Genomic DNA, 55234 nt, shown 5'->3' with positions numbered 1-55234 from the left:
CCGCCGCCAGCAGGGTCTGCGAGAGATACAGATCGTGCGGCCGGGTCAGCACGGTCGCATCGCCGTCCATCAGTGCCGACACGATGATCAGCACCAGCGCGATGTCGCCCAGCACGCCGAACTTCTGCGACGGCAGCGCCACCAGCGCGGCCAGGAAGCCGGCGATGGTGCCGAGCGTCACGCACAGGAACAGCAGATGCATCTGGTCGTTGGTGAAGCCGAGCGTGTTCATCAGGCCGACCGCGCCGACCGTCTGCTCCGACAGCACGATGCGGAACAGCAGCACCGCGCCCATGAAGCGCAGCATGAACGGGCTCATGAGCCAGCGCAGGTCGAGCAGCGGCTTCTCGCGCTGCAGCTCGGCCGCCACGTACAGGCCGAACAGCAGCAGCGCCGCGGCCAGACAGACGCCGAGCCACGGCGTATCGCTCCACCAATGCAGCCGGCCCTGCGTGAGCACCACGCAGATCAGCGCCAGCGCGCTCGCGTACAGCGCGAAGACGATGCCGTCGCCGCGCGCGAACATCTGCTGCGTCGGCATCGGCCGCAGCCGTACCACGTTGATCGCCGCCATGCACAGAATGGCCAGCGCCGCATCGAGCATGTTCAGCCCCTGCCACTGACCGATCTGCAGCAGGTCTTCGGAGATCACGCGCGACAGCGGCGCGCCGATCTGCAGCGCAGCGAAACCGAGCACTACCCCGGTGAAGATCTTCGCCGGCGGAAAGGCCTGGATCATGTAGAGCACCGTGAGGCTGCTGATCGGTGCCGCAGCCAGTCCGAGCGCGGCGCGCACCACGACGGCAGAGCCGAGATGCTGCGTAAACAGATGCGCCACCGCCAGCAGCAGGTACATGCCGATCACGATGTCGGCGAACCAGCGCAGGCCGTACTGGTAGCGCACCTTGGTCAGCAGCACCGATGCGGAGATGTTGGTCGCGAAGTACGCCGTCGTGAGCCAGCTGGCCTCGGTCGCCGTGGCGCCGAGCGCGCCTTGCACGCCGGTCAGGTTGGAGTTGACGAGATTGATGCCCAGGCCCTGCGTGATGCCGAGCAGTACCGCGACCGCCGCCATCGCCAGCCCGTCGCGCAGGACGTAGGGCGGCGGAGGCGGAACGGCTGCCGGTGCCGGTGCCGGTGCCTGCACCTGAACCGGCGCAATCTCGCGCTCGGCGCTCATGCGGTGGTCGCCTTGTCGGCGCCTTGCGCCATCGGCATCACCAGCGTATCGACGAAATGCGCGATCAGCGCGCGCGTCACCGGCTGGCCGTGCGCGTTGTAGCGGTAAAGGATCAGCGCGGGCACCAGGTCGAGCAGCATCTCGATGTCGTCGGGCGGTGGAATTTCGCCCCGCGCTGTTGCCCGTTCGATCAGCGAGCGCACCTTGGCGCGTCGCGCAGTCAGGCGTTCGGGCGTGACCTTGGCCGTCCAGGCCAGGTGCTGGCGGACATTGCCGAGCATTTCCTGCATCGCCGCCTGCATCAGCGGATCGCCGATTCCGTAGTAGTGCGAATAGGCATCGACCAGGTCGTCGCGCAGCGTGCCGGTATCGACCTCGATGTCGAGCGGCGAATGCTTTGCGAGCGCGTCGGCGAGCAGTTCGTCCTTCGATTTCCAGCGCCGGTAAAGAGAGGCCTTGCCGGCACCGGCGCGCTGCGCGACCGCTTCCATCGTGACCGCGTGGATACCGCCTTCACCAAGCAGCGCCATCGCGGCATGCAGGATGTTGGCGTCGAGCAACGCATCGCGCGGGCGTCCGGTGGCGGGCAGGCTGGCGGAATCGGACATAGGTGGAACAAAGTTGAGCAGTGAACGAATAACGGAACAAACTAGTTCCGAAACGTCAATGTATCGAAACTGGCGAGTCCCTGTCGCCGGCATGGGCGCAACCGGAAGATCGCTCTCGATAATCCCGCGATGGACCGTCTCACCCAACTCGAATCCTTCGTCGCGGTCGCCGCCCGCGGCAGCCTCACGGCGGCCGCGCGTGCGGAAGGCGTGGCGCCGGCCATCATGGGGCGCCGCATCGACGCGCTGGAGGAGCGACTCGGCGTCAAGCTGCTGGTCCGCACCACCCGGAAGATCACGCTGACGCACGAAGGCAGCGCTTTTCTGGAGGATTGCCAGCGTCTGCTGGTCGAGTTCGCCAATGCCGAAGCCAGCGTGAGCGCGGGCGGCGTGAAGGCCGCCGGCCATCTGCGCGTGACGGCGCCGGCCGGCTTCGGGCGCCGTCATGTCGCGCCGCTGGTGCCGAAATTCCACGCCCTGCATCCCGACGTGACGATCTCGCTGAACCTGAGCGACCGCGTGATCGACATGACCGGCGAGGGATTCGACTGCGCGGTGCGGGTCGGCGATCTGCCCGATTCGTCGCTGGTCAGCCTGCGCCTGGCCGACAACCGGCGCCGCTGCGTTGCCACGCCCGATTTCCTGCGCCGCCACGGCACGCCACAGCATCCGAGCGATCTGGCGCGCTTCGCCTGTCTGACCCTGTCGAGCGACGCTTCGCAGACGCGCGGCTGGGCTTTCAGGCTGCCGACGGAAGGCGGCGAGCCCGAGACGTTGCACTTAAAGCCGCAGGGTCCGCTCGACTGCTCGGACGGTCAGGTGCTGCACGACTGGTGCCTGGCCGGCCACGGCATCGCCTGGCGCAGCAGCTGGGAGATCGATGCCGAGATCGAAGCCGGCCGGCTGGTGCCGCTGCTCGACGACTTTGCAGCACAGCCGAACGGCATCCATGCGGTGTTTCCGCAGCGCAAGCACCTGCCGCTGCGGGTGCGGTTGTGGCTCGATTTCCTCAAGGCGGCCTACGGGCAACCGACGTTCTGGGCCGGCACGATGCCGCCGAGCAAACCCACTGAAAGAAAGCGATGACCTTCGAAGCCATCCGGCGTACTTGCAGCTGCTCGAGAGGCAGGTGACGCTTTAGGACGAGTCTGAGGGTTTCGGTGGTCATTGGACGCAAAAGATGCTGCCTTCCACCACATGTCCACTCATCGGAATCACATGACCCAACCTCTCTCGCTTCAAAGTCCGCGGGTGCGGCATTCGACCGTTCCGGCCTATCCGCATGAAAAACCGCACGGGTCCGCCAATTCCAAAATCGATGGGATCTTTCGCCGCCAGACCGCCGCGATCCAGGTCCCGCAGACATACGCCATGGAGCGCCAGCGCCTGAATGCCGCCGTGTTCGGTGTGATGCAGAAGATGAACCTGCAGCCTGACCGTCCTGAGAACTATTTCCGCTACCGCGTCAACCACACCCAAGAATTTCAGCACAACGGCCAGCCTGCTTATATTCAGCAGCAGGGTGGGGCGGTGCATCATCTCGTGGGCTTCTCGGGTGAAGGCCAGTCGCGACTCAGCCGGATGTTTGCCGGCGGAGCGGGCCAGTATCAGTTCAGTGTCGAACGGGAAACCAACGGAATCGAACAGTTGCGCGGACCGAGGCTGACTCCGACGCAGATGGCCGTTGCACTCGAAGAACTGCAACGGAGCATGTAGGCAGTCAGCCGCCGGCAGCCGAGTGACCGGCGGAAGTCTCGCGTCAGGCCTTGGCGCCCGCTTCGCACTTCTTCATGAAGCTGTTCTTTGCAGCGCCTGCCAGTGCCTTGCCGTTCTTGTCGATCGCCTTGGTGGCGCAGGCCGGCGTCGCGGCTGCCTTGGTGTCTTTTTCGCACTTCTTCATGAAGCTGCTCTTGGCGGCACCGGCCAGCGCCTTGCCGTTCTTGTCGATCGCCTGGGTGGCGCAGCTGGTGCCGGCGACCGGCGCCGCCATCGGCGCAGCAGCCTTGTCCTGCGCCTGCGCGGCACCGAAGGAGAGGCATGCGCCCAGGGCGAGAAGAGTCAGGAGCTTGTTCATGTTGGTGTGTCCTTGAGGGTTGAAAGAAGACTGCTGCGGCTTTGAGTTGTGCCGCTCCTGCTAACGGGCCAGCCGTGGCAGCCGATGACTGTGAACAAAACTTTTAGGGTTAGCCCCGGTAAAATCTTCCTATGCAATTGGTCAAACAGGAGCTCCTCGCGGCACTCGCGAGCATGCTCGAATCCCTTTCTCCCGGCGCCGCCTCCAAGGCGGCGTTCGAATCTCCCAAGGTTCCTGCTCACGGCGATTTCGCCAGCACCGCCGCGATGCAGCTGGCCAAGCCCCTTGGTCGCAAACCTCGCGAACTGGCCGAGGAACTCAGCGCCGCGCTGGGCGCCACGCCCGCTTTTGCACGTTGGGTCGACGCGATCGAGATCGCCGGCCCCGGCTTCCTCAATATCCGCCTGAAGACCGTCGCCAAGCAGCAGGTGGTGCGAGAAGTGCTGGCTGCGGGCTCCGATTTCGGCAGGCAGCCGACGACCGGAGAGCGCGTGCTGGTCGAGTTCGTCTCGGCAAACCCGACCGGCCCGCTGCATGTCGGCCACGGCCGGCAGGCTGCGTTGGGCGACGCGATCTGCAATCTGCTGGCGTCGCAAGGTGCCGATGTCTGGCGCGAGTTCTATTACAACGACGCCGGCGTGCAGATCCAGACGCTGGCCAACAGCACGCATTTGCGCGCCCTCGGCTTCAAGCCCGGCGACGCCGAATGGCCGAGCGGCGAAAAAGCACCGGCCTACAACGGCGAATACATCGCCGAGATCGCCGCCGACTTCCAGGCACGGAAGACCGTCAAGGCCGACGACCGCGAAGTCACCGCCACCGGCGACATCACCGATATGGACGCCATCCGCCAGTTCGCCGTCGCCTACCTGCGCCACGAGCAGGATCTGGACCTGAAGGCGTTCCAGGTGAAGTTCGACAATTACTACCTCGAATCCAGCCTCTACACCAGCGGCCGCGTCGCTGCGACGGTGCAGAAACTGATCGACGCCGGCAAGACCTACGAGCAGGACGGCGCGTTGTGGCTGAAGTCGACCGACTATGGCGACGACAAGGACCGCGTGATGCGCAAGCAGGACGGCACGTTCACCTATTTCGTGCCCGATGTGGCGTATCACATCGCGAAGTGGGAGCGCGGTTTTCATCGCGTCGTCAATATCCAGGGCACCGACCACCACGGCACCATCGCCCGCGTGCGCGCCGGACTGCAGGCGGTCGATGCCGGCATTCCGAAGAGCTACCCCGATTACGTGCTCCACACGATGGTGCGCGTGGTCAAGGGCGGCGAAGAAGTCAAGATCAGCAAGCGCGCCGGCAGCTACGTCACATTGCGCGACCTGATCGAATGGACCAGCACCGACGCGGTTCGCTTCTTCCTGCTCAGCCGCAAGCCCGATACGGAATACACCTTCGACATCGACCTGGCCGTCGCCAAGAACAACGACAACCCGGTCTACTACGTGCAGTACGCGCACGCGCGCATCTGCTCGGTGCTCGCGGCCTGGAAGGAGAAGGACGGCGGCGATGCGGCCACGCTCAAGGACGTCGATCTGGGCGCGCTGTCGACTCCCGCTGCGCAGTCGCTGATGCTGCTGCTGGCCAAGTACCCGGACATGCTGACCGCCGCCGCAAAGGATTTCGCGCCGCACGACGTCGCCTTCTATCTGCGCGAACTCGCCGCCAGCTACCACAGCTACTATGACGCCGAACGCATCCTGGTCGAAGACGAAGCGGTCAAGAAAGCCCGTCTGGCGCTGGTCGCCGCCACCGCGCAGGTACTGCACAATGGCCTCGCGATGCTGGGCGTGAGTGCGCCGAGCAAGATGTGAATCTCCTTTTCTCCACCATGAAATCAAGACAACGCGGAAACACCGTCATCGGGCTGATCGTCGGCATCGTGCTCGGCCTGGGCGTGGCGCTAGGCATCGCGGTCTACGTGACCAAGGTGCCGATCCCGTTCATGACCAAGACGCAGCGCGGCGGCGCCGAACAGGACGAAGCCGAGGCGCGCAAGAACCGCGACTGGAACCCGAACGGTCCTCTGTCGGGCAAGGCCGGGGCTCGCCCGGCTGCGCCGACGCAGCCTGCATCGGTCGGTCCGCTGAATCCGCCCAGTTCGGACGCGTCGGCTTCGAGTCCTGCTGTCGTCGCGCCAGGCGCAACGGCGGCTGTGCCGCCTCGCGCCACTCGCGCGCCGGTGCCGGTCGAGGCTGCCCGCACACCGCCGGCTTCGAGTGATCCTCTCGGCGATCTGGCGCGTGCCCGGTCTGGCAATTCGGGCGACAGTAGCACCACAGCGGCTGCCGCTTCCACCGGCGCCGATCCGTTCATGTATTTCGTCCAGGCCGGTGCCTTCCGCACCACCGACGACGCCGAATCGCAGCGCGCGAAGCTCTCGTTGATGGGCGTCGAAGCCCGCATCACCGAGCGCGAACAGGCCGGACGCACCGTCTACCGCGTGCGCGCCGGCCCGTTCAACAAGAAGGACGACGCCGACCGCCTCAAGGAGCGGCTCGACGGCGGCGGCCTCGAATCCAATCTGGTCCGGGTCCAGCGCTGAGCGGTTGATGCCGCTGCAGCTCGACCGGCCTGCCTCCCTGGCGCGGGAACTCCGCGCCGTCCCAAGGCTCTTTCAGCCCACAGGAGAATTTTTCAAATGAAACGTCGTGACTTTTCGCTGACCGCTGCGTCGCTCGGCCTGCTTCCTCTCGTCGCAGTAACCATCGGCACTGCTGCGCATGCGCAGTCCCCCGTCGCGCCGAAGGCCGGCAAGGACTTCATCGCCCTGGGCAAGCGCGCCCCGATCGACACGCCTGCCGGCAAGGTCGAAGTGGTGGAGTTCTTCTCGTACAACTGCCCGCATTGCGCCGCCTTCGAGCCGCAGCTCGAGACCTGGGTGAAGACGCTTCCGGCCGATGTGGCGTTCAAGCGCATTCCCGTGCCTTTCGTCGGCAACGACACCGAACCCAAGCAGCGCCTCTACTACACGCTCGAAGCGATGGGCAAGGTCGACGAGTTCCAGATGGCGTTGTTCCAGGCCATCCATCAACAGCGCCAGCCGCTGAGCGGCGATGCCGGCATCCTGGCATGGGTTGCGAAGCAGCCGAGTCTCGACGCGAAGAAGTTCGGCGAACTGTTCAAGTCGTTCACCGTCGTCGGCAAGGCAAAGCGCGCGACGCAACTGACCACCGACTACCAGGTCGCAGGCGTGCCGGCGCTCGGCGTGGCCGGCCGGTACTACATCGACGGCGACACGGCCGGCTCGTTGGGCCGCGCGTTGCAGGTCACGGAATTCCTGATCGGCGAGGCCCGCAAGGGTTGATTTCGCACGCACCGGGCAGCGTCCGGCGTCGGGGAGGCAGCCCGCTTCGGCGGGCTTTTTTGTCTGCGCGTCAAGCCATTGCACCTGACGCTTACAATCTTCGAGCAAGTTTCGTGCCTTTATGAACCAGCGATACACACTCATCCGATCTCTCTCCCGCCGAATCGTCGTTGCCACCACGACCGCTGTCGCGTTGATGGCGGTGCTGGTGATGCCCGCTCAGGCCGAAAAAGCCGACCGGACGAAGCCGATGAACATCGAGGCCGATGCCATGCGCTACGACGACCTCAAGCAGACCAGCGTGTTCACCGGCGGCGTGGTGGTGACCAAGGGCACGATCATCATCCGGGGCGCGCGCATCGACGTGCGTCAGGATCCCGAGGGCTATCAGTACGGCGTCGTCACCGCGGCGCCGGGCAAGCTCGCCTATTACAAGCAGAAGCGCGATGCCGGCATCGACGAGTGGACCGAGGGCGAATCCGAAGTCATCGAGTACGACAGCCGCGCCGACAACGTCAAGTTCATCCGCCGCGCCGTGATGCGCCGGCTGATCGGCGCGAAGCCGAACGACGAAACCACCGGCGAACTGATCGTCTACGACCAGGGCAACGACACCTTCACCGTCAATGGCGCAGCCTTGCCGCCCGGCGCCAGCGTGGCGGCCGGTGCGCAGGGCGGTCGCGTTCGGGCGATCCTGACGCCGCGTGCGGCTGGCGAGCCAGCCGCGGGCAGCTCGGCTCCTGCGACGCCGGTCGCGCCGACGGGTCGCGGCTTGCGTCCGAGCACGACGCTCGGCGGCGGAGACGCGGCCAAGTGAGCATCGACACCAATCTGGTCAGGAACGAGGCCAAGCCGGTTTCGTCGACCGAATCCGCTGGCAGCCGTCTCGAAGTGCGCGGCCTGCAGAAGCGCTACGGCAGCCGCCAGGTCGTGAAGAACGTGTCGCTGCAGGTGCAGAAGGGCGAAGTCGTCGGCTTGCTCGGCCCGAACGGCGCCGGCAAGACGACTTCGTTCTACATGATCGTCGGCCTGGTGCGCGCCGATGCCGGCGAGATCAGCATCGACGGCGAGCCGATCGCACACATGCCGATCCACAAGCGCGCGCGCATGGGTCTGAGCTACCTGCCGCAGGAAGCGTCGATCTTCCGCAAGCTCACGGTGCGCGAAAACGTGCGCGCCGTGCTCGAATTGCAGCAGGAACCCGATGCCAAGGGCAACATGGCCGCGCTCAGCAAGCAGCGCATCGACCAGCGACTCGAAGAGCTGCTGGCCGATCTGCGCGTCGAGCATCTGCGCGATTCGCCGGCGCTGGCGCTGTCGGGCGGCGAACGCCGACGCGTCGAAATCGCGCGCGCGCTGGCCACGCAGCCGCGCTTCATCCTGCTGGACGAGCCGTTTGCCGGCATCGATCCGATCGCCGTCATCGAAATCCAGCGCATCGTCAGTTTCCTGAAGAGCCGCGGCATCGGCGTGCTCATCACCGACCACAACGTGCGCGAAACGCTCGGCATCTGCGATCACGCCTTCATCATCAGCGACGGGCAGGTGCTCGCCGAAGGCACACCGGCGGAGATCGTCGACAACGCCGAAGTACGCCGCGTGTATCTCGGCGAACACTTCCGGATGTGACCTTGAAGCATTGGACGGCATGAAACAAGGCCTGTCGCTGCGGGTATCGCAGCATCTCGCACTTACTCCCCAGCTGCAGCAGTCGATCCGGCTGCTGCAGCTGTCGACGCTCGAACTCAGCCAGGAAGTCGAGCAGATGCTCGACGAGAACCCGTTCCTCGAACGCACCGCCGAAGAAGCGCAGCGGGAAGAGTTCGGCATCGACTCGGTCGACGCGCCCGGACCGCGCGACGAGGAGTTCGCTCCGTCGGCGGCGGCATCGTCGAGCGACAGCGCCAGCAGCAGCACCTCGACCGCCGAATCCGAAGCGCCGGCCGCCGATACCGCTGAAATCTCCGACGCCCAGCCCGACTGGGAGGGCGACGGCACCGTCGAGATGGCGCCGGACGATAGCGAATGGGGCGGCGATGCGCCGGCCAGCTCCAACAACATCAGCTCCAACGACGGCGGCGACCGGGCCGACGCGACCGAGCTCGCGCGCAGCCAGGAATCGCTGCAGTCCTTCCTGCACCGGCAGGCGCTGAGCCTGCGGCTGGGCGACAACGACCGCGCCGCGCTGCGCTTCCTGATCGAATCGCTCAACGACGACGGTTATCTCGAAGATTCGCTGCCGGCGCTGGCATCCGGTCTGGCCGGCGACGACAACGACCAGTTCGACGATCTGGTGCATCACTTCCAGGTCGCGCTCGGCCTGCTGCAGAGCCTGGAGCCGGTCGGCGTCGGCGCCCGCGACCTCGGCGAATGCCTGGCGATCCAGCTGCGCGCGCTGGCCGATCCGCAGGAGTCGGACGAGCAGGTGCAGGTGCGCAAGACCGCCATCGCCATCTGCAAGCATCCGATGGAATTGCTCGCGCGCCGCGACTTCAAGCGCCTGGCCACGCTCACGCGCAGCAATGAGGAAGAAGTGCGCAAGGCGCTGCAACAGATCGCGACGCTGGAGCCGAAACCGGGCCGGCGCTTCGTCGACGTCGAGCGCAACGTGATCGTGCCGGACGTGATCGTCACGCGCAGCGGCAACGGCACCAACATCAAGTTCCGCGTGATGCTCAACCCCGACGTCATGCCGCGCCTGCGCGTGCACGACATCTATGCCGGCGCGCTCAAGCAGCACAAGGGCGAAGGCAGCCAGGCGCTGTCGCAGCGGCTGCAGGAAGCGCGCTGGTTCATCAAGAACATCCAGCAGCGTTTCGATACCATCCTCCGCGTGTCGAACGCCATCGTCGAACGGCAGAAGAGCTTCTTCATCCACGGCGAACTCGCGATGCGGCCGCTGGTGCTGCGCGAGATCGCCGATGAACTCGGGCTGCACGAATCGACCATCAGCCGCGTGACCACCGCCAAATACATGGCGACGCCGTACGGCACGGTCGAACTCAAGTATTTTTTCGGATCGGCGCTCGGCACAGAGACCGGCGGCAACGCATCCAGCACCGCGGTACGCGCGCTCATCAAGCAGTTCGTGACCTCCGAGAACATCAAGAAACCGCTGTCCGACAGTCAGATCTCCGAGATGCTGAAAGAGCAGGGCATCGAATGCGCGCGCCGCACCGTCGCCAAATACCGCGAGGCGCTGCGCATCGCGCCGGCCAATCTGCGCAAGTCGCTTTGAAATCATGAACCAGCTCAATCTTTTCCTTCCCTGCGCCGCCGGCGTCGAAGACTTTCTCGCCCAGGAAGTGCATGGCCTCACGGGCCTCGCCGGCGACGACCTGATGGCGTCGCGCGGCGGAGTCTTCGTGCGCGGCTCATGGCGCGACGCCATGAAGCTCAACCTGCACAGCCGCCTGGCGCAGCGCGTGCTGGTCGAGCTGGCCCATGCGCCGTATCGCAGCGAGACCGATCTCTACGACATCGCCGGCGGCGTCGCCTGGGAAATCTGGTTCACGCCGAAGCAGACCTTCAAGATCGAAACCACTGCCCAGCACAGCCCGCTGCAGAGCCTGAACTTCGCGACGCTGCGCATCAAGGACGCGATCGCCGACCGTTTCCGCGCCAAGGCCGGCGGCGTGCGGCCGAGCATCGAGACGCAGTGGCCCGACTGCCGCGTCTTCGCGCACCTGACCACAGACACCTGCACCCTCTACATCGACACCTCCGGCGAGCCGCTCTTCAAGCGCGGCTGGCGGCAGGACAAGGGCGACGCGCCGCTCAAGGAAACGCTGGCTGCGGCCATGCTGGCTGCCAGCGGCTGGTGGAACCCGGAAAGCGGCGAAGTTTCGACCGCGCCGTTGTACGACCCGTGCTGCGGCAGCGGCACGATCGCCATCGAGGCGGCACAGATCGCGCTCGGCATTCCGGCCGGCGCGCTGCGGCGTTTCGGATTCGAGAAACTGCTGCCGTTCCAGCCGCACGTCTGGGACGCGCTGCAGGACGAGTCGGAGACGAAGCAGCGAGAAACCGAAGCCAGTCGCACCGTGGGCGCGCCGGTCATCTTCGGCAGCGACGTTGCGTTCCGGATGGTCGACTTCGCAGAGCGCAACGCCGAGCGCGCGGGCGTGGCCGCGTCGATCGAATTCCGCGGCGGCGACGCGCTTCAGCGCATGCCGCCCGTCGAAGGCGGCGGCACGATGATGCTCAATCCGCCATACGGCGAGCGCATCGAGGTCGGCGGCATAGCCCGGCCCGGTGCTCGCGAACAGGCTGAAACGGAAGACGGCGGCGAGTTCTTCAGCCAGCTCGCCAGCCACTGGAAGAAGAACTACGCCGGCTGGACCGCCTGGATGCTCACGCCCGACCTGCAGTTGCCCAAGCGCATGCGCCTGAAGGAATCGCGGCGCGTGCCGATGTGGAACGGCCCGATCGAATGCCGGCTGTTCCGCTTCGACATGATTGCTGGGTCGGCGCGCGGACGGACCTGAACGCGGTGCAGGCCGTGGCGCCCGAGTGCGCTTCCATCGTCATCGACACCAACATCGTCCTCGACCTGCTGGTCTTCGACGACCCGGTTTGGGCTGCGCTGCAGGCAGCGCTCGACACCGGCCAGCTACGTTGGATCGCCACGCCGTCGATGCGCGTTGAACTCGAACGCGTGCTCGGCTATCCGTTGATCGCCCGGCGGTTGATGAGGGATGCGCGCCTGCCGGACGCCGTGCTGGAACGCTTTGATGCGCAGGTGCAGATGGTCGATGCAATACCCGTGCGTGCCGTTTTCGTCTGCAAGGACCCGGACGACCAGGTTTTCATCGATCTTGCCGTTGCGCACAAGGCTCGGCTGTTGAGCAAGGACAAGCTGGTGCTGGCGATGCGCAAGCGGCTCGCGACGCTGGGCGTTGTCGTTTCGCCGGTTTTCACCGACTAGCCGGCGGCGTACCACCGTCCCAGCAGCCGCGCACTCGCCCGCACCCGCTGCGTATCGCGTCCCCAGCGCCGTCCTTCCGGCAGATGCCGTAGCCAGCTCATCCGCCGGGCAGCCAGCGCGATGCGCTCGCGCACGGCCTCGCTGGCATTGGCCTGCACCGCATGCCAGTGTTCGCCGGCCGCATGCGGTGCGGCAGCGCGCATCAGCATCGCGGTGGAGTGAAGGTAGCTCAGCCAGTCGCGCACCTGGCATTCGGCGATACCCAGCGCAGCGCCGGGATCGTCTTCGAAATCGATGTAGCCGATCACGCCGTCGGGACACTGCACGAGATTGCGGTCGAAAGCCTGGCTCAGATAGGCGCCGCGCGAATGCACCGTCGCGATGGCGTCCAGACCTTCGCGCCAGGCGCTCAGCAACGTGGCCGGGCAGGTGGCGGCGGCCTGCGCCAGGCGCTCCTGCAACACGACAGTCGCGCGGCTTTCGCCCAGATCGGCCAAAAGCAGACCGTCGGCCTGCTGAGCCAGCACGGCCGGCACCCGCAGCCCGAGCGCGCCGAGTTCGCCCAGCCGCCGCGCCTCGATGGCAATGGCCGCCTCGCCGCCCGGATTCGGCACCGGCTTTAGCACTTCGAGCCGCAACAATGCCGCGATGGCCGCGAGCACCCGATAGCGCCATGCGCCATGCCGTGGCCCGGCTTTCTTCAGCCAGACTCGCTGGTTGCCGAGCCGGTGACTGGCGACGCCACGTTCCTGCTTCGGCAGCATCGTGCGGAGAAATTCGGCGTAATCGCCGGGTTGCAGCGTTTTCATCAGCGGATCGGCTTCACAACGACTGGAAACTCTGCGCGCTGGCCAGCGGCCAGTAGAGCCGGAACACGCTCGCCTGTTCGTCCAGCGATCCGAGCAGCGCGCCCGGCTGCACCTGCAGCACCAGATTGCTCAGCAGGCGCACTTCCGTGTCCGAGATGCGCCGCACGATGTGGTGCGCGGTGATCTGCTGTGGATGGTCGAGGCCGGCGGCCTGCACCAGTTCCTGTAGCGCATGCAGCGTGCTGCGGTGGAAATTGCGCACGCGGTCGGCCTTGTCGGTCACCACCAGCGCCTGCTGGCGCACCGGATCCTGCGTCGTCACGCCCGTCGGGCAGTTGCCGGTGTGGCAAATCTGCGCCTGGATGCAGCCCAGCGCCATCATGAAACCGCGTCCGGCGTTGCACCAGTCGGCGCCGAGCGCCATCATCCGCGCCAGGTCGAAAGCGGTGATCACCTTGCCGGCGCAGCCGATGCTGATGCGGTTCCGCAGGCCGACGCCGACCAGCGTGTTGTGCACCAGCAGCAGGCCTTCCTGCAGCGGCGCGCCGACGTGATCGCTGAATTCGACCGGTGCCGCGCCCGTTCCGCCTTCCGCGCCGTCGACCACGATGAAATCGGGCGTGATGTCCGTTTCCAGCATCGCCTTGACGATCGCGAACCACTCCCACGGATGGCCGAGGCAGAACTTGAAGCCGGTCGGCTTGCCGCCCGACAACTCGCGCAGCCGGGCGATGAAACGCAGCATCTCGAGCGGCGTCGAAAACGCGCCGTGCGACGAAGGCGAGACGCAGTCGACGCCGATCGGCACGCCGCGCGCCTCGGCGATTTCTGCCGTCACCTTGGGCGCCGGCAGCACGCCGCCGTGGCCCGGCTTGGCGCCCTGGCTCATCTTCAGCTCGATCATCTTCACCTGCGGATCGCGCGCGTTGGCGATGAAACGCTCCTCGCTAAAACTGCCGTCGTCGTTGCGACAACCGAAGTAGCCCGAACCGATTTCCCAGATCAGGTCGCCGCCATGCACGCGGTGATGCGCCGAGATCGAGCCCTCGCCGGTGTCGTGCGCGAAGCCGCCCAGCTTCGCGCCCTTGTTGAGCGCCAGGATCGCATTGGCCGACAGCGCGCCGAAGCTCATCGCCGAGATGTTGAACACGCTGGCCGGGTAAGGCTGCGCACAGCTCGCGCCGATGACGATCCGGAAATCGTGGTCGGCGAGCGTCGTCGGCTGCATCGAATGGTTAATCCATTCGTAACCCGACAGCGTCACGTCGAGCTGCGTGCCGAACGGCCGGTTGTCCGGCTCGCCCTTGGCGCGCTGGTACACCAGCGAGCGCTGCGCCCGCGAGAACGGCACGGCCTCCCGATCGCTCTCGATGAAGTACTGCCGGATCTCCGGCCGGATGTATTCCAGCAGAAAGCGCAGGTGACCTATGACCGGGTAGTTGCGCAGGATCGCATGCGGTTCCTGCCGGACATCGCGCAGGCCGAGCCCGGCGAGCAGCGCGAAAACGCCGAGCGCGACCCACGCCGGCCAGGCGTCCGGCAGCAGGACGACGGCGACCAGACTGACCGCAAGACCGGCGATGCAGAGCGCCCAGGCCATGCGACGGGCCGGAAACAAGGAAAACGTGGGGGTCGAAATGTGATCTCTCCGAAAGGCTGCTGCATCATAGAGGGCTGTTTTTACAAGCCTTTCCACGAGTTCCCATGACCACGACCCCCGACAACGCCGCCACCGAATCCGACTCCGCCGCAAACCCGGCCGACACCCCGCTCGGCCCCGAGGACTTCGACCTGCTCGACTCGCTCCTCGATACTTTGCGCGACAAGGACGACGAAATCCCGCAATGGGAATTCTGCGAAGGTTTCATGGCTGCGCTGGTCTGCTTCCGCCGCCCGGTGCCGCCCGCCGAATACTGGCAGGTCGTCTTCGGCGACACCTTCGTGCCGGCGCAGAACATGGAACTGGTCTGGCACTGGAAGCGCCGCTGGAAGGAGATCGAGACCTCGCTCGACGCTGCCGTCGAAGCGCTCGACGACGACCGCGCCTACCAGCCCGAAGTGCTCGACACGCGCGGCGCCATCGCGTCGCTGCCGGAAGAAGAGCGTGCCGAAGTCGAGGGCGACGAGATCCCTTCTTTTGCGCAGGTCTGGGCGCTGGGCTTCATGTTCGCGGTCGAGAACTGGCCCGAAGACTGGGCCGCGCCGCGCGACAAGGACGCCGCGCAGATGCTCGACGACGCGCTCAGCACCATCGTCGCACTGACCGAAGACGACACCGGCAAGCCCGAGCTGTCGATGTTCAGCGAAGACGGCCCGCCAAGCGTGAGCCAGAAGCGGCTGGATCAGTTCGGCGAGGCGATCTGGGGGGTGTACGACCTGCGACAGCTGTGGAAGAGCATGGGGCCTAGGCAGGAGACGATCAGGAAAGAGGCGACGCCGGGAAGGAACGATCCGTGTTCTTGCGGGAGTGGGAAGAAATACAAGAAGTGCTGCGGGGCTTGAAGGGGAGCGTCGAGAATTTTCGGAAGTCGATAATTTGTAATCGATCGATTACAATGAACGCATGTTCACGATCAAGGCGCTCCCGGAGTTCACGGCATGGCTCGACGAGCTTGCAAATGCGACCTTGCGTGGTGTTGTGGTTGCAAGGATCAAGCGACTGGAACGCGGGCTTTTGGGCGACGTGGAGTCGGTTGGCGACGGTGTCTCGGAACTTCGTATACACATCGGAGCGGGCTGGCGCGTGTACTTCTCACAGCGCGGCTTGCAGGTCATTGTGTTGCTGGGAGGCGGTTCAAAGCGCTCGCAAAAACGTGATATCGAGCGTGCAAAGACGCTCGCAGCATTGCTGGACTGAAAGGACGAACGACATGAGCAAGCAACGAATCAAGACAGACGATCTACCCGGTTTCGACGCGGCACCGTATCTCGACAGCGAAGTGAGCATCGCTGCCTACCTGACTGACATTCTGGAAGCGAACGACGCTGCCCTTTTGGCGTCAGCCCTAGGCGACATCGCTCGCGCACGCGGCATGACGGAGATCGCCAAATCCGCTGGCATCACCCGTGAGGCTTTGTACAAGGCTTTGCGACCCGACAGTGCCCCGCGTTTCGATACGGTCAGCCGCGTCTGCACCGCACTAGGGGTGCGTCTGGTAGCGCAGCCTATTCATCGCTGACTGTACGCAGTACACCGAGTGCACTGACCACTCAAATTTTGAAAGCCCGCTGCACATCCACCCGCACCAGATCCGCATAGTCCCGGTGCTTGCGGATGTACGCCGCAATGAACTGGCAGACCGGAATCACATGCTTGCCGTCGCTGCGTGCCTTGTCGAGCACGTGCTTCGCCAGCGCCGACCCGACGCCCTTACCCTCGAAAGCCGGCAGCACCTCGGTGTGCGTGAACATGATGGCGTCGGTCAGCAGGTTGTATTCGCAGTAGCCGGCAAGTTCGCCGCCGAGCATAGCTTCGTATCGGTGCTGCGTTGGGTTGTCGGTGATCTGGATGTCGAGCGGTTCGGTCATGGCGGTAGCTCCTGTCGGATTTCGATTCAAGCGCCGAGATGCATCAGCAACGTCTGCAACGCATAACGCACTGTGGCTTCGCGCAAAGCGGCGCGGTCGCCCTCGAAGCGACGGCGTTCGGTGCGCACCACGCCGTCGACCGACCAGCCGAACCACACGGTGCCGACCGGCTTCTCCGCCGATCCGCCTGTCGGGCCGGCGACGCCGGTCACCGCCACCGACACCTGTGCCCGTCCGTTCGACCGCACGATCGCGCCTTCGGCCATCGCGCGCGCGACCGGTTCGCTGACGGCGCCGTGCGTGGCGATCAGCGCTGCATCGACGCCAAGCAGATCGACCTTTGCCTCATTCGAATAAGTGACGAAGCCGCGATCGAACCAGGCGCTGGAACCGGCCAGATCGGTGCAGGCGCCAGCGATCAGGCCGCCGGTGCAGCTTTCGGCGGTGGCGAGCATGGCGCCGCGTTTTAGAAGCACTTCGGCCAGTTGCACGACCAGCGCGGGCGTTTCGTCGGGCTCGGCGGGTGCGGTCGCGATGGGGAAAAGTGAGCTGTTCATATTAGTAGGCGCGCCAGAGCGCGATCACCAGCAGCGCGCAGAACGCGGCCACCAGGTCGTCGAAGATGATGCCGAAACCCGCCGCTGTCCAGCGCATCGAGGCCGGCGCGGCGTCGCGTTGCTTGAAAAGCGAATCGGCCCAGGCCACCGGTCCGGGTTTTGCGGCGTCGAAGTAGCGGAACAGCGCGAAGGCGACGGTCTGGCCCAGCAGGCCGGCCGGCGCGATCAGCCAAAGAATGATCCAGAAAGCGACGATCTCGTCCCAGACGATGCTGCCCGGATCGGCGATGCCCATGTTTCGTGCCGTCACCGTGCAGGCCCACCATCCGACCGGCAGCGACGCCAGGATCACCCAGCCGATGGCGGCCGGCGACAGCCAGATCTGCAGCACCAGGAATGCCGCCCAGCCCCAGAGCGTGCCGACTGTGCCGGGCGCGAAAGGCGAGAGGCCGGAGCCGAAGCCGAGCGCGATCGGGTGCGCAGGATGCGACAGCATGAAGCGCATCGTCGGACGAAATTTGGGAGCGGAGGGGGAGTTCAAGTCGCGCATTCTCCGACGGATGTCAGCCGAAATGGTCGAAGGATGTGAAGCGCTGTTCAAGCGCGGAGCCTCCAGCATCGACGATGCGCAGGCCGGATTCGGCTTCGATCCGGCCGATGCGCGCGACCACGGTATTGCTGTCACGGCCGGCGCGCTCGACAGCTTCGCATGCCGAGGCAGGCGCGGTGAAGACGAGTTCGTAGTCGTCGCCGCCCGAAAGCGCGCAGAGCCGCAGCATGTCGATGTCGAGCGACGGCTCGGCGCGCAGCGCGATCCGCCCGACCGCCGCATCCGCATCCACCCGCGCGCCGACGCCGCTGGCCCGCAGGATGTGCGACAGGTCGCCCAGCAACCCGTCGCTCACGTCGGCGGCAGCGCTGGCAACGCCGCGCAGTGCCTGCCCGAGCGCGACACGCGGGGACGGCGTTTCCATCCGAGCCCGCGCGATCGCAAAAGCTTCAGCCGGCAGCGACAACGTGCCGCGAAAAACCTCCAGCGCCAGCCGCGCGTCGCCCAGCGTCCCGCTGACCCAAAGATCGTCGCCGACTTTGGCGCCCGACCGCAGCAGCGCAGAACCGGGCGGCACTTCGCCGAAAACGGTGATGCTGATGTTGAGCGGTCCGCGTGTGGTGTCACCGCCGACCAGTTCGCAGCCGTGTTCGTCGGCCAGCGCGAACATGCCGCGCGAAAAGCCTTCCAGCCACGCTTCGTCGACGGACGGAAGCGACAGCGACAGCGTGAAAGCCATCGGCCTCGCGCCGCAGGCCGCGAGGTCGCTCAGGTTCACGGCCAGCGCCTTGTGGCCGAGCCGGGCCGGATCGACCGTCGACAGGAAATGCCGTCCCTCGACCAGCATGTCGGTCGAGATCGCCAGCTGCATGCCTGGTGAAGGCTGCAACAGCGCACAGTCGTCGCCGACACCGAGCGCGACGCGGCCCGGCGTCTGGCGCGCGATGGCGGGCCGCGTGAAATAGCGCGCGATCAGGTCGAATTCGCCTATCGACATTGGATTTCTCTCCTTCAGTTCGGTGCGCCGGCCCGAAACCGCAGCGCCGCCTGCCGCACCACTTCGGCCAGCAGCTTTTCCTTCGATTGCTTCTCTCGCAGCCAGCGAGCGTCGTTTTGGCCGGCCTCCACATCGGTGCGCAACTGCGCGATGGAGCGCGTGGCGTTGAGTGCCTCGCTGTGCCACTCGAGCTGCGTCATCGTCATGAGGATGTGCTCGCGCAGCGGCATGTGGTCGCCGGTCGCAGGGTCGACATACACCGCGTCCAGCCCGAAACGGCAGGCCTGGAAGCGGTTGTAGGTGTAGACGAGATAGTCGTCTTCCGTCGGCGTGAAGGGTTGCTCCTGCAGGAACCAGGCGCCGAGCGACTGCACGTAGCCGGCCAGCGCGGCGGCGCGCTCGACGGTCAGCGGCGTGTCGAAGACGCGGATCTCGATGGTGCCGAACTCGGGCTTGGGGCGGATGTCCCAATAGAAGTCCTTCATGCTGCGGACCACGCCGGTGCGGGTCATGCGCTCGAAGTAGTTGCCGAATTCGTCCCAGCTGAGCGTGAACGGCGCGCGGCCCGACAGCGGAAACGCGAATACCGAATTGAGCCGCGCCGAATCGAACTGCGTGTCCTGCCCCTGCACGTACGGCGACGAGGCCGACAGCGCGATGAAATGCGGTATGTAGCGCGACATGCGGTGCAGCATCAGCAAGGCAGCGTCGGCGTCGGGGCAGCCGATGTGAACGTGCTGGCCGAAGATCGTGAACTGCTTCGACAGATAGCCGTACAGCTCCGACAGCTGCCGGAAGCGCGGCTTGTCGTAGATGCGTTGCTCGTGCCATTGCTGGAACGCATGCGTGCCGCCGCCGAGCACGGCGATGTTGAGCTTGTCGGCGCTCCTGACCAGCGCGTCGCGGATCGGCGTCAGCTGCTCGATCACGTCCTGCGCCGAATGGCAGATGTCGGTCGAGATCTCGATCATGCTGGACGTCATCTCCGGCACCACGCTGCCGGGCAGCTTGATGTCCGCCATGAGGCGCAGCATGTCTTCGGCGTAAGGCGCGAGGTCGTAGTCGTGGGTGTTGACGAGCTGCAGCTCGAGTTCGACGCCGAGCGACAGCGCCTCGGAATTGCGGAACGGTTCCAGCGACACCACACGGTCGTCCCGTGCCGGCAGCGGTCGCGCGTGCGGGGAATCGAGGGGCTCGGTGCTCATGACGACGTCGTGTCCAGGAACGCTTCGGGCGTCCAAGGCCGGGAGCTTTCGCCTGACAGGTGGATCGCCACAGTCGCAAGCACCGCGCCGAGGATTTCCATCAGCAGGATCGTCGGCAGCGCGATCTGCGTGATCATGGCGCCGAGCAGCGGAGAAGCGGTGGCGAAGTTGGATGCGATCAGCAGCGCGATCGACGACAGCGGCGCCATCGTGCAGCCGACCCAGAACGCCTGTTTCCAGCTCGCGCCGCTGCCGGGATTGGCGATGGCGACGCCGGCGATCTTCGCGACCGCGCGCACGCCGATCAGCGCCAGCACCGTGCCCGCGACCGGCAGGCTCCAGTCGCCCTGCGCCGCGACGATCGAGACCAGCACGAACATCAGCATCGTCAGCAGCGAGGCGGCGGTGCCGAGCTGCCGCGACCAGGCCCATGGACGCGGGTTGAGCTGCTTGAGCAGAATGCCGCCGATCAGCGCCGCCAGCGCGGCCGAGCCGCCGAAATGCGCTGCCAGCGCGGCACCGGCGCCGATGATGGCGAGCAGCAGGATCGACGTGTTCTCGCTGGTCGGGCTCATCACCCGCAGTGCCGAGCGCAGCGCCAGTGCCATCACCGCGCCGACCACGAAAGACAGTCCCAGCACCACCAGCACCGGATACAGCTTGGTCATCAGGCCCGCAGGTCCGCGTTCGAGCAGACCGGCCTGCGCGTAGCCGAGCGCCAGTGCATAGAAGGTGTTGAGGGTGGCGAGCGTCATGGCGCGCTCTGTCACCGGGCCGGAGGCACGGGTGTCCATGATCACGCGGCTGAGCACGGCGGGCGAGGCGACGATGGCCATCAGCGCGATCGGGTTGGCGACCGGGTCGGGTACGCCGAGCCAGTGCAGCGTCCAGAAGACGCCGAAATACGTCAGCGCGGATTCGAGCAGGCTCTGCAGCAGCACCCGCGGGTTGTGGCGGAACCAGCGCAGCGGCAGCCGTCCGCCGGCCTCGAACAGCACGATCGCGACGCCGAGTTCCAGCAGGAACAGCGGAATGCCCTGAAGCGGCCACAGCGCGCCCTCGAAACCGGCAAGTCCCACCACCGTGCCGACCATCGAATAGCCGACCACCTTCGGCATGCCCATGTAGCGCTGCACCAGGTGTCCCGAAGCCGCAGCCACCGCCAGCAGCAGCGACCACAGTACCGTCGGCAGGCCGGCCGACGGGCGAACCCATTCGGACCAGAAACCCAGCAGATCGGCGGGAAGGAAGGATGTCATCGGACCGGAAGGAAAAAACTGATTGCTTTCTTGCGCCAGCGCGCACGAAGCGCCGCACGGATGCGGGCGCGGTCGAAGCGGCTCACGCTGTGCGCGCGAAGGGCGAGCCGGAAGGCGAAATAGAAGCTGACGCTCACGTTCATGGCGCCGATCAGCGGGATCGCAGCCACCGCCCACCATAACGCAGGCTGGTGCAGCACCGGCAAGCCGATCGACGCGGCGGCAGCTGCGACCTGTCCGGCCGACAGCGTGACGTGCCGAACGTCGAGTCCGATGCCGAAGAACGACAGGAAAGCCGGCGCCAGACCGAGCATGAAGCCGAGCGAAATGTTCGATGCGAAGCCGGAGATGTGCGTGCGCATGAAGTCCGCCCAGCGGCGGGCACGTGCGGTGCCGAGCACCTTGCCGATGCGCGGGTTGTAGCGCATGGCCGAATCCAGCCGGTGCAGCACGAAGGCGTTCTCGGTCCAGCCGGCGACGATGCTGGCCGCGAACAGCAGCAGGCCGGTGAAGGCGGCGTGGATCAGCGTCGGGCCGGCGAGCGAGAGCGATTGCAGCGTCTTGTCGGCATGCGCCGCATCGAGCAGCGGATGCCCGAGCGCCAGACCGGCCAGCACGCAGATGCCGACCATCACCGGCACCACCACGCCGACATTGCCGATCACCGCCGCCACCTGCGAGCGCACCAGGTTCGCCACCTCGTCGACGAAGACCTCGACCGCGCCGGCGGCCTTGATGTTGTGCAGGCGCGCGGCCATCGCGGGCGCGGTCATTGCCGGCTGCTTGGTCGCAAGCGTCAGGTGCAGCAGCTGGATCGCGACGAAGCTGGCCGCATACATCGCGCCGGCCCAGAAGCCGCCCCAGAACGCGGTCAGGCCGATGCCGAGGATCGCGAACTTCATCAGCACGGTGATCGTGGTCAGCGCGCCACCGCCTGCCGCCTGCTTGAGCATCCGGAAATAGGCCGCGCGGTCGCGGGTGATGTAGTGCTCGCCGGCTTCGGCGCTGCGCTCGGTGACCTTGGCCGCTAGCATCGACGAATTGGTGGCGATCAGCGCGCGGATGCTGCTGCGCTCGCCGCCGGCCGTCACCAGCTTGCCGATCAGCCGGGCCACGCTCGGACCGGGCACCGGCGACATCAGGCAGTCGAGCAGTTCGCGGATGCGCAGCACGCGTTCGCGCAGCTGGCGCAGACGGAACACCAGACCGACCGAGATGCCGTTGTCTTCGAGATGCGCATAGACGGAAGCTGTCGCCAGCCGGCAGGTGTCGAGCCGGCTGCGGAACACCAGGAAAGCGGCCTGCACGGCGTCGTCGTCGCACGGCAGCCGGAACATGGCCTCGCGCAGGCGGTCGAGATCCGCCATCAGCGCGTGGAAGGCGCGGCCTTCGACGGTGGGTGACATCCGCAGCCGCAACTCCGGTGAAAAACCGGCCGCGACGACCTGGCTGGTGCAGTAGGTGACGGCGTCCATCACGGTGTGGCGCCAGAGCGGGGCTTCGTCGGGCGGTGTGTCGACGATCAGCGCACCGATGCGGGCCAGCGTCGCTTCGTCGAGCAGGACGATCCAGCGCGCATCGAAATCGCTCGGCAGCACCATGCGGAACAGGTCGGACGCCTCGGTGGTTTCGGGCGTGCCGGGCAGGATCTTGCGGCGCAGGCGTTCGCTCAGCTCGCTCAGGAAGGCGGTGCGCGACGCGAAACCGTAGTCGGCCAGCAGCGCGGTGATGTCGACCGTGCGGATGAAAACCGCCCACCATTCATGGGCACGGGTCCGCAGTTCGGGGCGGGATTCGATCGCGTCGAGCAGCAGCGTCATCCGGGCCGCCACTGCGGCCGGCGAGCGCGGTGACGCTCTGGTGCCGCGTTCGCCGCGCAGCCAGTCGAACAGTTCGATCAGCCAGATGTGGCGCTCGGCCACGCCCGCAGCCGGATCGAGACGGGCGAGCAGGGTCGACAGATCGCTCGCGGCGCTCATTGTGGGAATGGGAGGCGGAAAACCGCGCAGATCTAGTGCAGGACGCGCGCGGACGACGACTGTGCGCCGCCGGCATCGGCTTCGAGCACGAACAACGGCACCGGCACGTCGAAGCGTCCGCCGTGTTCGTCGACGACGAAGAAACTGCCGTGCATGCTGCCGCTGGCGGCGTGCAGCCGGCAGCCGCTGGTATAGCGGAACGAATCGCCCGGCGCGAGCAGTGGCTGTTTTCCGATCACGCCCAGGCCCTTGACTTCCTGCGTGTGGCCCGAGGCGTCTTCGATCAGCCAGTGCCGCGCGATCAGCTGCGCAGCAACCTGGCCGATGTTGGTCACCGTGATGGTGTACGCGAACGTGTAGACCTGCTGCGCGTGGGAAGACTGGTCGGGGAGGTAGCGGGGCTCTACCTGTATGCGCAAGGGGCTCTGGGACATCACGGCATGGTAACCCGGACATAGTTGGCAATAACTCCGCACTGCGACAATCTCGGACATGAGCAGCACCAACTACCGCATCGCCCCCTCGATCCTCTCCGCCGACTTCGCGCGCCTGGGCGCCGAAGTGACGGACGTGATTGCAGCCGGGGCCGACTGGATCCATTTCGACGTGATGGACAACCATTACGTACCCAACCTCAGCTTCGGCCCGATGGTCTGCCAGGCGCTCAAGCCGCATGCGAAGAAGCCCGACGGCACGCCGGTGCCGATCGACGTGCACCTGATGATCCAGCCGGTCGACGCGCTCGCCGCCGCCTTCGCCAAGGCCGGCGCCGACTACATCAGCTTCCATCCCGACGCATCGCCGCACGTGCACCGCAGCATCCAGGCGATCCGCGCGGCCGGCTGCAAGCCTGGCCTGGTGTTCAACCCGGGCGCCGGGCTGGAGGCGCTGGACTGGGCCATCGACGACATCGATCTGATCCTGATCATGAGCGTCAACCCGGGCTTCGGCGGCCAGAGCTTCATCGATTCGGCACTGCGGAAGATCGAGCTTGCCCGCAAGCGCATCGACCAGTCGGGCCGCGACATCCGTCTGGAAGTCGACGGCGGCATCAAGGGCGACAACATCGCGCGCGTTGCGGCGGCGGGTGCGGACACCTTCGTGGCGGGGAGTGCGATTTTCGGCAAGCCCGATTACGCCGCCGTGATTTCGGACATGCGCGCACAACTTGCCATGGACGCTTGAGCTTTTAGCAAGCGACAGCAGTGAAACTGCTTTAGGAATATTCCTAGCCGATGCCCGCTTGCCTGCCAAGACGATGCCGACGCCGCAGACCTGCGGCTCGGTTCATCTTCTTGAAAAGGCACCTGTCATGTTCATACCTCCCATGTCCGTGGAAAATATTTCCCGGGCGTATTCGATGGCTGCTTGGGCGAATCAGCTTGAAGAAGCTCGCCAGGCTCAGCAGGCGCAACAGCTTGCTCCACCACCGGGCTCCGAAAGCAGATATGCACTGCGACCTTCCTGGAGAACGCCAGCCTTTGTCCGTTCTGCAACTCAAATCAGCGGGCAGATCAATCCAAATCAAGCCGCCTGGCAGAAGCTGGAAGCATGCGGTTGGTCGGCGCTGGTCAAGACGCAGGGCGCCCCAACTGGCCGGCAACTGCTCTCATTCCCTTCTTTGGAGACTTTGGCAAGTCTGAACGCCCCTCTTGGCCTCAGGTGGGTGGCAACCAAGGGACTCGATGGGTCGATGACGATCGCTGCCGTCAATTCCGAGCAACTGCAACTGCCGGTATTCAGGATGATGGCCAACTCTTCGCCTGGCCAGCCTCCCTACTTCTGGCTCGACGGCAGGCCGGTCGACAGAAACAATCCGATCTGGGACCTGCAAATTGCCGCAGAGCTTGTCCACGGTCTGGAATTCATGCTTTGAGCTTCTCGTTGTAAACCTTGTCGGTCACCGGCGCGCGATCGGTGTCGACGGCGCCGCTCTCAACATCCTTGAATGCCTGCTTCCCGACTTCGGTCGCCTCGTCGCCGGGATTCTTCTGACTTTCCGACGACTGATCGCGCTCGTGCGGCAGGTTGGGCGCGGTTTGGCCTTGCTGTTCGACTTTGGTCCTGCCGTCGTCGCCATCGTTGGCCGGTTCGACGGCATCGCGCCTGGTTTTTTCTGTAGCCATGGTGTCTCCTTTTCAGTTGTTTTCTGGTTCTCGACGCTGACACGTTCGAGCCCGGTAGGACCGCCCAGCCGCTGAATGTAGGATCGTCGGCGATGTCCTCGATACCTACCTCCACCGGCCTTCGAAACCCGCGCGATCCGGCCCTCGCGAACACCTTGCGCGTCCACGGCTTCGCGGCCGTCGAGCCCGGCCCGCGGCTGATCGTGCTCGGCGGCGTCCATGGCGACGAAACCTGCGGCACCGTCGCCATCGAGCGCGTGCTGGCTGAAATCGACAGCGGCGCGCTGCGGCTGCTGTGCGGTCAGCTGACGATGGTGCCGGTGGCCAATCCGCTGGCGCGCCACCTGAAGCAGCGCGAAGGCGAGCGCAACCTCAACCGCACCTTCCGCCCCACTGAATCCCCGGTCGACTACGAAGACCGCGTCACCAACCTGCTGTGTCCGTTGCTCGACCGGCACGACGTGTTGCTCGACCTGCATTCGTTCACCAGCCAGGGCGATGCCTTCGCGATGATCGGCCCGCGCGACAACCCGGGCCCGCTCGAACCGTTCTCGCGCGCCGCCGAAGAAGGTCTGCTCGCGCTGCACATCGGCACGTCGCGCGTGGTCGAAGGCTGGCTCGACATCTACGCCGCCAGCCTTGCGCAGCGCGCCGGCGGTGTCGCGGTCGCGGCCGACAGCGCCGCGCTGGCTTTCGGCTGGGGCACGAACGAGTACATGCGCAGCCGCGGCGGCTACGGCGTCACACTTGAATGCGGCCAGCACCGCGATCCGGCCGCGCCCGACGTGGCGTACCGTGCGATCCATGCCGCGCTGCGACTGCTCGGGATGGTCGAGACGCCCGACGGCACGCCGCCACCCGTGCATCCGTCGTTGCTCCGTCTGGTGAGCGTGGTCGACCGGCTGGACGAGGGCGACCGATTCGTCCGCGAATGGGCGACGTTCGATCCGGTGTCGAAGGGAGAGCCGATCGGCACGCGAGCGGACGGCACGATGCTGCATGCCGAACACGACGGATTTCTGGTGTTCCCGAACGCGACCGCCATTCTCGGCACCGAGTGGTTCTACTTCGCGGTGGCGAGCGAGCGCGATCTCGCTGCACCGGCCGAGGTTCGGAAGGTCTAGCCGCGTTCCTACAGTCGTCGCGACGGGACGGGATTAGCTTGACGACATCGGAGAAAACCCATGCCCAACAACCCGTCCCCCACGCCGCGCGTCCTCTGGAAAGGCGCCATCAGCTTCGGCCTGGTGCACATCCCGATCGCGCTCTATTCGGCCACATCCGACCACGGCATCGATTTCGACTGGCTCGACAAGCGGACCATGGACCCGGTCGGCTACAAGCGCATCAACAAGAAGACCGGCAAGGACATCGCGAAAGAGCAGATCGTCAAGGGCATCGAGTACGAAGACGGCCAGTACGTGGTGCTCAGCGATGCGGAGATTTCCTCTGCGTACCCGAAGACGACGCAGACGATCGAGATCGAGACTTTCGTTCCGGCCGACGGCATTCCTTTCGTGTATCTGGAGCGTCCGTATTACGTCGCGCCAATCAACAAGGGCGCCAAGGTCTATGCATTGCTGCGAGAGACGTTGCAGCGCACCGGTCGCGTCGGCGTGGCGCGGGTGGTGATCCAGACCAAGCAGCATCTCGCTGTACTGGTGCCCAGCGGTCCGGGGCTGGTTCTCAACCTGCTGCGCTGGGGCGCCGACATCCGTTCGTGGAAAGACCTGCCGCTGCCGGCCGAAGGCGCCAAGGCGGCGGGGCTGTCGGAGAAGGAACTCAAGATGGCCGCCGATCTGGTGGCGGACATGAGTTCCGAATGGAATCCGGACGAGTTCAAGGATTCCTTCAAGGACGAGATCATGCGATTGGTCGACCGCAAGGTGGAGGCGGGCGACACCGAGGCGGTGGCACCGCTGGAGAAGGCCGACGAGGATTCGACCGGCGGGGCGAAGATCATCGATCTGACCGAATTGCTGCAGCGGAGTCTCAGGAAGGGCGACAAGTCCGGCGACGCCACTGCGCCCGCCCGGAAGAAAAAGGCCGCTGCACCCGCGAAGCGCGCGAAGACGGCATCAACCGCCGCGAAATCCGTACCGAAGTCCGCACCGAAGCGTCGCGCGGCCTGAGCGCGGTGCCGGGCTCATCGTCATGACCGCTCATGAAGCGCTTGCCGCCTATCGCCGCAAGCGGGATTTCACGAAGACGCCCGAGCCGCACGATCCGCACGATCCGCATCCGGCAGGGAATAAGGATGCGAAGTCGAGCGAAGGGCTTTCGTTCGTCGTCCAGAAGCACCACGCCAGCCACCTGCACTACGACTTCCGGCTCGAACTGGACGGCACGCTGAAAAGCTGGGCGGTGCCGAAGGGGCCGTGTCTCGATCCGGCGGTCAAGCGCATGGCGGTCGAAGTGGAAGACCATCCCGTTTCGTACGGCAGTTTCGAAGGGACGATTCCGCCGAAACAGTACGGTGCCGGGACCGTGATCGTCTGGGACCGGGGCGAGTGGCGCCCTGACGGCGACATTGCCGCAACCCGCAAGGCGCTGGTCGAAGGCAAGCTGAAATTCGAACTTCGCGGCGAAAAGCTGCAAGGCCACTGGACGCTGGTGCGGATGCGTGGAAAAGGCGAAAAGCAGGCGCCGTGGCTGTTGATCAAGGAGCACGACGGCGAGGCGCGGGGCATCGATGACTACGACGTGCTCGAAGCGCTGCCGGACAGCGTGCTCGGCAGGCCGAACGGTGCCCGCAAGCCAAAGCCCAAAGCAAAACCTGAAGCCAAACCCGAATCCAAAGCCGGGAAGAAAACCCTAAGCTCGCTTCCGGAGACGCTTTCACCCCAACTCGCCACGCTCGCCGCCGAACCGCCGGACGAAGCCACCGATTGGCTCTGGGAACTCAAGTTCGATGGCTACCGCCTGCTCACCCGCATCGACGACGGCAAGGTGCGCTGCTACACACGCAACGGCCACGATTGGACGGCGAAACTGCCGGAACTCGAAATCGCACTGTCGCGACTTGGGGTGCGATCTGCCTGGCTCGACGGCGAGATCGTTGTGCACGACGAGCGCAGCGCGCCCGATTTCCAGGCGTTGCAGAACGCTTTCGACCATCGTTCGACGGGCGCCATCGTGTACTGGGTCTTCGATCTGCTGTTTCTGAACGGCGAGGATCTGCGCGAGTTTCCGGTCGAGGAGCGTCGCGCTAGGCTCGCACCATTTCTGGGCGACGACGAGGCACCGAGGTTGCGCTTCAGCGAGGCGTTCGACGCACCACCACGCGATTTGCTGACGTCGGTGGCGTCGCTGGGCTTCGAGGGACTGATCGGCAAGCGGAAGGGCTCGGCTTACAGCGCGCGCCGGTCGCCCGACTGGATCAAGCTCAAGACGCAGCAGCGACAGGAATTCGTCATCGGCGGATTCACCGCGCCGAAAGGGTCGCGGGCCGGCTTCGGCGCGCTGTTGCTTGGCGTCTACCCCGACGGCAGAAAGAGCGGCGAACTCGTCTATTGCGGCAATGTCGGCACCGGTTTCGACGGCGCGATGCTGGCTGACGTCAAGACGCGACTCGACAAGCTTTCAACCGATCGTTCGCCGTTCGGCGCGTCGGGTGTGCCGACGGGCGTGAAGGCGCAGTGGGTCAGGCCGCAACTGATCGCGGAAGTCGCATTCGCAGGATGGACCCGCGAAGGGCGCATCCGGCATGGCGTGTTTCGAGGGCTGCGCAGCGACAAGCCTGCAAAACAGATCGTGCGGGAACGACCCGCGAGCGAGCCGACCGTGCGTCCATCCAGATCCTCGAAGCCAGCCATGCATCGCAGCAACGCCGTCAAAGTCAGCAACCCCGACCGTGTCATCGATCCCGAAAGCGGCGCCACGAAGGGCGACCTGTTCGCCTACTACCAGCAGGTGGCCGAAACCATCCTGCCGCATCTGAAGGGACGTCCGGTTTCGCTTGTGCGCGCGCCGGACGGCGTGAGTGGCGAACTGTTCTTCCAGAAGCATGCCAAGGGCAACGACATGCCGGGTGTGCGGCTGCTTGACCCGTCGCTCGATCCAGATCACGAACCGCTGCTGGAAATCGACTCCGCCCAGGGGCTGGCGTCCGCGGCGCAGATGAATGTGATCGAACTGCATACCTGGAACGCGACGGCAAGCGCCATCGACCGGCCGGACCGCATGACTTTCGACCTCGACCCCGGCGAAGGCGTCGATTGGGCGCATGTCCAGGAGGCGGCACTACTGGTTCGCACGCTGCTTCAGGAAGTCGGCCTGACAGGTTTTCTGAAGACCAGCGGGGGCAAGGGGCTGCACGTGGTCGTACCGATCCGCCGGCACTACGACTGGGAGGCGGTCAAGTCGTTTTCGCAGGCGCTGGTCATGCATCTCGCAACGACGATTCCCGAACGCTTCGTCGCGAAAAGCGGCCCCAGGAATCGGGTCGGCAAGGTGTTCGTCGACTATTTGCGCAACGGATTCGGCGCGACGACGGCCAGCGCTTGGTCGGTTCGCTCGCGTCCGGGACTGGGCGTGTCGGTTCCCGTGACGTGGGACGAACTTCCCGAACTCGGGAGCGGTGCCCACTGGCGCATGGGCACTGCCCTGGATCGCCTGTCGGTGGGCAACGCACCCTGGGCCGACTGGGAGATGGGGCGTCAGGGGCTGGCGAGACCGATGAAGAAGATCGGTTTCACCAATTCCTGAGCAAGCCGGCGCGAACGTCAGCCGATGACTTCGTCGGTCGTCACTTCGAAGCGCAGCAGCGAATGGTTGCCGAAGACCATGGTTATCGGCACGTCTGCGGCGTCGCGGCCGCGTGCGATCACAATTCGGCCGATGCGCGGCGTGTTGTGGCGCGCATCGAAAGTGTGCCAGCGGTCGCCGAGGTAGACCTCGAACCAGGCGCTGAAGTCCATCGGGTACGGCACGGCCGGAATGCCGATGTCGCCCAGATAACCGGTCACGTAGCGCGCCGGGATGTTCATGCAGCGGCACAGCGTGATCGCCAGGTGTGTGAAGTCGCGGCAGACGCCGACGCGTTCCCGATAACCCTCGAGCGCCGTGCGGGTGGCACGCGCCTGCTGGTAATCGAAACGCAGGTGGTTGTGGACGAAGTCGACGATCGCCTGGACGCGGTGCCAGCCCGGCGCAATGCCGCCGAACTGGTTCCAGGCGAAGGCGAGCAATTCGCTGTCGACTTCGCAATAACGGCTCGGCAGCACGAAAGGCAGTGTTTCTACCGGCAGATCGGCGGGTGCATGGGCCACGGCGCCGTAGTCGACCGGATCGGGCCAGCCACTGTCGTACACAACCGCTTCGTTGCGCAGGCGGACGCTGTTCACGCCGTACGGCACGTCGACACGGGCGCACATGTTGCCAAAGCTGTCCTGATAGTGATCGGTACGCAGGGGCGGGCTGATGGTGATGTTCTCGCCGACCGTGACGTCACCGGCACGGGAAGGATGAACCTGCAGCATGTAGATCAGTGCGGTGGGGGCGCTGACGCCAAGTTCGATGTCGTAGCCGATTTTGATAAGCATGTGCGGCGCCTCGTTGGAGGTGGAAAAGTGGGCAGTAAACGGTGAATGGGCAGTTGTGCAGCTAGCACAAGGCGTGCCGAGATCACGTTCCAATCCTATTCGCTGGTTGTCATCTGTTGCCGCGGTCTTGTCTCGAGATTGCGTAGGTCTGAGTCGATGCGCGTCCGCTTCCTACCGTTTTCGCGTCGTCCGACCTACGTTGCATGGTGCGCGGTCACTACGGCATCCCATCGATTGGACACTTACGCTCTTCTATTGCTTTCCCAACCTCTTCCGTTCCCGGAGACGACCATGGAATTTCCTGCGCTGCTCACTTTCTTCGCCGGAGCCTGGGTAGATGATGCGCTGGTCTGGATCGTCGCGGCCGTCGCCGGGACGGTCGGACTGGTGGCACTGGTGAATGCGCTGGACATGTTTCTGGATGCCGAAGCTGGTTGATTCCCCGTGGCGTCGCAATATGCCGATGCCCCGACGACGATAGAACAATAAGGATTTTGAATGACGCCACGTAACAGGGCGGCTGCAGGCCGCCGCCCGAAGGCCGGGGACGGACCTAATGCCAAGCAACTTCAACTGGCTGGCTTCACCGGCGATACCGTCTCGCTGCTGACGACCAATCAGGGGTTGCAGATCCCCGACAACCACAACTCGCTCAAGGCCGGTGTTCGCGGTCCGACGCTGCTCGAAGATTTCATCCTGCGCGAGAAGATCACGCATTTCGACCACGAACGCATTCCGGAACGTGCCGTGCACGCGCGCGGCTCTGCGGCGCACGGCTACTTCCAGGTCTACAAGTCGATGTCGCAGTTCACCTCTGCCGACTTCTTGCAGGATCCGGCCCAGAAGACGCCCGTTTTCGTGCGTTTCTCGACGGTTGCCGGCGAGCGGGGTTCCGCAGACACCGTGCGCGATGTGCGCGGATTCGCCGTCAAGTTCTACACGCAGCAAGGCAATTACGATCTCGTCGGCAACAACGTACCGGTGTTCTTCATCCAGGACGCGATGAAGTTTCCGGACCTGATCCATGCCGTCAAGCCTGAGCCGCATCATGCGATTCCGCAGGCTGCCAGCGCACACGACACGTTCTGGGACTTCGTCTCCCTGATGCCCGAATCGACGCACATGCTGATGTGGGCCATGAGCGATCGTGCCATCCCGCGCAGCTACCGGATGATGGAAGGCTTCGGCGTCCACACCTTCCGTTTCGTCAATGCACGTGGCGAAGCGCACTTCGTCAAGTTCCACTGGAAGCCGAAGCTCGGCGTCCACGGGCTGGTCTGGGACGAAGCGCAGAAGATTGCCGGCAAGGACGCCGACTTCCACCGCCGCGATCTCTGGGAAGCCATCGAGAACGGCGACTTTCCCGAATGGGAACTCGGCGTGCAGATGATTCCCGCCGACAAGGAACATTCGCTCGGTTTCGACCTGCTCGATCCGACCAAGCTGATCCCCGAAGAACTGGTGCCGGTGCAGAAGATCGGCCGCATGGTGCTGGACCGCAACCCCGACAACTTCTTCGCCGAGACCGAGCAGGTTGCCTTCCACCCCGGCCACGTCGTGCCGGGCATCGATTTCTCGAACGATCCGCTGCTGCAGGGGCGGTTGTTCTCATACACCGATACGCAGATCTCCCGGCTCGGCGGCGCCAACTTTCATGAGTTGCCGATCAACAGGGCGGTCTGCCCGTTCCACAACTTCCAGCGCGACGGCATGCATCGCCAGTCGATTGCGCGCGGACAGGTGGCGTACGAACCGAACACGCTGGGCAATGGCGCGGAATACCGGATCGACGGTGCCAGCGCCGGCTTCCAGTCCTATCCGGAAGAAATCGAATCGCCCAAGGTGCGGCGCCGCAGTGCGTCCTTCGACGACCACTTCACGCAGGCGCGTCTGTTCTTCAACAGCCAGAGTTCGGCCGAGAAGGACCATATCGTCGCGGCCTTCCGCTTCGAGCTGTCGAAGCTGGAAGTCCCGGCGATCCGTCAGCGCATGGTCGACAACCTCGCGCATGTCGACGAGAAGCTAGCCCGCCGTGTGGCCGAGCCGCTCGGCATCGGCGCGCCGGACGCGCGCGCGGCCGCCGGCCGGCCCGGTTTTCGCGATCACCGCATCACGTCGTCGATCGAGGAGTCTCGCGCCTTGAGCATGGCCGACACCGGCGATGGTTCGATCAAGACCCGCAAGATCGCGATCCTGGTGGCCGACGGTGTCGATTCCGCATCGCTCAAACCGATACGCGAAGCGCTCGAGGCGGCTGGCGCAACCTGCAAGGTCATCGGTTCACGCCTGGGTACGGTCGCCAGCGCGTCGAAGCGCCAGATCGAAGTCGATGCGACTTTTGCTGCGATGCCTTCGGTCATGTTCGACGCTGTACTGGTTCCGGCGGGCAAAGACGGTGTCGCCGCGATGTCGCAAAACGGCGATGCGGTGCATTACGTGATGGAAGCCTTCAAGCATTGCAAGGCGATCTGCACCGTCGGCGAAGGCATCGGTCTGTTGCGCGCGCTGCAACTTGGCGACGAGCCTGCAGCGGCGGGACTGGTGGTTGCAAAGACGCCGGTCACCAATCTCGGCGACAACACGGCAGCATTGCAGATCGCCGCCGACTTCGTCGCCGCCATCGCGAAGCACCGCCATTGGGACCGCGCCGGCATCGACGCCATCCCAGCCTGATCTGCCTGATCTGCCGGATCGACTCGCCCGGTCCGATCAGCGGGCGAGTTGCGCAACCAGTCCGGCGAGCGTTTCGCCGACAGGTTGCGCCACTTTCAGCGTGAAGAGGTCGTCCGCACGGGTGCGGCCCAGGTTGATCGCTGCGACCGGCTTGGCGACTTTGGCTGCCGCCTGAACGAAGCGGAATCCTGAATACACCATCAGCGACGAGCCGACGACCAGCATGGCGTCTGCAGCCGCCAGCGCCGCATTCGCCGCGGCAACACGCTCGCGCGGCACGCTTTCTCCGAAAAAAACCACGTCCGGCTTCAGCATGCCGCCGCAGATCGGGCAGTCGGGTACGTCGAAGCTGTCGAAGTCGCGGCCTTCGAGATCGGCATCGCCATCGGGCGCAACGCCGGCTTCGAGTTCGGCGAACAGCGGATTGCGGCGCCGCAGCTCGACCTGCAGGTCGGCGCGCGGTGTGCGCGCTTCGCAGCCGAGGCAGCGCACCGTGTCGATGCGGCCGTGCAGGTCGACGGTATTGCGGCTTCCGGCCGCTTCATGCAGTCCGTCGACGTTCTGCGTCAGCAGCAGTTCGACATGGCCGAGACTTTCCAGTTCTGCCAGCGCGCGATGCGCGGCACCGGGCCGGGCATGCGCCATCGTCGGCCATCCGACCAGGCTGCGCGCCCAATAGCGCTTGCGCGTGAATTCGTCGCCGGTGAAGGCCTGGAAGGTGACCGGGGAAGGGCGTTTCCACTCGCCGTCCACGTCGCGGTAATCGGGAATGCCCGAATCGGTACTGCAGCCGGCGCCGCCGAGCACGAAAAGGCGGGGATGTCGTGCAACGAAATCGGAGAGTGAGGCAACTGCTTCGAGCGCCACGGTGTCCTGCGACATGACCATGATCCGACCGCCTTACCTGAACTGCCGACGCAGAAACGGCCGGTGGCGCGCGATGTGCGCCAGCTGCGCTTCGGCGATGGTGCCGCCGAGGTCTTCGCCGTTCGGGCCGCCAGCGTTCTCGCCGTTGAGCACCTCGTTCGCCAGCACCAATGCGCGCTTGACGATTTCTTCCTCGCCGATTCCCTGCGCAGCACCGAGATCCAGCGCGACACGCTTCATCGCCCGCTGCGACAGCATCCATTGCGCACCGAAAGCGTCCCATGCCGCAGACGCTTCCTTGAAGCGGTCGCGCTCGGCCAGGATTTCGCTCAGCGGCTTGGCCAGGATTTCATTGAGGGCATCGAGTTGCTCGGTCATCGCCTCATGACGGGCTTCCGCTTCCTTCAGGGACAGCTCTGCGGCCGTCGGTCCGGGCGGGATCGCCGGTTTGGGCTTCAGCGCGCTGAAGCTGCCGTCGGCGTTGGGGATCGGAATCTGGAGTTTGTCGAGAGTGGCCATCGACCGATTTTGTGCCAGCCTTCAGCGCGCTTCGTCCGACGACAGGCGTTCCACCTGTGCGGCAAAGGCCATCACCCGCGCATCCTCGAAACATGGGCCGACGATCTGCAACCCGACCGGCAGCCCGCGCACCGTGCCCGCCGGTACCGAGCAGGCCGGCACGCCGCAGTAGTTGAACAGCGGCGTGAACGCCGCGTGCCCGCGCGGGCCGGCCGGCTTGCCGCCGATGACGGCAGGGCCGAGCTGGTCGATGGGCCAGGCGGTGACGGGCGTCGTCGGGCACAGCAGCAGATCGTATGAATCGAAGAAGCGCGCGAGGCTGCCGACGATGCGCTGCTTGAGCCGCAACGCACGCGCGACATCGGCCGGCGTCACGGCCGCGCCGCCTTCGACCTGCGCCACCAGCACCGGGTCGATACGGTCGCGCTCCGTGTCGAGGCGGTCGCCGTAGAGCGCATGCAGGCCGGCCTGCTGCAGCACGATCAGCGGATATTCGCGCGTGCCTTCGGGCCAGTCGGGGTCGGCGTCGACGATGTTCCAGCCGTCGGCGCGCAGCTCATCGACCTGCTTCTGTAGCGCCGCCCGCACGTCGTCGTCGATGGCCAGGTCGCAACCGAGCTGCGGGCTCCAGGCGATGCGCAGATCGCGTTCCGGTGCGGCATCGATCGCAGAACCGACTTCCAGACCGACCGCGATCGGCACGCCGGCCGGATCGTTCGCGTCATAGGCGATCAGCTGGTCGTAGAGCCATGCGCAGTCGCCGACGTCGCGCGCCATCAGGCCGATCACCGACAAGCCGAAGTTCGGCTCGGCGAAGCCCCACGGATGCGGAATCAGCCCGGGACTCGGCTTGAGGCCGACCAGGCCGCAATGCGCGGCCGGCCGCCGGGTCGAGCCGCCGGCGTCGGTGCCGAGCGCCAGCAGGCCGAGGCCCGAAGCCAGCGCCGACACCGCGCCGCCGGAAGATCCGCCGGGCGTCAGCGCGTGGTCCAGCGGATGCCGCGTCGCGCCGTAGATCAGATTGGTGGTGACGCCCTTGCAGGCGAATTCCGAGCAGTTGGTGATGCCGAGCACGAAAGCGCCGCGCTCGCGCAATCGCGCCACGGCCCAGGCGTCGCGCGGGGCGATGAAATCCTCGAACAGCAGCGAGCCCTGCGTGATGCGCCGCCCTTCGACCCACAGGTTGTCCTTGACGGTGATCGGCACGCCGGCCATCGGCAGCGATTCGCCGGCTGCGATACGGCGGTCTACCGATGCGGCTTCTTCGAGCACGAGTCGGGGATCGAACTGCACGATGGCGTTCAGTGCAGGGTTCAAGCGCTCGACGCGTTCGATGAAATGGCGCGCGACCTCGACTGCACTCGGCGCGCCCGCCGAGACGCGCGCTGCGAGTTCGCGGGCGCTCAGGGTGTGCAGTGCGGCGTCGTTCATGGCGTCCCTCTCGACGTCTTTTTCGGCGGCACGTTCGCCAGCCAGTGCCGCGCGATCTGCTCGCGCGTCGCGCACCAGACGCCGTCCTTCTGGCGGATGTACGCCAGCAGTTTCGCGAGACCGCCGATGCGTCCCGGCCGGCCGATGATGCGGGTGTGCAGGCCGATCGACATCATCCGCGGCGCGTCGTCGGCGCCTTGCGATTCGGCCAGCAGGCAATCGAAGGCGTCGATCGCATAGTCGGCGAAGTCGCTGCCGCGCACGTAGGTGAAGCTGTCGAAGAAGCGCATGTCGTTGGTGTCGAAGGCGTAGGGCAGCACCAGATGCGGTCGTCCTGCGACCTCGGTGTAGTACGGCAGGTCGTCGTTGTAGGCATCGCTGTCGTAGAGAAAGCCACCGTGCTCGGCCAGCAGGCGCCGCGTGTGGACCGACGCCGACGACTTGGTGTGCCAGCCGACCGGCGCACGGCCGTAAAGGCGGCGGACGGTCTCGACGCAGCGCGCGATGGTCGCGCGCTCCTCGGCCTCGTCCATGCCCGCATGCGATTCCCAGCGCCAGCCGTGGCAACAGATCTCGAAGCCCTGCGCTGCCGCATCGGTCGCGACCCACGGCGTGGTTTCCAGCGCGCGGGCGCAGGCGTTGAGCGTGAGCGGCATGCTGGCGGCCATCAGCATCCGCGTGATGCGCCAATAACCGACGCGGGCGCCGTACTCGAACTGGCTTTCCATGCAGAGATCGGGCACGCCGACGATCTCGTGATTGACCTCGTGGCGGCCCTCATTGCGCGCGTCTCCGGCGCTGATGGCGAACTCGGCGCCTTCCTCGATGTTGAGCACGAAGGACACCGCAAGGCCCGCGCCGCCGGGCCAGCGCAGCGATGGATAGGCGCCGCCGTGGGCGAGGTAGCCGGCGAAATCGCGGGTCATGCGCTCATCGACGGATTCAACCGCGCGTTGTAGGTATCGGGCGCCACCGGCATGGCCAGCGCTTCCCTGTGAATCTCCTCGACCGCCTCGAGCACCGGCGTCATCTCGGCCTCGGCCTTCGCGTACTGCGGGCGCAGCGATTCGAATTCGTTCTCTATCTCGCGCAGCAGTGCCGCTTCGTCGACGCGCGTCAGCACGCCGCCCTCGATGGCGATCTCGCCGGCGACCATCGAGAAATCGAGGCCCGCGCCGCGCTCGGCATAGACCAGCTGGCGCACCGGATCGTTCATCGGCGTGAAGGTCACTGTGTCGGTGCGGTAGGCGACCAGGTCGGCGATGGCGCCCACGCGCAAGGAGCCGAGCGATTCGCCGAAGCCCAGCGCCCGTCCGCCGGCCAGCGTTCCCGCCTGCAGCGCCTCGTGCGCCGAAAGCCAGCGCCGGTGGTCGTCGCCGCGAATCTTCGACACGGCGGCTGCGCTGCCCAGCACGTTGAGCATGTTCACCGTGACCGTCGAGCACGATCCGTCGGACCCAAGGCTCACGTTGACGCCGGCATCGAGCAGCTCTCGCACCGGCTGCACGCCGGAGCCGAGCAGCAGGTTGCTCCACGGGTTGTGCTGCGCGGTGGCGCCGGTGCGGGCCAGTGCGTCGATCTCGCGCGGGTTGAGCCATGCGGCGTGAATCAGGCTGGTCGCCGGCTTCAGGAAGCCGATGCGGTCGAGGTATTCGACGATCGGGCAGCCGTAGAACAGCTGCCCGGTAATGACCTGCAACCGCGTCTCCTGCACATGCGTGATGACCGGCAGCGCCAGTTCGTCGGCCAGCGCGCGCACGGCAAGCAGGAAGGGCTCGGTGCAGCGCTGAGGCGCCGATGCCGAGACCAGCACGCCGACGCGATTCGATTGCGGATGGCGGTCGCGCGCCAGATCGCGCACGAGGTCGAGGCAGTCCTGCGCCGCGGGTCGTGCGGCGGCGCGCAACTCGGCGGCGAGCGCTGGCGGGAAGTGTTTTTCGACGAAGGGGAAGTTGTCGACGATCGGTTTGTCGAGCATCGCGAAGCCGACCAGCGCGCGGATGCCGGCATCGTCGTAGGCCTGCAGCGCGGCGTCGATGCGCTCGCGGTCGATGGCGCCGCCGAGTGCGGTGTCGTCGACCATCGTGGTACAGCCGGTGCGCAGCGATTCGATCGCGCCGATCATCGTGCGCAGATACACCTGTCGCGGCGTCAGCGCGACCGGCGTGCGGGTGCGCACCAGATGCATCCAGAGTTCCAGCGGCAGGTTCTCGGTGCGGCCGCGCTGGAAGTGCTCGTGCGAATGCTGGTGGCCGTTGACCAGGCCCGGCACCAGCAGATGCCGCGACAGGTCGACCGTGACGTCGGCATCGGCCAGCGAACCGCCCGGCGCGATGGCGGCGATGCGGTCGGCCTCGATCAGCACGTCGCGCGGCTGATCGTCGTAGCTCAGCTCGTCGCCGAGCAGGGCGCGGACGTTGCGAAGCAAGGTGCGTTTTCGTGTCTTCAGGGTCATTTGAAATGCCTCGATATGCCGGCCACGCGCTCCATCACGACCATCATCACCAGCGTCGCCGCGATCAGCACGCCCGACACGGCCGCGGCGCGCACGTCGAGGCTCGATTCGATGATGTGCCACATGCGGATCGGCAAAACTTCGCTGCGTGCATCCGACAGGAACAGCGACACGGCGACGTTGTCGAATGAATACATGAAGCCGATGAAGGCGCCGGCTGCGATTCCGCGCGAAATCAGCGGTAGCGTCACGGTGCGGAACACGTACAGCGGCGACGCGCCGAGCGAATGCGCGCTTTCCAGCAGGCTGGCGTCCATCTGCATCAGGCTGGCCGAGGTGGTGCGCAGGATGTAGGGCGTGGTGATCGCGGTGTGGCCGATCACCAGCGTCCAGAACGAAAGGCCGGTGCCCGCCAGGTTGAAAAGCATCAGCAGCGACAGGCCGATGGCGAGCGCCGGCAGCATCAGCGGCGACAGCAGCACCGATTCGAAGACGCGTGCCCACGCTTCGCGCCGCCGCGCCAGCGCCAGCGCGGCCGCCACGGCGAGCACGATCGATACGCCGGTGGCGATGGTCGCGAGCTTGAGCGACAGCACGAAGGCCTCGATCAGCTCGGGCGAGTCGTTCCACAACGCCGAATACCAGCGCGCCGAATAGCCCGGCGGCGGAAACTTCAGCGAGTAGCCGCTGGTTAAGGAGGTGATCAGCACGACCACGGTCGGCGCCATCAGCAGCACGGCGGCGATCGCGCCCAGCAAGCCGATCACGCCCCAGAACGAGCAGCGCTCCAGCGCGCCGCGCAGCGATTCGGCGGCGCGCGCATGGTGCGCCGGCCGCGTCAGCACGGCGCCGGGAATGAGTCCTTCAGCCATGCACGAACCCCTTGCTGCGCCGTCCGAGCGCATTGATGGCGACGACGACGAGCAGCACGCACACCAGCAGCAGCATGGCGATGGCGGCAGCGAACGGATAGTTGTTGGCCTGGATGGCCTGCTGGTACATGTAGTAAGGCATGAACATCTGCTGACCGCCGCCGACCAGCGTCTGCGTGACGAAGGCGCTCACGCTGGATGCGAACACCAGCAGCGAACCCGCGAGCAGCCCCGGCACCGACAGCGGCAGCGTCACCTGCCAGAACGTCCGCCAGTGACCGGCACCGAGGGCCAGCGATGCCTGGCGCAGGTTGGGGTCGATGTTCGTGAGTGCGGTGATGAGCGGCAGCACCATCAGCGGCAGCTCGATCTGCGCCAGCGCAACGGCAACCGCGCCCGGCGTGTAGAGCAGCTTGAGCGGGTCGGCGATGAGGCCGATGTCGAGCAGCGCAGTGTTGATGATCCCCTGGCGCCCGAGGATCACGACCCAGGCGAAGGTGCGCACGACCGAACTCGTGAGCAGCGGCAGCACGATGACCAGCATCAGCGGCCCCTGCCAGCGTGCGGGCACCTGCGTGTAGAGAAAGGCCAGCGGCAGGCCGATGACGATGGTCAGCACCGTGACCTCCAGCCCCAGCCACAGCGTGTTGCCCAGCACGCCCATGTTGAAGCCGTCGCCCAGGAACTTGACGTACTGGCCGAAGCCGAAGCGCGTCATCCCGGTGTCGTCGTGCAGGCTGACCCAGGCCAGCAGCAGCATCGGCAGCAACACGAAGAAGACGAAGAAGACGCCGAGCGGCAGGCTCAGCGGCAGCGGCGAGGTGACCGATGCGTTGGTTTTCGATGCCATGGCGTTCAGTTCGCGTTCAACCGGCAAACACGCCGGCCGGCGATCCGGCGCGCAGGCTCACGCCGACGCGGTCGCCGACTTCGTGGCGCGGATGTTCGGAATTGCGCGGTTGCGTCACCTTCAGTGTCTTGCCGCCGGCCAGCGCCAGTTCGTAGACCAGCGACGGGCCGAGCGGCAGCACCATCTCCACCGTGGCCGGAAGCGAGGTGCTCGACAGCGCGCCGAGCGACAGATGCTCCGGCCGCGCGGCAACCACCACCTTGCCGGCGCGCGAGCATGGCGCCGCACTCTCGAGTGCGAAGTAACCGCCGCCGTTGCAGGCCACGGCGAATCCGCCTGCGCTCGACCCGTCGTTGCGGCTGTCGAGCCGGCCTTCCAGAAGATTGGCTGTGCCGATGAACGTGGCGACGAACAGCGTCGCCGGTCGGTCGTAGATGGCTTCGGGCGTGTCGAACTGCTCGACCGCGCCCGCGTTCATGACGGCGATCCGGTCGGCCATCGACATCGCCTCGTCCTGGTCGTGGGTGACCAGCAGCGTCGTGATGCCGAGTTCGCGCTGGATGCGCTTGATTTCGATCTGCATGTCCAGCCGCAGGTTCTTGTCTAGCGCGGCGAACGGCTCGTCGAGCAGCAGCACGCGCGGCCGCACTGCCAGCGTGCGGGCCAGCGCGACGCGCTGCTGCTGGCCGCCGGAGAGCTCGCGTGGATAGCGCTTCGCATACGCCGTCATGCGAACCATCGCCAGCATCTCGTCGGCGGTCTTGCGTGCCTCGCCCGTGGCGACACCGCGCGCGCGCAGGCCGTAGGCGACGTTGGCCTCGACCGTCATGTGCGGGAACAGCGCATAGCTCTGGAACACGATGCCGGCACCGCGCTCGTTGGTCGGCAGCGCGTCGACCACGTCGGCGCCGATGCGCACGGTGCCGCGCGTCTGCCGCAGCAGGCCCGACACGATCCGCAGCAGCGTCGTCTTGCCGCAGCCGCTCGGGCCCAGCAGCGCCACCAGTTCGCCGGCCGGAATGTCCAGCGACACGGATTCGACCGCCGTGGCGCCGGCATACCGGTGATGGATCTGGTCTAGCACGACGTCGACACCGGGTGCGCGAAGGGGAGCTTGCATGCGTGAATGTCCTGGAAAGCCCGGCGCCGGGAGCGCCGCGATGAATCTGCCTGACTCAAGAACCGTGCCATGAGCTGAGCACAAATCAGCGCCAGATTGGACACAATGTTTTCTATGTTTGTGCACAAAGTGGTGCGTGATCGCCCATCTTGGCGCGCGCCGTCGCACCGGCGTGGGCTTTTTTGGCGGTTTGGAGGGTGTCGACGGGTGGCACAAAGATTGCGCTTCGTACTGGCGCATCCATCGCACCCACCGCATCGAACTGCATCGAACCGCACAGAAGGATTTCCATGAGCACGTCTTTTTCTCGCCGCCAGCTGCTGCAGGGCATCGCCGGTCTCGGCGCCGGCCAACTCGCCATGCAGGCCGGCTTCGCCCATGCGCAGGGCAAGTCGATCTCGGCCACGACCTATCCCGGCGCCTGGGAATCCGCGCATCGCGGCATCCTGCTGCCGGCGTTTGCCAAGGCCACCGGCGCGACGACCAGCCTGGTTCCGTCGCTCGCGGTCGACACGGTGTCGAAGATCGTCGCTTCCAAGGCCAACCCGCCGTTCGACGTGATCATCCTGGACGAGGGCCCGTATCTCGCAGCGCTGTCGCAGGACATCTTCGAGAAGATTCCGGCCGACAGGATGCCCAATCTGAAGGACGTGCCGGCCAAGCTGGTCGACCCGCGCGGCCTCGGTGTCTTCGTGTCGGGCCAGATCATCGGCATTGCATACAACACCGAGAAGATCAAGAACCCGCCGCGCAACTGGAACGACCTGCTCAAGCCCGAATACAAGGGCCGCGTCGGCCTTGCCGGCATGGGCTCGACGCTGATGTCGGCCTGGATGGTGGAAATTGCACGGCTGAACGGTGGCAGCGAGGAAAACCTCGAGCCGGCGTTCCAGTTCGTGAAGAAGCTGCTGCCGAACGTGAGCGCCGTGGCGAGTAATCCGGGCTCGCTGGCCACGCTGTTCCAGCAGGGGCAGATCGACATCTCGGTCCACTACAACAACAACATCGGCGACCTGCAGGCCAAGGGCGTGCCGGTCGCGCTGGCGAAGCCGGACACCGGCTGGATCCACATCAAGAGCGTGATGCACATCGTGAAGAACACGAAGAATCCCGACCTTGCCGCCGCCTACATCAACGCCGCGCTCAGCCCCGAAGTGCAGACGCAGATGGCCGCCGCGCCGTACTTCGTCGCCCCGGTCAGCACCAGGGCCGCTTTCAGCCCGGGCCTGCAGGCCTACGCGAAGAACATGGCCGAGATCGAATCCATGAACGGCGTCGACTGGAGCAAGCTGAACCCGCGCCGCGCGGAATACATCGACCGCTTCAACCGCGAGGTGAAGGTCTAGGTCGTCGATGGTCGCATCGGCTTCCAAGGAAGACATCTACAGCCGCATCTATGACGCCGTCGTCGAGCATCGCCTGTTGCCCGGCACCAAACTGACCGAGGAGCGGATCGCCGAGCTGTTTGCCGTCAGCCGGACGCAGGTGCGCGGCGTGCTTCAGCGGCTGTCGGTCGAGCAGCTGGTCACGTTGATACCGAATCGCGGTGCCTTCGTCACGACGCCGAGCGCGGAAGAGGCGCACGACGTGCTCGAAGTGCGTCGCACGCTGGAGCCGGCCGTCGTGCAGCGGCTGATGGCGCGCATCGCCGCCGGCGACGCGCCGACGGCGGTCAGGCAATTGCGTGCGCTGGTCCGGCGCGAAGAAGCGGCGCGCACGAGTGGCGACCGGCGCGCGACGGTACGGCTGTCGGGCGAATTCCACGTCCAGCTGGCGCTGCTCTCGGGCAGCAGCATCATGGCGCGGATGATGCGCGAGCTGACGCCGCTGACATGCCTCGCCATCCTGACCTTCGAGGCGCCGACCGGTGCCGCCTGCCCCAACGACGAGCACACGCTGCTCATCGATGCGATCGAAGCCGGCGAACTGGAAAAGGCCGCTGCGCTCATGGTCCATCACCTGCACCACATCGAGAGATCGCTCGATCTTCATGTCGAGGAAACGCCGGGGATCGACCTCGCGGAAGCACTGCTCGGTTGAGCTTCGTTCCCTGTTTCCCAATGGCTACGCGTCTGTCGGCGGAGGCGCGCGCGCGAGTGCCAGCTGTTTCATGAGCGCCTGACGCAGCAGCCGCGGCGATACCGGCTTGTACAGCACGGCGACGCCGGCCGCCGCGACCTCTCGCAGCCGGTCGGGCTTGGTTTCGCCGGTGACCAGCAGCCGGGCCGTCGCCGGTCCGATTCCGCGCGGGTGGCGCTGCAGCGCCGCGAGCACGTCCAGCCCGTTGTCGCCGCCGCGCAGCAGCAGGTCGCTCAGCACGATGTCGGGCGGGCGTGTCCAGACATCGGCCAGGGCCAGCGCCTCGTCGCGGCTCTGCGCCACGAGCACCTCGGCGCCGTTTTCCGAAAGCACCACCTGCAGACCCTGGAGGATGCTGCGTTCGTCGTCGATGACCAGCACCCGGACGCCGTCGAGCCGCCCCTGGTCTTCGGCGGCTGGCAGGATCGGCAGGATCATCGACTGCCGCGACGCCGCTCTCACCAGCAGGTGGACGCAGGTGCCGCGCTGCGGCCGGGATGCCAGTTCGACACGCGTGGCGAGCAAGGCGGCGAGCCGTTGCACCGTCGCCAGGCCCAGGCCCATGCCCCGCTCGCCGCGTTCGACCGGGCGCTCGTGCGGATCGACTTGGTAGAACTCCTCGAAGACACGCGTCTGGTGCTGCGGCGCGATGCCGACGCCGGTATCCCAGACATCGATGCGGATTCCGCGCCCACGCCTCCGCGCGCCGACCAGCACGCCGCCGCTCAAGGTGTGGCGCAGCGAGTTGGACACCAGGTTGTTGAGGATGCGCGCCAGCATCAGATAGTCGCAGCGCACGATGGCGTCCGTCTTGCGCACGACCAGCCGCAGGTTCTGCGCTTCCGCCACCGACCTGAAGTTCCGGCTGAGCTCGTCGAACAGCGTGTCGAGCGCGAAATCGGTCCACTGCGGATGGACGACGCCGGCGTCGAGCTGCGAGAGATTGAGCAATCCCGAGAACAGCCGGTCGAGCGAATCCACGCATTCGCGGATGCGCTCGATGCGCTGCAGTCGCACCGGATCGGTTTCGCCGTTGGCCAGGCCGTCGGAGAACAGCGTGAGCGCATGGAGCGGCTGGCGCAGGTCGTGACTGGCAGCGGCGAGCATCCGCGTCTTGGCCAGGCTCGCGACCTGTAGCTGGAGATTCTTGCGTCCGAGCTCGGCCGTGGCATCGACGATGCGGCTCTGCAGCAACCGGCGGCTTTCCGCCAGCGCGCCCGCCGCTTCGTTGAAACCGCTCTGCAGCCGCCGGACCTCGGCCGTGCCGCTGAGGTCGACGCGCACGTCGCGCCCTGCGCCGAGACGGTCCATCGCCTCGCCGAGCGCGCCGATGGGCGCGCTGATCCGACGCGCGGCCCACCATCCCGCCAGGCCGACGCCGATCAGGCTGGCCGAAAGGACCAGCGCCACGTTGAGCCACACCGATTGCCGGGCACGGTCGACCGTGTCGAGGCCGATCTCGACCATCACGCGACCGATCCTCTGGCCTTCGTCGCTCGAGACCGGCATCACGACCTGAAGCCCCTTGCCATGCGTTCGGCTGGCGGTGGAACTGGCGACGATCTCTCCGTCTTCGGACCAGATCTGCACCAGCTGCACGTGCGGCTGGAAGATGCCCGACATCGCCGCCCGCTGCAGCGCCCGCCGGTCCATGTGCCCGAGCGGCACCTGCGCCACGGTCGCGACCTGCAGCGCCACCGTCTGGGCATTGGCGCGCATCAGTTCCGTGACGTTGTCCAGGTGCTGCCGAGTGAGCACGCCGATGGCGCCCATCGTCGCGACAGTCGCCGGCAGTACGGCGAGCAGCACCAGCTGTTGCGCAAGCGAAAGCCCGGCCCACAGCTGGGATTGGATGAATCTGCGGCGTAAACCAAGGAAAAACTGCATGGCTCAGCCCCCTTGTTGGTATCTAATTGTGTGACCGACACATTCTGTTGACTATCCCCCATTCGGGGGTCGATCGCACGACATCACGACATGCCGACGTTTTTTGTCCGTGAGCCCATGTTCTGCGTTTTAGCGCACGCAGCGATGGCTGTCTGCCTGGCGGCGTCGGCGATATGCGTGCCGGCGCCGGCGGCGGCGCAGGCCGAGCGCTCTTCGCTACCGGTGCCGGTGCAGGTCCCGGTGCGTTTCGGCATCCTTCCGCTCGGTGGTGCGTTCGAGTCGCGCAACGACTGGGAACCGGTGATCGCGGACCTGAGCCGCGCGCTCGGAAGGCCGGTGCAAATGCTGTCGGTCAACTCCTATGAAGCGCTGGAGCAGGCGATCCAGCGCGACGAGGTGGACATGGCCTTCCTGTCGGGCCGGATGGCGCTGGACACCGTGACGCAGCGTCGCATGCGGGTGGTTGCGCAGGTCGTGCGGCACGATGGCCTTCCGGGCTATCGCGCGATCCTGCTGGCGCGCAGGTCCGGTCCACCCGATACGCTCGAGAATCTGCTGGCCACGCCGGAGCGCTGGCGGCTTGCACGCGGCGACAGGCGCTCGGTATCGGGCTTCATCGTTCCGCAACTCCAGCTCTTCCTGCCCAATCGCATCGCGATGGAGACGCGCTTCCGCAGCGAGCAGGTCGGCACGCACCAGTTCACCGCGCTGGCCGTCGCCAATGGCGAGGCCGACGTCGCCACCAACAACACCGCCGATTTCGCGCGCTTCAGCCTGCAATTCCCTGTCGAGGCAAGCAGCCTGAAGACGATCTGGCAATCCGAGCTGATACCTCACGCCCAGATCGTGGTGCGACGCGACTATGCGGCCGACTTCCGTCGCCAGGTCCAGGAATTCCTCATCGGCTACGCGCGTCGCAGCGGTCCTCGCGGCGACACGGAGCGCGGTCACCTGAAGACGCTGCACGATCTGGCCGGTTTCGTCTCCGCCGACAACAGCTCGCTGCTTCCCGCGGCGACTTTGTCCTATCAGCTGGCACGTCAGAGCGCACTGGAGGCACAGTGGGTCAGCGAAGCGGCCAAGGAGGCCCGGCTGCGGCGCATCGAAGAAACCTACGCCGCGCAACGCGCGATGCTCGATGAAACCGGGCGTTGAGCACCTGCCGACGATCGAGGGCCAACTCCGTAAACTTTTGTCCTACTTCGGGAGACATAGTCGATTGCCGGCCTGCCGCCTTGTCGGTGGCCGAATTCGCCGGTATGTTCAACGTTCGTCCGTTCCAGACCGGACGCGGGAGCCACATGACATGAAAATTCTCGTCGCCGACGATCACAGACTCATCGTCGAGGCTGTGAAGGCCAAGCTGGCGGAACTCGAGGGCGGCGTCACCTTCGTCCTGGCGCTCACGGTCGATGAGATTTTTGCCAACGCGTCCGCCGATCTCGACCTCGCGGTGATCGACCTCAACATGCCCGGTGCGGAAGGTCACTCGCACATCGACGAACTGCGTCGCCGCTATCCGGCTCTGCCGGTGATCGTCCTTTCGGGCGACGAGCACGCCGACGTGATGCGAAGTGCGCTGGAAAGCGGTGTGCTGGGCTTCATCCCGAAGGCGTATTCGCCAGAGATCATGATTTCCGCCGTGCGGCTGGTGCTGGCTGGCGGCGTGTACGTACCTCCGATGATGCTGTCGGCACTGTCGCAAGGGGTTGTCGTCGGGGGAGCCGCCAGGCCGCAGCCCTGGCAGGCCACGCCGTCGACGAACCGGGAGGAGGCCGACCTGGCGGATGAATCGAGAACGCTCGCGCATCTGAGGAACGTGCTGACCGAGCGACAGGTCGAAGTTCTGCGGCTGCTGTCGCAGGGCAAGCCGAACAAGCTCATCGGGCGCAGTCTCGGCATCAGTGAAGGCACCGTGAAGATCCATCTTGCGGCGATCTTCCGTGCCTTGAACGTGCGCAACCGCACCGAAGCCGTCCTCGCCGCGCAGGTCCTCACCGCCGTCGCCTGAGAGGCTATTCTTGCGGGATGTCCCTGAATCTTGCGAATTTCGATGCGGCCATCGTCGACCTGGACGGCACGATGGTCGACACACTCGGCGATTTCGTCGCCTCGCTCAACGCGATGCTGGAAGACCTCGGTCTGCCGGCCATCGATTCGACCGTCGTCGGCGCCATGGTCGGCAAGGGGTCGGAGCACCTGATCCGGTCGGTCCTCCTGCACGCAACGCCTTCGCCGGCCGACGCCGATGCGCTCTACGAGCGCGCCTTCGTCCGATATCAGCTGCATTACCTTGAAATCAACGGCCGGCATTCGGATGTCTACCCCGGCGTCTTCGAGGGTCTGCGGGCGTTGCAGGCGCGGGGCCTGAAACTCGCCTGCCTCACCAACAAGCCGACCGCCTTCGCGTCGCCGCTGCTGGCAGCGAAAGGACTCGACTGTTTTTTTCGTTCGTGTCTTCGGCGGCGACGCCTTCGATCGCAAGAAGCCCGACCCGCTGCCGCTGCTGAAAACCTGCGAGGCGCTCGGCACTGCGCCCGCGCGCACGCTGATGATCGGAGATTCCAGCAACGACGCCCGGGCCGCGCGCGCGGCGGGCTGTCCGGTGGTGCTCGTCAGCTACGGCTACAACCACGGCGAGCCGGTGCGCGGCGTCGATGCGGACGCATTTGTGGACGCCCTGGCTGACATTTCCGACCTTGGCGCCGCCGACTCGCTCGGCTAAACTCGCCTCCCAATGTTCATTCATCACGTCATTCAGACAGGGCAAGGCTGCCGGGGAGCCTGGCTTTGGCGCAAGCCGACCCACATCGATCACCCGACTGTCTGACTGCACGGCGCATGCCGTGCGCCCGCCGCCCCCGCCTGCCGAAGGACCGGGGGCCATCGATCGAATGACACCGCCGGCAGCCAATCCAGCGCTCGCCGGCCCAGGAAAACACATCCGTGATCACCGAACTCGAATTCAAAAGTCTCAGCGCGCAAGGCTACAACCGCATTCCGCTGATGGCCGAGGCCTTCGCCGACCTCGAAACCCCGCTTTCGCTCTACCTCAAGCTCGCCCACGCCAAAGACGGCGGACGCAACAGTTTCCTGCTGGAATCGGTCGTCGGCGGCGAGCGTTTCGGGCGCTACAGCTTCATCGGCCTGCCGGCCCGCACGCTGGTCCGCGCGAGCGGTTTCGGTGCCGCCGCACGTACCGAAGTCGTCACCGACGGCCAGGTGGTCGAGTCCGCCGAGGGCAATCCGCTCGACTTCATCGAGGCATACCAGGCGAGGTTCAAGGTCGCGTTGCGGCCGGGCCTTCCGCGCTTCTGCGGCGGACTGGCCGGCTACTTCGGCTACGACGCGGTTCGCTACATCGAGAAGAAGCTGGAAAACACCTGCCCGCCCGACACGCTCGGCTGTCCCGACATCCTGCTGCTGCAATGCGAGGAACTGGCGGTGATCGACAACCTGTCGGGCAAGCTGTATCTCATCGTCTATGCCGATCCGTCGCAGCCCGAGGCCTATGCCGCAGCCAAGCGGCGTCTGCGCGAGTTGCGCGAGCAACTGAAGTATTCGGTCAGCGCGCCGCAGGTCAGGCCGACGCAGGCGCATCCGCCCGAGCGTTCGTTCGCCAAGGCCGACTACATCGCTGCCGTCGAGCGGGCCAAGGAACTGATCGCGGCAGGCGACTTCATGCAGGTGCAGGTCGGCCAGCGGATCAGCAAGCGGTACACCGAGTCGCCGCTGTCGCTGTACCGGGCGCTGCGGTCGCTGAATCCGTCGCCGTACATGTTCTATTACGACTTCGGCGATTTCCACGTGGTCGCGGCATCGCCGGAAATCCTGGTGCGCCAGGAGAACATCGGCGACGGCGAGCAGAAGGTGACGATCCGTCCGCTGGCCGGAACCCGTCCGCGCGGCGCGTCGCCGGAGCTCGACAAGGCAGCCGAAACGGAGCTCATCAACGATCCGAAGGAACGCGCCGAGCACGTGATGCTGATTGATCTGGCGCGCAACGACATCGGCCGCATCGCCAAGACCGGCACCGTGAAAGTGACGGAAGCCTTCGCGGTGGAACGCTACAGCCACGTGATGCACATCGTGAGCAACGTCGAGGGCGTGCTCAAGGACGGCATGACGGCCATCGACGTGCTCAAGGCGACGTTTCCGGCCGGCACGCTGACCGGCGCGCCCAAGGTGCACGCGATGGAACTCATCGACCAGCTCGAACCCGTCAAGCGCGGCATCTACGGCGGCGCCTGCGGCTACATCAGCTACGCGGGCGACATGGACGTCGCGATCGCCATCCGCGCCGGCGTCATCAAGGACAAGGTGCTGCACGTGCAGGCCGCGGCAGGCGTGGTCGCCGATTCGGTGCCCGAACTCGAATGGAAAGAGACCGAAGCCAAGGCGCGCGCGCTGTTGCGTGCGGCCGAGCTGGTCGAAGAAGGACTCGAATGATGGCCGACGACTCCCTACAGAACATGACACAGAACGGCGATTTCTCGCACGAGATCATCGGCGCCGCCGTCGAAGTGCAGCGGGTGCTCGGCACCGGTCTGCCGGAAGAGGTCTATGCCGCCGCGCTGGCCATCGAACTCGCCGAGCGCGAGATCGGTTTCGTGCGCAACGTGCCGGTGGCCGCGAGCTACAAGGGCCGCGCGCTCGGCGACGTCTGCCGCGCGGATTTCGTCGTCGAGCAGGCGGTGGTGGTGCAGGTGAGGGCGGTCGATTCGCTCGACGACCTTCACCGCGCGCAGGCACAGGCGGCCGTGCGGCTGTCGGGCCACCGGCTCGGGCTGCTGATCAACTTCAACGTGTTCCCCGTCGTCAAGGGCGTGCACCGGATCGGAGCCAAGCCATGAAGCTGCTGATGATCGACAACTACGACAGCTTCACCTACAACATCGTCCAGTACTTCGGCGAGCTGGGTGCCGAGGTCGAGGTGGTGCGCAACGACGAGATCACGCTGGCGCAGATCGGCGAACGCATCGCCGCAGGCACCTCGAGGCTCGTGATTTCCCCCGGCCCGTGCTCGCCGGCCGAGGCGGGCGTGTCGGTCGATGCGATCCGGGAATTCGCGGGGCAACTGCCGATCCTCGGCGTCTGCCTCGGACACCAGGCGATCGGCGCGGCGTTCGGCGGGAAGATCGTCCGCGCCCAGCAGCTGATGCACGGCAAGGTGAGCGAGATCACGACCACGCGCGAAGGGGTGTTCGCGGGCCTGCCCGAGAAGTTCAACGTCAACCGCTACCACTCGCTGGCGATCGAGCGCGACAGCTGCCCGGTCGAGCTGGCGGTGACCGCATCGACCTACGACGGCGAGATCATGGGCGTACGCCACACCGGCTTCGCGCGAGAAGTCCGCATCGAAGGCGTGCAATTCCACCCCGAATCGATCCTCACCGAGCACGGCCACGCGATGCTCAAGAACTTCCTGGACTGAACCACATGCCGACCGCAATTTCGAAGAAGTCCAGGGTCGACCTGCGCAGCGACACGGTGACGCAGCCGACGCCCGGAATGCGCGAATTCATGATGCAGGCCCCGCTCGGCGACGACGTGTTCGGCACCGACCCGAGCGTGAACGCACTGCAGGAAAAGATCGCCGGAATGCTCGGCTTCGAGGCCGCGCTGTTCGTGCCGACCGGCACGCAGAGCAACCTCTGCGCGATCCTGTCGCATTGCGGTCGCGGAGACGAGTACATCGTCGGCCAGCAGGCGCATTGCTACCGCTGGGAAGGCGGCGGCGCGGCGGTGTTCGGAAGCGTGCATCCGCAACCGATCGAGCATGCGTCCGACGGCGCCTTGCCGCTCGAGCAGATCGAGGCGGCCGTCAAGCCCGACGACGCGCATTTCGCGCGCACCACGCTGTTGGCCCTCGAGAACACGCTCGGCGGCAAGCTTCTGCCGTTCTCCTATGTGCAGGCGGCGACCGAGCTGGCGAAGTCGAAGGGCCTGCAACGGCATCTCGACGGCGCCAGGCTGTTCAATGCGGCTGTCGCCCAGGCGCAGTTGCAGGCGCAGGGCGGAATGCCCGGCAAGCCCAGCGATGCGGCAGAAGCGCGCCGCATCGCGCAGTGTTTCGACAGTGTGTCGGTGTGCTTCAGCAAGGGGCTCGGCGCACCGGTGGGCTCGGCGCTGTGCGGTTCCAGGGACTTCATCGCGCGCGCGCACCGCATCCGGAAGATGGCCGGCGGCGGCATGCGCCAGTCGGGCATGCTCGCGGCGGCGGCGTCGTATGCGCTGGACCATCACATCACGCGCCTGGCCGACGACCATGCGCTTGCGCAGCGGCTCGCTGCGGGGCTTGCCGGCATCGACGGCCTGAAGGTGGAGGCGCCGCAGACCAATATCGTGTTCGTCGATCTCGTCGGCGAAGCGCGGCTGCGTTCCAAGGAACTGCTCGCGCACCTGGATGCACATGGCATCCTCGCGACCGGTCTGTACCGTCTGCGATTCGTGACCCATCTCGATGTCGATGCGGCTGGCGTGGACCTCGCTATCGCCGCGGTGCGGTCCTTCTTCAAATAACGGATCCGGCCATGCCCATCACGCCTCAGGAAGCGCTGCAGCGCACCATCGAACACCGCGAAATCTTCCACGACGAAATGCTGCATGTCGTGCGTCTCATCATGAGCGGCCAATGTTCGCCGGTGATGATGGCCGCGCTGATCACCGGGTTGCGCGTCAAGAAGGAGACCATCGGCGAGATCACCGCGGCGGCACAGGTGATGCGCGAGGTTTCGACCAAGGTTTTCGTCGCCGACACACGTCATCTGGTCGACATCGTCGGAACCGGTGGCGACGGCTCGAACACCTTCAATATCTCGACCTGCTCGATGTTCGTCGCGGCGGCTGGCGGCGCCAAGGTCAGCAAGCACGGCGGGCGCAGCGTGAGCAGCAAGTCGGGCAGCGCCGATGTGCTGGAAGCGCTCGGCGTCGATATCGACCTGAAGCCGGAACAGATCGCCCGATGCATCGAGGATGTCGGCATCGGCTTCATGTTCGCGCCGAACCACCATCCGGCGATGAAGAACGTCGCCCCGGTCCGCAAGGAACTCGGCGTCAGGACGATCTTCAACATCCTCGGCCCGCTCACCAATCCGGCGGGCGCGCCGAATATCCTGATGGGTGTGTTCCATGCCGATCTCGTCGGCATCCAGGTTCGCGCGCTGCAGCGCCTGGGCGCCGAGCACGCGCTGGTTGTCTACGGGCGCGATGGCATGGACGAGATCTCGTTGGGTGGGTCGACGCTGGTCGGCGAACTTCGCCACGGCGAGATCCGCGAATACGAACTGCATCCGGAAGATTTCGGTTTTGCGATGTCGAGCAGCCGCGCGCTGCGCGTCGAAACGCCGGAGCAATCCATGGCGATGCTGCGTGGCGTGCTGGACAACGTCCCCGGCCCGGCGCGGGACATCGTCACCCTCAACGCCGCCGCAGCGCTGTACGCCGCCGATATCGTCGAATCGATCGCCGATGGCGTCGAGCGCGCGCGGGCGGCGATCGGCAGCGGCGCCGCAAAAGCCAAGTTGGCCGAATTTGTCGCTGCCACGTCGGCAGCCTAGAAAGAACCTGTCATGTCAGACATCCTCAACCAGATCGTCGCCGTCAAGCGCGAAGAAGTCGCCGCGGCCAAGCAGCGCATGGCGCTCGACGCGATGCGTTTCGACGCCGAGAGCCGCGTACTCACACGAGATTTCGTCGGCGCCATGCGCAGCCGGATCGCCTCGGGCCAAGCTGCGGTCATCGCGGAAATCAAGAAAGCCAGTCCAAGCAAGGGCGTGCTGCGCGAGGCCTTCGAGCCTGCCGACATTGCGCAGAGCTATGCGGAGGGCAACGGAACGGTCAGCGCGTCGTGTCTTTCGGTGCTGACCGACCGGCAGTTCTTCCAGGGCAGCGTCGATTTTCTGAAGCAGGCTCGGGCATCTTGCGATCTGCCGGTACTGCGCAAGGATTTCATGATCGACGCCTATCAGATCTACGAATCGCGTGCGATGGGCGCCGATGCGGTACTTTTGATTGCCGCTTGCCTCGACGACGCGCAGATGAAGGATTTCGAAGCGATTGCGCTCGATCTCGGCATGTCAGTGCTGGTCGAAGTGCACGATGGTGCTGAACTCGACCGCGCACTGAAGCTGAAGACACCGCTGATCGGCATCAACAACAGAAATCTGCGCAACTTCGAAACGTCGATCCAGACGACGCTCGACCTGCGCGCGCAAGTGCCGGCAGAGCGCATCGTGGTCACAGAGTCGGGCATCGGCACGCGCGAAGACGTGGCGAGCCTGCGTGCCGAGGGCGTGAATGCGTTCCTGGTCGGCGAGGCCTTCATGCGCGCAGCGGATCCTGGCGCTGCGCTCGCAGCGCTTTTCGAGTGATGGCAACGAGCGCATCGCAACTTCAGGACAGCGATCCGTCGACTTGGCCGGTGGCTTCCGGCTGGCAGCCGCTGGTCGATGATTTTTTCGCCGGCGCGGTGGGGCAGAAATTGCAGGCATTCTTGCAAGAACGCCTGTCCGCCGGTGCAGTGATCTTCCCGCCGCAGCCGCTTCGCGCGCTCGAACTGACGCCGCCGGAAGAGGTCCGGGTCGTGATCCTCGGTCAGGACCCATACCACGGGCGCGGACAGGCCGAGGGGCTGGCTTTCTCGGTGGCGCCCGGCGTGGCGATTCCTCCGTCACTGCGCAATATCTTCAAGGAGCTCGAGCGCGACCTTGGTACTCCGCCGCCTGCCTTCCCTGTTCCCGGCGGAAGCCTTGTGAAGTGGGCCACGCACGGCGTGCTTCTCCTGAACACGTGCCTGACGGTGGAGGAGGGACAGGCGGCCAGTCATGCGAAGAAAGGCTGGGAAGTGCTGACCGATGCGGTGATCCGGCACGTGGCGAATGGCGAAAGGCCCGTCGTCTTCATGCTTTGGGGCGCGCATGCGCAGAGCAAGAGGGCGCTGATCGATGAGCAGCGGCACAAGGTGTTGCTTTCGAACCACCCTTCGCCGCTGTCCGCAGTGCGCCCGCCGCTGCCTTTCATCGGCTCAGGTCATTTTGGTGAGGCGAGAAGGTGGCGGGAGCGCCAAAACGCCTGAGCGATTTGCTATATTCGTGGGCTTGGCTTGCGGCGGATACGTTGCAAGCTCCGTGGAAAAGCATGAATTGAGCGGCCTTCCAGGCTGTGCGCGGGTGTCGACCACCCCATTTTTTCATGCTATATTCCGCGGTTCGCCGGAGAGGTGGCCGAGTGGTTAATGGCAGCAGACTGTAAATCTGCCCTCTTACGAGTACGCTGGTTCGAATCCAGCCCTCTCCACCAGCGAAGTGTGATCGGATTTCAGAGCGCATGAATGTGAGTGCTCGTGCGAGTGCTTGAGGCGTCCGGGCCCAGTGTCCAGGCGTCACGATGCGGGAGTAGTTCAATGGTAGAACCCTAGCCTTCCAAGCTAATGACGCGGGTCCGATTCCCGTCTCCCGCTCCAAGGTTCGGATGACAGGAAGCAGTTGCATGCGCTTCCTGTCGAAGGTTGATTCGGTTAGTGCATTTGCCCTTTTGGCTCAGTGGTAGAGCACTCCCTTGGTAAGGGAGAGGTCGCGGGTCCGATTCCCGCAAAGGGCACCAATTTCCGGGGGTTGCATCGTCCTGCATGCATCCCCATATGAATGCGTTGTTGATCTAGTTATTTTTCGGAGTCGAGAAAATGGCAAAAGGTAAATTTACCCGCACCAAGCCCCACGTGAACGTGGGCACGATCGGTCACGTCGACCATGGCAAGACCACGCTGACCGCTGCGATCGCAACGGTGCTGTCGGCCAAGTTCGGCGGCGAAGCCAAG

General features: G+C 65.7%; 57 protein-coding genes, 3 tRNA genes and 1 pseudogene (1 of these 61 cut by a window edge). 36 read left to right on the top strand and 25 right to left on the bottom strand.

What is annotated here, in order from left to right; all coding sequences use genetic code 11:
• Both ACSFA3_RS15020 and ACSFA3_RS15015 read right to left on the bottom strand, forming a co-directional pair.
• A protein-coding gene (locus ACSFA3_RS15020; RefSeq protein ID WP_435506286.1) for an MFS transporter crosses the window boundary here: on the bottom strand, positions 1-1180 show its 5' portion. The gene continues 452 nt to the left of window position 1, outside the view; the window shows 1180 of its 1632 coding nt (coding positions 1-1180); its start codon is at positions 1178-1180; the stop codon falls past the left edge of the window.
• A complete protein-coding gene (locus tag ACSFA3_RS15015) occupies positions 1177-1788 on the bottom strand; it encodes a TetR/AcrR family transcriptional regulator (RefSeq protein WP_435506285.1) in 612 nt (203 codons plus the stop codon). Before ACSFA3_RS15015 ends, ACSFA3_RS15020 begins: the two co-directional genes overlap by 4 nt.
• Positions 1789-1917: 129 nt before the next feature.
• Here ACSFA3_RS15015 and ACSFA3_RS15010 point away from each other — a divergent pair, with 129 nt between their 5' ends.
• Positions 1918-2874, top strand: a complete 957-nt coding sequence (locus ACSFA3_RS15010; RefSeq protein ID WP_435506284.1) for a LysR family transcriptional regulator — start codon at positions 1918-1920, stop codon at positions 2872-2874.
• 132 nt (positions 2875-3006) lie between these two features.
• Positions 3007-3504 carry a hypothetical protein gene (locus ACSFA3_RS15005; protein WP_435506283.1) on the top strand — a complete coding sequence of 166 codons (498 nt, stop codon included), beginning with the start codon at positions 3007-3009 and terminating at the stop codon, positions 3502-3504.
• A gap of 43 nt (positions 3505-3547) precedes the next feature.
• Here ACSFA3_RS15005 and ACSFA3_RS15000 read toward each other — a convergent pair whose 3' ends face one another.
• Positions 3548-3862: a hypothetical protein gene (locus ACSFA3_RS15000; RefSeq protein ID WP_435506282.1), complete on the bottom strand. Its 315-nt coding sequence runs from the start codon at positions 3860-3862 to the stop codon at positions 3548-3550.
• A 131-nt stretch (positions 3863-3993) separates the two neighbouring features.
• Between ACSFA3_RS15000 and argS the strand changes: the two genes are divergently transcribed.
• The 8 genes from argS (at position 3994) to ACSFA3_RS14960 (ending at position 12111) form a co-directional block, all read left to right on the top strand.
• Entirely contained in the window at positions 3994-5691 is a 1698-nt protein-coding gene (argS, locus tag ACSFA3_RS14995; protein WP_435506281.1) for an arginine--tRNA ligase, read from the top strand.
• A gap of 17 nt (positions 5692-5708) precedes the next feature.
• Positions 5709-6422, top strand: coding sequence for an SPOR domain-containing protein (locus ACSFA3_RS14990; RefSeq protein WP_435506280.1), 714 nt, complete (start codon positions 5709-5711; stop codon positions 6420-6422).
• Between the two features lie 96 nt (positions 6423-6518).
• Positions 6519-7184 carry a thiol:disulfide interchange protein DsbA/DsbL gene (locus ACSFA3_RS14985; RefSeq protein ID WP_435506279.1) on the top strand — a complete coding sequence of 222 codons (666 nt, stop codon included), beginning with the start codon at positions 6519-6521 and terminating at the stop codon, positions 7182-7184.
• A 196-nt stretch (positions 7185-7380) separates the two neighbouring features.
• Positions 7381-8001: a lipopolysaccharide transport periplasmic protein LptA gene (lptA, locus tag ACSFA3_RS14980; RefSeq protein WP_435506905.1), complete on the top strand. Its 621-nt coding sequence runs from the start codon at positions 7381-7383 to the stop codon at positions 7999-8001.
• Between the two features lie 2 nt (positions 8002-8003).
• Positions 8004-8813, top strand: coding sequence for an LPS export ABC transporter ATP-binding protein (lptB, locus tag ACSFA3_RS14975; RefSeq protein WP_435506904.1), 810 nt, complete (start codon positions 8004-8006; stop codon positions 8811-8813).
• Between the two features lie 19 nt (positions 8814-8832).
• Complete coding sequence (locus ACSFA3_RS14970; protein WP_435506278.1) at positions 8833-10422, top strand: RNA polymerase factor sigma-54; 1590 nt, start codon at positions 8833-8835, stop codon at positions 10420-10422.
• 4 nt (positions 10423-10426) lie between these two features.
• Positions 10427-11671, top strand: coding sequence for a THUMP domain-containing class I SAM-dependent RNA methyltransferase (locus ACSFA3_RS14965; RefSeq protein WP_435506277.1), 1245 nt, complete (start codon positions 10427-10429; stop codon positions 11669-11671).
• Positions 11617-12111: a putative toxin-antitoxin system toxin component, PIN family gene (locus ACSFA3_RS14960; RefSeq protein ID WP_435506276.1), complete on the top strand. Its 495-nt coding sequence runs from the start codon at positions 11617-11619 to the stop codon at positions 12109-12111. Before ACSFA3_RS14965 ends, ACSFA3_RS14960 begins: the two co-directional genes overlap by 55 nt.
• Here the strand turns inward: ACSFA3_RS14960 and ACSFA3_RS14955 are convergent.
• Positions 12108-12920 (bottom strand): BUD32 family EKC/KEOPS complex subunit, encoded by an 813-nt coding sequence (locus ACSFA3_RS14955; protein WP_435506275.1) that lies wholly within the window; start codon positions 12918-12920, stop codon positions 12108-12110. The genes ACSFA3_RS14960 and ACSFA3_RS14955 overlap by 4 nt on opposite strands.
• A gap of 13 nt (positions 12921-12933) precedes the next feature.
• Positions 12934-14520 carry an FMN-binding glutamate synthase family protein gene (locus ACSFA3_RS14950; RefSeq protein WP_435506274.1) on the bottom strand — a complete coding sequence of 529 codons (1587 nt, stop codon included), beginning with the start codon at positions 14518-14520 and terminating at the stop codon, positions 12934-12936.
• Positions 14521-14624: 104 nt separating this feature from the next.
• Here ACSFA3_RS14950 and ACSFA3_RS14945 point away from each other — a divergent pair, with 104 nt between their 5' ends.
• The 3 genes from ACSFA3_RS14945 to ACSFA3_RS14935 all read left to right on the top strand — a co-directional run bounded on the left by ACSFA3_RS14945 (position 14625) and on the right by ACSFA3_RS14935 (position 16099).
• Entirely contained in the window at positions 14625-15422 is a 798-nt protein-coding gene (locus ACSFA3_RS14945; RefSeq protein ID WP_435506273.1) for a YecA/YgfB family protein, read from the top strand.
• A gap of 61 nt (positions 15423-15483) precedes the next feature.
• Entirely contained in the window at positions 15484-15777 is a 294-nt protein-coding gene (locus ACSFA3_RS14940; protein ID WP_435506272.1) for a type II toxin-antitoxin system RelE/ParE family toxin, read from the top strand.
• 13 nt (positions 15778-15790) lie between these two features.
• Positions 15791-16099, top strand: a complete 309-nt coding sequence (locus ACSFA3_RS14935; protein WP_435506271.1) for an addiction module antidote protein — start codon at positions 15791-15793, stop codon at positions 16097-16099.
• Positions 16100-16130: 31 nt separating this feature from the next.
• Here ACSFA3_RS14935 and ACSFA3_RS14930 read toward each other — a convergent pair whose 3' ends face one another.
• The 8 genes from ACSFA3_RS14930 to apaG are packed head-to-tail and all read right to left on the bottom strand — an operon-like array spanning position 16131 to position 23429.
• Positions 16131-16448, bottom strand: a complete 318-nt coding sequence (locus ACSFA3_RS14930; protein ID WP_435506270.1) for a GNAT family N-acetyltransferase — start codon at positions 16446-16448, stop codon at positions 16131-16133.
• Positions 16449-16474: 26 nt separating this feature from the next.
• Positions 16475-17005 (bottom strand): CinA family protein, encoded by a 531-nt coding sequence (locus tag ACSFA3_RS14925; protein WP_435506269.1) that lies wholly within the window; start codon positions 17003-17005, stop codon positions 16475-16477.
• Between the two features lies 1 nt (position 17006).
• Positions 17007-17555, bottom strand: a complete 549-nt coding sequence (locus ACSFA3_RS14920; protein ID WP_435506268.1) for a phosphatidylglycerophosphatase A family protein — start codon at positions 17553-17555, stop codon at positions 17007-17009.
• A gap of 13 nt (positions 17556-17568) precedes the next feature.
• The gene (gene thiL, locus ACSFA3_RS14915; protein WP_435506903.1) at positions 17569-18546 is read right to left on the bottom strand and encodes a thiamine-phosphate kinase; all 978 of its coding nucleotides are present in this window, start codon (positions 18544-18546) and stop codon (positions 17569-17571) included.
• A gap of 20 nt (positions 18547-18566) precedes the next feature.
• Positions 18567-19694, bottom strand: coding sequence for a YbdK family carboxylate-amine ligase (locus ACSFA3_RS14910; protein ID WP_435506902.1), 1128 nt, complete (start codon positions 19692-19694; stop codon positions 18567-18569).
• A gap of 59 nt (positions 19695-19753) precedes the next feature.
• Positions 19754-21016 carry a cation:proton antiporter gene (locus ACSFA3_RS14905; RefSeq protein ID WP_435506267.1) on the bottom strand — a complete coding sequence of 421 codons (1263 nt, stop codon included), beginning with the start codon at positions 21014-21016 and terminating at the stop codon, positions 19754-19756.
• The gene (locus ACSFA3_RS14900; protein WP_435506266.1) at positions 21013-22995 is read right to left on the bottom strand and encodes a site-specific recombinase; all 1983 of its coding nucleotides are present in this window, start codon (positions 22993-22995) and stop codon (positions 21013-21015) included. Before ACSFA3_RS14900 ends, ACSFA3_RS14905 begins: the two co-directional genes overlap by 4 nt.
• A gap of 32 nt (positions 22996-23027) precedes the next feature.
• Complete coding sequence (apaG, locus tag ACSFA3_RS14895; protein ID WP_435506265.1) at positions 23028-23429, bottom strand: Co2+/Mg2+ efflux protein ApaG; 402 nt, start codon at positions 23427-23429, stop codon at positions 23028-23030.
• Between the two features lie 58 nt (positions 23430-23487).
• Between apaG and rpe the strand changes: the two genes are divergently transcribed.
• Entirely contained in the window at positions 23488-24180 is a 693-nt protein-coding gene (rpe, locus tag ACSFA3_RS14890; RefSeq protein WP_435506264.1) for a ribulose-phosphate 3-epimerase, read from the top strand.
• Positions 24164-24871 (top strand): hypothetical protein, encoded by a 708-nt coding sequence (locus ACSFA3_RS14885; RefSeq protein ID WP_435506263.1) that lies wholly within the window; start codon positions 24164-24166, stop codon positions 24869-24871. The genes rpe and ACSFA3_RS14885 overlap by 17 nt, the downstream gene beginning before the upstream one ends.
• On the opposite strand, the gene ACSFA3_RS14880 is transcribed toward ACSFA3_RS14885, so the two are convergent.
• Positions 24861-25121, bottom strand: a complete 261-nt coding sequence (locus tag ACSFA3_RS14880; RefSeq protein ID WP_435506262.1) for a hypothetical protein — start codon at positions 25119-25121, stop codon at positions 24861-24863. The genes ACSFA3_RS14885 and ACSFA3_RS14880 overlap by 11 nt on opposite strands.
• A gap of 92 nt (positions 25122-25213) precedes the next feature.
• Here ACSFA3_RS14880 and ACSFA3_RS14875 point away from each other — a divergent pair, with 92 nt between their 5' ends.
• From ACSFA3_RS14875 to ligD, 3 genes are read left to right on the top strand one after another with little or no spacing between them, the layout of a single operon-like run.
• On the top strand, positions 25214-26245 hold the full coding sequence (locus tag ACSFA3_RS14875) for a M14 family metallopeptidase (protein ID WP_435506261.1): 1032 nt from the start codon (positions 25214-25216) through the stop codon (positions 26243-26245).
• A 60-nt stretch (positions 26246-26305) separates the two neighbouring features.
• Positions 26306-27253 carry a non-homologous end joining protein Ku gene (gene ku / locus ACSFA3_RS14870; protein ID WP_435506260.1) on the top strand — a complete coding sequence of 316 codons (948 nt, stop codon included), beginning with the start codon at positions 26306-26308 and terminating at the stop codon, positions 27251-27253.
• A gap of 22 nt (positions 27254-27275) precedes the next feature.
• Complete coding sequence (gene ligD, locus ACSFA3_RS14865) at positions 27276-29828, top strand: DNA ligase D (protein ID WP_435506259.1); 2553 nt, start codon at positions 27276-27278, stop codon at positions 29826-29828.
• Positions 29829-29845: 17 nt separating this feature from the next.
• Here ligD and ACSFA3_RS14860 read toward each other — a convergent pair whose 3' ends face one another.
• A complete protein-coding gene (locus ACSFA3_RS14860) occupies positions 29846-30664 on the bottom strand; it encodes a transglutaminase-like domain-containing protein (RefSeq protein ID WP_435506258.1) in 819 nt (272 codons plus the stop codon).
• 291 nt (positions 30665-30955) lie between these two features.
• Here ACSFA3_RS14860 and ACSFA3_RS14855 point away from each other — a divergent pair, with 291 nt between their 5' ends.
• Complete coding sequence (locus ACSFA3_RS14855) at positions 30956-31102, top strand: hypothetical protein (RefSeq protein ID WP_435506257.1); 147 nt, start codon at positions 30956-30958, stop codon at positions 31100-31102.
• 60 nt (positions 31103-31162) lie between these two features.
• Entirely contained in the window at positions 31163-33337 is a 2175-nt protein-coding gene (gene katE / locus ACSFA3_RS14850) for a catalase HPII (protein WP_435506256.1), read from the top strand.
• A 36-nt stretch (positions 33338-33373) separates the two neighbouring features.
• Here the strand turns inward: katE and ACSFA3_RS14845 are convergent, their stop codons facing one another.
• The 9 genes from ACSFA3_RS14845 to ACSFA3_RS14805 all read right to left on the bottom strand — a co-directional run bounded on the left by ACSFA3_RS14845 (position 33374) and on the right by ACSFA3_RS14805 (position 41743).
• A complete protein-coding gene (locus ACSFA3_RS14845; RefSeq protein ID WP_435506901.1) occupies positions 33374-34219 on the bottom strand; it encodes an NAD-dependent protein deacetylase in 846 nt (281 codons plus the stop codon).
• Between the two features lie 18 nt (positions 34220-34237).
• Complete coding sequence (locus tag ACSFA3_RS14840) at positions 34238-34723, bottom strand: hypothetical protein (RefSeq protein ID WP_435506255.1); 486 nt, start codon at positions 34721-34723, stop codon at positions 34238-34240.
• Between the two features lie 21 nt (positions 34724-34744).
• The gene (locus ACSFA3_RS14835; RefSeq protein WP_435506254.1) at positions 34745-36154 is read right to left on the bottom strand and encodes an amidase; all 1410 of its coding nucleotides are present in this window, start codon (positions 36152-36154) and stop codon (positions 34745-34747) included.
• Complete coding sequence (locus ACSFA3_RS14830) at positions 36151-37080, bottom strand: polysaccharide deacetylase family protein (RefSeq protein WP_435506253.1); 930 nt, start codon at positions 37078-37080, stop codon at positions 36151-36153. Before ACSFA3_RS14830 ends, ACSFA3_RS14835 begins: the two co-directional genes overlap by 4 nt.
• A complete protein-coding gene (locus ACSFA3_RS14825; RefSeq protein ID WP_435506252.1) occupies positions 37077-38609 on the bottom strand; it encodes an amidohydrolase family protein in 1533 nt (510 codons plus the stop codon). Before ACSFA3_RS14825 ends, ACSFA3_RS14830 begins: the two co-directional genes overlap by 4 nt.
• On the bottom strand, positions 38606-39481 hold the full coding sequence (locus ACSFA3_RS14820; protein ID WP_435506251.1) for an ABC transporter permease: 876 nt from the start codon (positions 39479-39481) through the stop codon (positions 38606-38608). The genes ACSFA3_RS14825 and ACSFA3_RS14820 overlap by 4 nt, the downstream gene beginning before the upstream one ends.
• Entirely contained in the window at positions 39474-40331 is an 858-nt protein-coding gene (locus ACSFA3_RS14815) for an ABC transporter permease (RefSeq protein ID WP_435506250.1), read from the bottom strand. Before ACSFA3_RS14815 ends, ACSFA3_RS14820 begins: the two co-directional genes overlap by 8 nt.
• 16 nt (positions 40332-40347) lie before the next feature.
• The gene (locus tag ACSFA3_RS14810) at positions 40348-41451 is read right to left on the bottom strand and encodes an ABC transporter ATP-binding protein (RefSeq protein WP_435506249.1); all 1104 of its coding nucleotides are present in this window, start codon (positions 41449-41451) and stop codon (positions 40348-40350) included.
• A gap of 112 nt (positions 41452-41563) precedes the next feature.
• The gene (locus ACSFA3_RS14805; RefSeq protein WP_435506248.1) at positions 41564-41743 is read right to left on the bottom strand and encodes a hypothetical protein; all 180 of its coding nucleotides are present in this window, start codon (positions 41741-41743) and stop codon (positions 41564-41566) included.
• Here ACSFA3_RS14805 and ACSFA3_RS14800 point away from each other — a divergent pair.
• A complete protein-coding gene (locus ACSFA3_RS14800) occupies positions 41742-42797 on the top strand; it encodes an ABC transporter substrate-binding protein (RefSeq protein WP_435506247.1) in 1056 nt (351 codons plus the stop codon). The two genes, ACSFA3_RS14805 and ACSFA3_RS14800, sit on opposite strands and share 2 nt — an antisense overlap.
• Positions 42798-42804: 7 nt before the next feature.
• Complete coding sequence (locus ACSFA3_RS14795) at positions 42805-43491, top strand: GntR family transcriptional regulator (RefSeq protein WP_435506246.1); 687 nt, start codon at positions 42805-42807, stop codon at positions 43489-43491.
• Positions 43492-43515: 24 nt separating this feature from the next.
• Here the strand turns inward: ACSFA3_RS14795 and ACSFA3_RS14790 are convergent, their stop codons facing one another.
• Positions 43516-45417, bottom strand: coding sequence for an ATP-binding response regulator (locus ACSFA3_RS14790; RefSeq protein WP_435506245.1), 1902 nt, complete (start codon positions 45415-45417; stop codon positions 43516-43518).
• 117 nt (positions 45418-45534) lie between these two features.
• Between ACSFA3_RS14790 and phnD the strand changes: the two genes are divergently transcribed.
• From phnD to ACSFA3_RS14720, 14 genes and pseudogenes are all read left to right on the top strand, one after another.
• On the top strand, positions 45535-46572 hold the full coding sequence (gene phnD, locus ACSFA3_RS14785) for a phosphate/phosphite/phosphonate ABC transporter substrate-binding protein (RefSeq protein ID WP_435506244.1): 1038 nt from the start codon (positions 45535-45537) through the stop codon (positions 46570-46572).
• 151 nt (positions 46573-46723) lie between these two features.
• Positions 46724-47428: a LuxR C-terminal-related transcriptional regulator gene (locus ACSFA3_RS14780; protein WP_435506243.1), complete on the top strand. Its 705-nt coding sequence runs from the start codon at positions 46724-46726 to the stop codon at positions 47426-47428.
• Between the two features lie 17 nt (positions 47429-47445).
• Positions 47446-48142 (top strand): annotated as a pseudogene (locus tag ACSFA3_RS14775) (phosphoglycolate phosphatase).
• 221 nt (positions 48143-48363) lie between these two features.
• Positions 48364-49866, top strand: coding sequence for an anthranilate synthase component I (gene trpE / locus ACSFA3_RS14770; RefSeq protein WP_435506242.1), 1503 nt, complete (start codon positions 48364-48366; stop codon positions 49864-49866).
• Positions 49866-50270 carry a GxxExxY protein gene (locus ACSFA3_RS14765; protein ID WP_435506241.1) on the top strand — a complete coding sequence of 135 codons (405 nt, stop codon included), beginning with the start codon at positions 49866-49868 and terminating at the stop codon, positions 50268-50270. Before trpE ends, ACSFA3_RS14765 begins: the two co-directional genes overlap by 1 nt.
• Positions 50267-50851, top strand: a complete 585-nt coding sequence (locus ACSFA3_RS14760) for an anthranilate synthase component II (RefSeq protein WP_435506240.1) — start codon at positions 50267-50269, stop codon at positions 50849-50851. Before ACSFA3_RS14765 ends, ACSFA3_RS14760 begins: the two co-directional genes overlap by 4 nt.
• 5 nt (positions 50852-50856) lie before the next feature.
• Positions 50857-51939 (top strand): low-specificity L-threonine aldolase, encoded by a 1083-nt coding sequence (gene ltaE, locus ACSFA3_RS14755; protein WP_435506239.1) that lies wholly within the window; start codon positions 50857-50859, stop codon positions 51937-51939.
• Between the two features lie 11 nt (positions 51940-51950).
• Positions 51951-52976, top strand: a complete 1026-nt coding sequence (trpD, locus tag ACSFA3_RS14750; RefSeq protein WP_435506238.1) for an anthranilate phosphoribosyltransferase — start codon at positions 51951-51953, stop codon at positions 52974-52976.
• A gap of 12 nt (positions 52977-52988) precedes the next feature.
• Positions 52989-53789: an indole-3-glycerol phosphate synthase TrpC gene (gene trpC / locus ACSFA3_RS14745; protein ID WP_435506237.1), complete on the top strand. Its 801-nt coding sequence runs from the start codon at positions 52989-52991 to the stop codon at positions 53787-53789.
• A complete protein-coding gene (locus ACSFA3_RS14740; protein ID WP_435506236.1) occupies positions 53789-54493 on the top strand; it encodes a uracil-DNA glycosylase in 705 nt (234 codons plus the stop codon). The genes trpC and ACSFA3_RS14740 overlap by 1 nt, the downstream gene beginning before the upstream one ends.
• A 138-nt stretch (positions 54494-54631) precedes the next feature.
• A tRNA-Tyr gene (locus ACSFA3_RS14735) sits at positions 54632-54717 on the top strand.
• A gap of 89 nt (positions 54718-54806) precedes the next feature.
• A tRNA-Gly gene (locus tag ACSFA3_RS14730) sits at positions 54807-54880 on the top strand.
• A 65-nt stretch (positions 54881-54945) separates the two neighbouring features.
• Positions 54946-55020 (top strand) — tRNA-Thr (locus ACSFA3_RS14725).
• A gap of 79 nt (positions 55021-55099) precedes the next feature.
• Positions 55100-55234, top strand: a 135-nt coding sequence (locus ACSFA3_RS14720; RefSeq protein ID WP_435506900.1) for a GTP-binding protein, incomplete at its 3' end; no start/stop codon positions are given.

The organism is Variovorax glucosi (genome assembly GCF_051216695.1).
Classification (GTDB): domain Bacteria; phylum Pseudomonadota; class Gammaproteobacteria; order Burkholderiales; family Burkholderiaceae_C; genus Variovorax.
This window is presented reverse-complemented; position numbering and strand designations above follow the sequence as displayed.

Coding starts and splice junctions, on each gene's coding strand:
- katE (WP_435506256.1), top strand. CDS start 31,163: ATGACGCCACGTAACAGGGCGGCTGCAGGCCGCCGCCCGAAGGCCGGG.
- ligD (WP_435506259.1), top strand. CDS start 27,276: ATGACCGCTCATGAAGCGCTTGCCGCCTATCGCCGCAAGCGGGATTTC.
- ACSFA3_RS14740 (WP_435506236.1), top strand. CDS start 53,789: ATGGCAACGAGCGCATCGCAACTTCAGGACAGCGATCCGTCGACTTGG.
- ACSFA3_RS14920 (WP_435506268.1), bottom strand. CDS start 17,555: ATGCGCGACTTGAACTCCCCCTCCGCTCCCAAATTTCGTCCGACGATG.
- ACSFA3_RS14835 (WP_435506254.1), bottom strand. CDS start 36,154: ATGAACGACGCCGCACTGCACACCCTGAGCGCCCGCGAACTCGCAGCG.
- ACSFA3_RS14800 (WP_435506247.1), top strand. CDS start 41,742: ATGAGCACGTCTTTTTCTCGCCGCCAGCTGCTGCAGGGCATCGCCGGT.
- ACSFA3_RS14790 (WP_435506245.1), bottom strand. CDS start 45,417: ATGCAGTTTTTCCTTGGTTTACGCCGCAGATTCATCCAATCCCAGCTG.
- apaG (WP_435506265.1), bottom strand. CDS start 23,429: ATGTCCCAGAGCCCCTTGCGCATACAGGTAGAGCCCCGCTACCTCCCC.
- ACSFA3_RS14765 (WP_435506241.1), top strand. CDS start 49,866: ATGGCCGACGACTCCCTACAGAACATGACACAGAACGGCGATTTCTCG.
- ACSFA3_RS14840 (WP_435506255.1), bottom strand. CDS start 34,723: ATGGCCACTCTCGACAAACTCCAGATTCCGATCCCCAACGCCGACGGC.
- ACSFA3_RS14935 (WP_435506271.1), top strand. CDS start 15,791: ATGAGCAAGCAACGAATCAAGACAGACGATCTACCCGGTTTCGACGCG.
- ACSFA3_RS14810 (WP_435506249.1), bottom strand. CDS start 41,451: ATGCAAGCTCCCCTTCGCGCACCCGGTGTCGACGTCGTGCTAGACCAG.
- ACSFA3_RS14760 (WP_435506240.1), top strand. CDS start 50,267: ATGAAGCTGCTGATGATCGACAACTACGACAGCTTCACCTACAACATC.
- ACSFA3_RS14805 (WP_435506248.1), bottom strand. CDS start 41,743: ATGGAAATCCTTCTGTGCGGTTCGATGCAGTTCGATGCGGTGGGTGCG.
- ACSFA3_RS14830 (WP_435506253.1), bottom strand. CDS start 37,080: ATGACCCGCGATTTCGCCGGCTACCTCGCCCACGGCGGCGCCTATCCA.
- rpe (WP_435506264.1), top strand. CDS start 23,488: ATGAGCAGCACCAACTACCGCATCGCCCCCTCGATCCTCTCCGCCGAC.
- ACSFA3_RS14825 (WP_435506252.1), bottom strand. CDS start 38,609: ATGACCCTGAAGACACGAAAACGCACCTTGCTTCGCAACGTCCGCGCC.
- ku (WP_435506260.1), top strand. CDS start 26,306: ATGCCCAACAACCCGTCCCCCACGCCGCGCGTCCTCTGGAAAGGCGCC.
- ACSFA3_RS14960 (WP_435506276.1), top strand. CDS start 11,617: ATGCCGGCTGTTCCGCTTCGACATGATTGCTGGGTCGGCGCGCGGACG.
- ACSFA3_RS14795 (WP_435506246.1), top strand. CDS start 42,805: ATGGTCGCATCGGCTTCCAAGGAAGACATCTACAGCCGCATCTATGAC.
- ACSFA3_RS14945 (WP_435506273.1), top strand. CDS start 14,625: ATGACCACGACCCCCGACAACGCCGCCACCGAATCCGACTCCGCCGCA.
- ACSFA3_RS14950 (WP_435506274.1), bottom strand. CDS start 14,520: ATGGCCTGGGCGCTCTGCATCGCCGGTCTTGCGGTCAGTCTGGTCGCC.
- ACSFA3_RS14780 (WP_435506243.1), top strand. CDS start 46,724: ATGAAAATTCTCGTCGCCGACGATCACAGACTCATCGTCGAGGCTGTG.
- ACSFA3_RS14930 (WP_435506270.1), bottom strand. CDS start 16,448: ATGACCGAACCGCTCGACATCCAGATCACCGACAACCCAACGCAGCAC.
- ACSFA3_RS14925 (WP_435506269.1), bottom strand. CDS start 17,005: ATGAACAGCTCACTTTTCCCCATCGCGACCGCACCCGCCGAGCCCGAC.
- phnD (WP_435506244.1), top strand. CDS start 45,535: ATGTTCTGCGTTTTAGCGCACGCAGCGATGGCTGTCTGCCTGGCGGCG.
- ACSFA3_RS15000 (WP_435506282.1), bottom strand. CDS start 3,862: ATGAACAAGCTCCTGACTCTTCTCGCCCTGGGCGCATGCCTCTCCTTC.
- ACSFA3_RS15015 (WP_435506285.1), bottom strand. CDS start 1,788: ATGTCCGATTCCGCCAGCCTGCCCGCCACCGGACGCCCGCGCGATGCG.
- ACSFA3_RS14880 (WP_435506262.1), bottom strand. CDS start 25,121: ATGGCTACAGAAAAAACCAGGCGCGATGCCGTCGAACCGGCCAACGAT.
- ACSFA3_RS14900 (WP_435506266.1), bottom strand. CDS start 22,995: ATGAGCGCCGCGAGCGATCTGTCGACCCTGCTCGCCCGTCTCGATCCG.
- trpC (WP_435506237.1), top strand. CDS start 52,989: ATGTCAGACATCCTCAACCAGATCGTCGCCGTCAAGCGCGAAGAAGTC.
- ACSFA3_RS14965 (WP_435506277.1), top strand. CDS start 10,427: ATGAACCAGCTCAATCTTTTCCTTCCCTGCGCCGCCGGCGTCGAAGAC.
- lptA (WP_435506905.1), top strand. CDS start 7,381: ATGGCGGTGCTGGTGATGCCCGCTCAGGCCGAAAAAGCCGACCGGACG.
- ACSFA3_RS14845 (WP_435506901.1), bottom strand. CDS start 34,219: ATGTCGCAGGACACCGTGGCGCTCGAAGCAGTTGCCTCACTCTCCGAT.
- ACSFA3_RS14990 (WP_435506280.1), top strand. CDS start 5,709: ATGAAATCAAGACAACGCGGAAACACCGTCATCGGGCTGATCGTCGGC.
- ACSFA3_RS14815 (WP_435506250.1), bottom strand. CDS start 40,331: ATGGCATCGAAAACCAACGCATCGGTCACCTCGCCGCTGCCGCTGAGC.
- ACSFA3_RS15010 (WP_435506284.1), top strand. CDS start 1,918: ATGGACCGTCTCACCCAACTCGAATCCTTCGTCGCGGTCGCCGCCCGC.
- ACSFA3_RS14855 (WP_435506257.1), top strand. CDS start 30,956: ATGGAATTTCCTGCGCTGCTCACTTTCTTCGCCGGAGCCTGGGTAGAT.
- ltaE (WP_435506239.1), top strand. CDS start 50,857: ATGCCGACCGCAATTTCGAAGAAGTCCAGGGTCGACCTGCGCAGCGAC.
- ACSFA3_RS14940 (WP_435506272.1), top strand. CDS start 15,484: ATGTTCACGATCAAGGCGCTCCCGGAGTTCACGGCATGGCTCGACGAG.
- argS (WP_435506281.1), top strand. CDS start 3,994: ATGCAATTGGTCAAACAGGAGCTCCTCGCGGCACTCGCGAGCATGCTC.
- ACSFA3_RS14970 (WP_435506278.1), top strand. CDS start 8,833: ATGAAACAAGGCCTGTCGCTGCGGGTATCGCAGCATCTCGCACTTACT.
- ACSFA3_RS14955 (WP_435506275.1), bottom strand. CDS start 12,920: ATGAAAACGCTGCAACCCGGCGATTACGCCGAATTTCTCCGCACGATG.
- ACSFA3_RS14875 (WP_435506261.1), top strand. CDS start 25,214: ATGTCCTCGATACCTACCTCCACCGGCCTTCGAAACCCGCGCGATCCG.
- ACSFA3_RS14985 (WP_435506279.1), top strand. CDS start 6,519: ATGAAACGTCGTGACTTTTCGCTGACCGCTGCGTCGCTCGGCCTGCTT.
- ACSFA3_RS14905 (WP_435506267.1), bottom strand. CDS start 21,016: ATGACATCCTTCCTTCCCGCCGATCTGCTGGGTTTCTGGTCCGAATGG.
- ACSFA3_RS14820 (WP_435506251.1), bottom strand. CDS start 39,481: ATGGCTGAAGGACTCATTCCCGGCGCCGTGCTGACGCGGCCGGCGCAC.
- trpD (WP_435506238.1), top strand. CDS start 51,951: ATGCCCATCACGCCTCAGGAAGCGCTGCAGCGCACCATCGAACACCGC.
- ACSFA3_RS14860 (WP_435506258.1), bottom strand. CDS start 30,664: ATGCTTATCAAAATCGGCTACGACATCGAACTTGGCGTCAGCGCCCCC.
- ACSFA3_RS15005 (WP_435506283.1), top strand. CDS start 3,007: ATGACCCAACCTCTCTCGCTTCAAAGTCCGCGGGTGCGGCATTCGACC.